49 protein-coding genes, 1 tRNA gene and 1 riboswitch (2 of these 51 cut by a window edge) are annotated in these 57,226 nt (G+C 61.4%); of the genes, 21 read left to right on the top strand and 29 right to left on the bottom strand.

The features are described from left to right. The 3 genes from BLW69_RS16635 to BLW69_RS16645 form a co-directional block, all read right to left on the bottom strand. Window positions 1–1,241, bottom strand: partial view of an ABC transporter substrate-binding protein gene (locus BLW69_RS16635; protein ID WP_175487289.1) — the 5' portion only. The gene continues 289 nt to the left of window position 1, outside the view; 1,241 of the gene's 1,530 nt are visible here — the first part of the coding sequence; it begins with the start codon at window positions 1,239–1,241; the stop codon falls past the left edge of the window. A 62-nt stretch (window positions 1,242–1,303) separates the two neighbouring features. Then, a complete protein-coding gene (locus BLW69_RS16640; protein WP_092663611.1) occupies window positions 1,304–2,785 on the bottom strand; it encodes a M81 family metallopeptidase in 1,482 nt (493 codons plus the stop codon). Between the two features lie 365 nt (window positions 2,786–3,150). Then, window positions 3,151–4,239: a D-TA family PLP-dependent enzyme gene (locus BLW69_RS16645; protein ID WP_092663613.1), complete on the bottom strand. Its 1,089-nt coding sequence runs from the start codon at window positions 4,237–4,239 to the stop codon at window positions 3,151–3,153. Window positions 4,240–4,375: 136 nt separating this feature from the next. On the opposite strand from BLW69_RS16645, the gene BLW69_RS16650 reads away from it, so the two are divergent. Next, window positions 4,376–5,239, top strand: a complete 864-nt coding sequence (locus BLW69_RS16650) for a MurR/RpiR family transcriptional regulator (protein ID WP_062453874.1) — start codon at window positions 4,376–4,378, stop codon at window positions 5,237–5,239. An 18-nt stretch (window positions 5,240–5,257) separates the two neighbouring features. Here the strand turns inward: BLW69_RS16650 and BLW69_RS16655 are convergent, their stop codons facing one another. The 7 genes from BLW69_RS16655 to mscL form a co-directional block, all read right to left on the bottom strand. After that, window positions 5,258–5,653 carry a RidA family protein gene (locus BLW69_RS16655; RefSeq protein ID WP_082476182.1) on the bottom strand — a complete coding sequence of 132 codons (396 nt, stop codon included), beginning with the start codon at window positions 5,651–5,653 and terminating at the stop codon, window positions 5,258–5,260. 117 nt (window positions 5,654–5,770) lie between these two features. Next, the gene (locus BLW69_RS16660) at window positions 5,771–7,531 is read right to left on the bottom strand and encodes a putative bifunctional diguanylate cyclase/phosphodiesterase (protein WP_162237961.1); all 1,761 of its coding nucleotides are present in this window, start codon (window positions 7,529–7,531) and stop codon (window positions 5,771–5,773) included. Window positions 7,532–7,702: 171 nt separating this feature from the next. Next, entirely contained in the window at window positions 7,703–7,906 is a 204-nt protein-coding gene (locus BLW69_RS16665; protein WP_062579001.1) for a KTSC domain-containing protein, read from the bottom strand. 170 nt (window positions 7,907–8,076) lie between these two features. Then, on the bottom strand, window positions 8,077–8,844 hold the full coding sequence (locus BLW69_RS16670; RefSeq protein WP_062579000.1) for a polysaccharide deacetylase family protein: 768 nt from the start codon (window positions 8,842–8,844) through the stop codon (window positions 8,077–8,079). A gap of 120 nt (window positions 8,845–8,964) precedes the next feature. Further along, window positions 8,965–9,999, bottom strand: a complete 1,035-nt coding sequence (galE, locus tag BLW69_RS16675; RefSeq protein WP_092663615.1) for a UDP-glucose 4-epimerase GalE — start codon at window positions 9,997–9,999, stop codon at window positions 8,965–8,967. 165 nt (window positions 10,000–10,164) lie between these two features. Further along, window positions 10,165–11,340 (bottom strand): pyridoxal phosphate-dependent aminotransferase, encoded by a 1,176-nt coding sequence (locus tag BLW69_RS16680; protein WP_092663617.1) that lies wholly within the window; start codon window positions 11,338–11,340, stop codon window positions 10,165–10,167. 124 nt (window positions 11,341–11,464) lie between these two features. Beyond that, entirely contained in the window at window positions 11,465–11,908 is a 444-nt protein-coding gene (gene mscL / locus BLW69_RS16685) for a large conductance mechanosensitive channel protein MscL (RefSeq protein WP_062453880.1), read from the bottom strand. Between the two features lie 187 nt (window positions 11,909–12,095). Here mscL and BLW69_RS16690 point away from each other — a divergent pair, with 187 nt between their 5' ends. Both BLW69_RS16690 and opgC read left to right on the top strand, forming a co-directional pair. Continuing rightward, a complete protein-coding gene (locus BLW69_RS16690) occupies window positions 12,096–15,617 on the top strand; it encodes a PAS domain-containing hybrid sensor histidine kinase/response regulator (RefSeq protein WP_092663619.1) in 3,522 nt (1,173 codons plus the stop codon). Between the two features lie 206 nt (window positions 15,618–15,823). Continuing rightward, window positions 15,824–17,068, top strand: coding sequence for an OpgC family protein (gene opgC, locus BLW69_RS16695; RefSeq protein ID WP_092663621.1), 1,245 nt, complete (start codon window positions 15,824–15,826; stop codon window positions 17,066–17,068). Between the two features lie 72 nt (window positions 17,069–17,140). Here opgC and BLW69_RS16700 read toward each other — a convergent pair whose 3' ends face one another. The 4 genes from BLW69_RS16700 to BLW69_RS16715 form a co-directional block, all read right to left on the bottom strand. After that, window positions 17,141–19,354 carry a 3-hydroxyacyl-CoA dehydrogenase NAD-binding domain-containing protein gene (locus BLW69_RS16700; protein ID WP_092663623.1) on the bottom strand — a complete coding sequence of 738 codons (2,214 nt, stop codon included), beginning with the start codon at window positions 19,352–19,354 and terminating at the stop codon, window positions 17,141–17,143. A 15-nt stretch (window positions 19,355–19,369) separates the two neighbouring features. Beyond that, window positions 19,370–19,753, bottom strand: coding sequence for a cupin domain-containing protein (locus BLW69_RS16705; RefSeq protein WP_092663625.1), 384 nt, complete (start codon window positions 19,751–19,753; stop codon window positions 19,370–19,372). A 2-nt stretch (window positions 19,754–19,755) separates the two neighbouring features. Then, window positions 19,756–20,964, bottom strand: coding sequence for an acetyl-CoA C-acetyltransferase (locus BLW69_RS16710; protein WP_062578989.1), 1,209 nt, complete (start codon window positions 20,962–20,964; stop codon window positions 19,756–19,758). Window positions 20,965–21,161: 197 nt separating this feature from the next. Beyond that, window positions 21,162–22,955, bottom strand: coding sequence for an acyl-CoA dehydrogenase C-terminal domain-containing protein (locus BLW69_RS16715; RefSeq protein WP_092663627.1), 1,794 nt, complete (start codon window positions 22,953–22,955; stop codon window positions 21,162–21,164). Window positions 22,956–23,440: 485 nt separating this feature from the next. Here BLW69_RS16715 and BLW69_RS16720 point away from each other — a divergent pair, with 485 nt between their 5' ends. From BLW69_RS16720 to BLW69_RS16735, 4 genes are all read left to right on the top strand, one after another. Further along, window positions 23,441–27,355: a peptidoglycan-binding protein gene (locus BLW69_RS16720; protein ID WP_092663629.1), complete on the top strand. Its 3,915-nt coding sequence runs from the start codon at window positions 23,441–23,443 to the stop codon at window positions 27,353–27,355. Window positions 27,356–27,606: 251 nt separating this feature from the next. After that, window positions 27,607–28,533: a sulfite exporter TauE/SafE family protein gene (locus BLW69_RS16725; protein WP_062453888.1), complete on the top strand. Its 927-nt coding sequence runs from the start codon at window positions 27,607–27,609 to the stop codon at window positions 28,531–28,533. Further along, window positions 28,533–29,345 carry a TIGR02186 family protein gene (locus tag BLW69_RS16730; RefSeq protein WP_062453889.1) on the top strand — a complete coding sequence of 271 codons (813 nt, stop codon included), beginning with the start codon at window positions 28,533–28,535 and terminating at the stop codon, window positions 29,343–29,345. The genes BLW69_RS16725 and BLW69_RS16730 overlap by 1 nt, the downstream gene beginning before the upstream one ends. Window positions 29,346–29,419: 74 nt before the next feature. After that, on the top strand, window positions 29,420–31,237 hold the full coding sequence (locus BLW69_RS16735) for a chloride channel protein (RefSeq protein ID WP_244476076.1): 1,818 nt from the start codon (window positions 29,420–29,422) through the stop codon (window positions 31,235–31,237). Window positions 31,238–31,297: 60 nt separating this feature from the next. On the opposite strand, the gene BLW69_RS16740 is transcribed toward BLW69_RS16735, so the two are convergent. Beyond that, entirely contained in the window at window positions 31,298–32,098 is an 801-nt protein-coding gene (locus BLW69_RS16740) for a DUF4394 domain-containing protein (RefSeq protein WP_062578984.1), read from the bottom strand. A 311-nt stretch (window positions 32,099–32,409) separates the two neighbouring features. Here BLW69_RS16740 and BLW69_RS16745 point away from each other — a divergent pair, with 311 nt between their 5' ends. The 3 genes from BLW69_RS16745 to BLW69_RS16755 all read left to right on the top strand — a co-directional run bounded on the left by BLW69_RS16745 (window position 32,410) and on the right by BLW69_RS16755 (window position 34,659). Further along, window positions 32,410–32,934, top strand: a complete 525-nt coding sequence (locus BLW69_RS16745) for a sigma-70 family RNA polymerase sigma factor (RefSeq protein ID WP_062454893.1) — start codon at window positions 32,410–32,412, stop codon at window positions 32,932–32,934. Then, window positions 32,931–33,656: an anti-sigma factor gene (locus tag BLW69_RS16750; RefSeq protein WP_092663631.1), complete on the top strand. Its 726-nt coding sequence runs from the start codon at window positions 32,931–32,933 to the stop codon at window positions 33,654–33,656. The genes BLW69_RS16745 and BLW69_RS16750 overlap by 4 nt, the downstream gene beginning before the upstream one ends. Before the next feature lie 82 nt (window positions 33,657–33,738). Next, window positions 33,739–34,659, top strand: a complete 921-nt coding sequence (locus BLW69_RS16755; protein WP_092663633.1) for an alpha/beta hydrolase family protein — start codon at window positions 33,739–33,741, stop codon at window positions 34,657–34,659. Here the strand turns inward: BLW69_RS16755 and pdeM are convergent. The 5 genes from pdeM to BLW69_RS16780 form a co-directional block, all read right to left on the bottom strand. Next, window positions 34,638–35,345 carry a ligase-associated DNA damage response endonuclease PdeM gene (pdeM, locus tag BLW69_RS16760; protein WP_092664094.1) on the bottom strand — a complete coding sequence of 236 codons (708 nt, stop codon included), beginning with the start codon at window positions 35,343–35,345 and terminating at the stop codon, window positions 34,638–34,640. The two genes, BLW69_RS16755 and pdeM, sit on opposite strands and share 22 nt — an antisense overlap. Before the next feature lie 125 nt (window positions 35,346–35,470). After that, window positions 35,471–37,993, bottom strand: a complete 2,523-nt coding sequence (locus BLW69_RS16765) for a ligase-associated DNA damage response DEXH box helicase (RefSeq protein ID WP_092663635.1) — start codon at window positions 37,991–37,993, stop codon at window positions 35,471–35,473. 39 nt (window positions 37,994–38,032) lie between these two features. Continuing rightward, window positions 38,033–38,677: a YitT family protein gene (locus BLW69_RS16770; protein WP_092663636.1), complete on the bottom strand. Its 645-nt coding sequence runs from the start codon at window positions 38,675–38,677 to the stop codon at window positions 38,033–38,035. After that, a complete protein-coding gene (locus BLW69_RS16775) occupies window positions 38,677–39,294 on the bottom strand; it encodes a YitT family protein (RefSeq protein ID WP_062453896.1) in 618 nt (205 codons plus the stop codon). The genes BLW69_RS16770 and BLW69_RS16775 overlap by 1 nt, the downstream gene beginning before the upstream one ends. A gap of 138 nt (window positions 39,295–39,432) precedes the next feature. After that, a complete protein-coding gene (locus BLW69_RS16780) occupies window positions 39,433–40,359 on the bottom strand; it encodes a class I SAM-dependent DNA methyltransferase (RefSeq protein WP_092663638.1) in 927 nt (308 codons plus the stop codon). Window positions 40,360–40,588: 229 nt separating this feature from the next. On the opposite strand from BLW69_RS16780, the gene BLW69_RS16785 reads away from it, so the two are divergent. Both BLW69_RS16785 and BLW69_RS16790 read left to right on the top strand, forming a co-directional pair. After that, window positions 40,589–40,855: a DUF6460 domain-containing protein gene (locus BLW69_RS16785; RefSeq protein ID WP_062453898.1), complete on the top strand. Its 267-nt coding sequence runs from the start codon at window positions 40,589–40,591 to the stop codon at window positions 40,853–40,855. Further along, window positions 40,856–41,341 (top strand): CAP domain-containing protein, encoded by a 486-nt coding sequence (locus BLW69_RS16790; RefSeq protein ID WP_175487290.1) that lies wholly within the window; start codon window positions 40,856–40,858, stop codon window positions 41,339–41,341. 13 nt (window positions 41,342–41,354) lie between these two features. Here BLW69_RS16790 and BLW69_RS16795 read toward each other — a convergent pair whose 3' ends face one another. Further along, entirely contained in the window at window positions 41,355–42,458 is a 1,104-nt protein-coding gene (locus tag BLW69_RS16795) for a quinone-dependent dihydroorotate dehydrogenase (RefSeq protein WP_092663640.1), read from the bottom strand. After that, on the bottom strand, window positions 42,455–42,802 hold the full coding sequence (locus BLW69_RS16800) for a DUF952 domain-containing protein (RefSeq protein ID WP_062453901.1): 348 nt from the start codon (window positions 42,800–42,802) through the stop codon (window positions 42,455–42,457). Before BLW69_RS16800 ends, BLW69_RS16795 begins: the two co-directional genes overlap by 4 nt. A 92-nt stretch (window positions 42,803–42,894) precedes the next feature. Here BLW69_RS16800 and BLW69_RS16805 point away from each other — a divergent pair, with 92 nt between their 5' ends. The 3 genes from BLW69_RS16805 to BLW69_RS16815 all read left to right on the top strand — a co-directional run bounded on the left by BLW69_RS16805 (window position 42,895) and on the right by BLW69_RS16815 (window position 44,922). Beyond that, the gene (locus BLW69_RS16805) at window positions 42,895–43,299 is read left to right on the top strand and encodes a hypothetical protein (protein ID WP_092663642.1); all 405 of its coding nucleotides are present in this window, start codon (window positions 42,895–42,897) and stop codon (window positions 43,297–43,299) included. 98 nt (window positions 43,300–43,397) lie between these two features. Then, window positions 43,398–44,045 (top strand): response regulator, encoded by a 648-nt coding sequence (locus BLW69_RS16810; RefSeq protein ID WP_062453903.1) that lies wholly within the window; start codon window positions 43,398–43,400, stop codon window positions 44,043–44,045. A gap of 211 nt (window positions 44,046–44,256) precedes the next feature. Continuing rightward, window positions 44,257–44,922 (top strand): S24 family peptidase, encoded by a 666-nt coding sequence (locus tag BLW69_RS16815; RefSeq protein ID WP_092663644.1) that lies wholly within the window; start codon window positions 44,257–44,259, stop codon window positions 44,920–44,922. A gap of 43 nt (window positions 44,923–44,965) precedes the next feature. Here the strand turns inward: BLW69_RS16815 and BLW69_RS16820 are convergent, their stop codons facing one another. Beyond that, a complete protein-coding gene (locus tag BLW69_RS16820; RefSeq protein ID WP_244508873.1) occupies window positions 44,966–45,718 on the bottom strand; it encodes a transporter substrate-binding domain-containing protein in 753 nt (250 codons plus the stop codon). A 205-nt stretch (window positions 45,719–45,923) separates the two neighbouring features. Here BLW69_RS16820 and BLW69_RS16825 point away from each other — a divergent pair, with 205 nt between their 5' ends. Then, window positions 45,924–47,846, top strand: coding sequence for a glycosyltransferase family 2 protein (locus BLW69_RS16825; RefSeq protein WP_092663648.1), 1,923 nt, complete (start codon window positions 45,924–45,926; stop codon window positions 47,844–47,846). Between the two features lie 13 nt (window positions 47,847–47,859). Here the strand turns inward: BLW69_RS16825 and BLW69_RS16830 are convergent. Both BLW69_RS16830 and BLW69_RS16835 read right to left on the bottom strand, forming a co-directional pair. Continuing rightward, a tRNA-Gly gene (locus tag BLW69_RS16830) sits at window positions 47,860–47,933 on the bottom strand. A gap of 70 nt (window positions 47,934–48,003) precedes the next feature. Further along, on the bottom strand, window positions 48,004–49,098 hold the full coding sequence (locus tag BLW69_RS16835) for a 2'-deoxycytidine 5'-triphosphate deaminase (RefSeq protein ID WP_162759431.1): 1,095 nt from the start codon (window positions 49,096–49,098) through the stop codon (window positions 48,004–48,006). 73 nt (window positions 49,099–49,171) lie between these two features. Continuing rightward, window positions 49,172–49,250, top strand: a riboswitch (SAM riboswitch). A 46-nt stretch (window positions 49,251–49,296) separates the two neighbouring features. On the opposite strand from BLW69_RS16835, the gene BLW69_RS16840 reads away from it, so the two are divergent. Both BLW69_RS16840 and apaG read left to right on the top strand, forming a co-directional pair. Beyond that, window positions 49,297–50,487 carry an O-succinylhomoserine sulfhydrylase gene (locus BLW69_RS16840; protein ID WP_062578956.1) on the top strand — a complete coding sequence of 397 codons (1,191 nt, stop codon included), beginning with the start codon at window positions 49,297–49,299 and terminating at the stop codon, window positions 50,485–50,487. A gap of 166 nt (window positions 50,488–50,653) precedes the next feature. After that, window positions 50,654–51,046 carry a Co2+/Mg2+ efflux protein ApaG gene (gene apaG, locus BLW69_RS16845; RefSeq protein ID WP_062453923.1) on the top strand — a complete coding sequence of 131 codons (393 nt, stop codon included), beginning with the start codon at window positions 50,654–50,656 and terminating at the stop codon, window positions 51,044–51,046. Between the two features lie 13 nt (window positions 51,047–51,059). Here the strand turns inward: apaG and BLW69_RS16850 are convergent, their stop codons facing one another. From BLW69_RS16850 to BLW69_RS16860, 3 genes are all read right to left on the bottom strand, one after another. Beyond that, window positions 51,060–52,049: an Hsp33 family molecular chaperone gene (locus tag BLW69_RS16850; protein WP_092663650.1), complete on the bottom strand. Its 990-nt coding sequence runs from the start codon at window positions 52,047–52,049 to the stop codon at window positions 51,060–51,062. Window positions 52,050–52,248: 199 nt separating this feature from the next. After that, on the bottom strand, window positions 52,249–53,166 hold the full coding sequence (gene argF, locus BLW69_RS16855; protein ID WP_062453925.1) for an ornithine carbamoyltransferase: 918 nt from the start codon (window positions 53,164–53,166) through the stop codon (window positions 52,249–52,251). A 49-nt stretch (window positions 53,167–53,215) separates the two neighbouring features. Further along, complete coding sequence (locus BLW69_RS16860) at window positions 53,216–54,412, bottom strand: aspartate aminotransferase family protein (RefSeq protein WP_092663652.1); 1,197 nt, start codon at window positions 54,410–54,412, stop codon at window positions 53,216–53,218. A gap of 451 nt (window positions 54,413–54,863) precedes the next feature. Here BLW69_RS16860 and BLW69_RS16865 point away from each other — a divergent pair, with 451 nt between their 5' ends. Further along, window positions 54,864–55,403: a GcrA family cell cycle regulator gene (locus tag BLW69_RS16865; RefSeq protein ID WP_062453927.1), complete on the top strand. Its 540-nt coding sequence runs from the start codon at window positions 54,864–54,866 to the stop codon at window positions 55,401–55,403. Between the two features lie 196 nt (window positions 55,404–55,599). Next, window positions 55,600–56,034 carry a PACE efflux transporter gene (locus tag BLW69_RS16870; RefSeq protein WP_062453928.1) on the top strand — a complete coding sequence of 145 codons (435 nt, stop codon included), beginning with the start codon at window positions 55,600–55,602 and terminating at the stop codon, window positions 56,032–56,034. On the opposite strand, the gene BLW69_RS16875 is transcribed toward BLW69_RS16870, so the two are convergent. Next, complete coding sequence (locus BLW69_RS16875) at window positions 55,973–56,761, bottom strand: ArsR/SmtB family transcription factor (protein WP_092663654.1); 789 nt, start codon at window positions 56,759–56,761, stop codon at window positions 55,973–55,975. The two genes, BLW69_RS16870 and BLW69_RS16875, sit on opposite strands and share 62 nt — an antisense overlap. 124 nt (window positions 56,762–56,885) lie before the next feature. Between BLW69_RS16875 and BLW69_RS16880 the strand changes: the two genes are divergently transcribed. Further along, window positions 56,886–57,226, top strand: the 5' end (the start) of a protein-coding gene (locus BLW69_RS16880) for a DMT family transporter (RefSeq protein ID WP_092664100.1). Its footprint extends 574 nt past the window's final position; only the first 341 of its 915 coding nucleotides appear in the window; the start codon lies at window positions 56,886–56,888; its stop codon lies beyond the right edge, outside the window.

A 57,226-nucleotide genomic window follows, 5' to 3' on the forward strand; every position in this document is an offset into this window, starting at 1 on the left:
ATGAAGATATCCCACTGCTTGGCATCGGCACGACGGGTCGTGAGCGTTGCCCAGTCAACCACCTGCAGATCGACCTTGAAGCCTGCAGCTTCCAGATAGGCCTTGGCGACTTCGCCGATCTTGTAATGGAATTCGTACTGGCGGCTGGTCATCAGGCGCAGCGGCTGGCCATCGTAACCGGCAGCCTTGAGCAGCTTGGCAGCTGCTTCCGGATCGCCTTCGCCATAACGGGCAACGCCCGCTTCGGTGTGCCAGAAGGAGCCTTCCGGAAAGATCGAGGCATCGACGCTGAAGAAGCGGTCGTCGGAGAAAGCGGCGAGCATCATATCCGATGCGTTGAGCGCTGCCTGAACGGCCTGACGGAGTTCCTTCTTAACCAGAAGGCCTTCCTTCATGTTCATGTTCATGGATGCCCAGCCGGCATTCTTGAAGATGACTGGCTTGGCATTGCTGCTCTTTTCGACGCGCTCATAGGCGCTGACCGGCAGCGAGTCGGCGAAATCGAACTGGCCGGAGATGAGGCCTTCGACGCGGGTATTGGCGTCTGGAACCGGCACGAAACGGATTTCCTTGGCGATCGCCTCGCGCTTGCCGGCATAGTTGCTCGGCTCACCCTCAGGCGACTTGTAGCCGTCGAAACGGACGAGCTGGGTGTACTGGTCGGGCTTGCGTTCCTTCAGCGAATAGGGACCCGTGCCGACGAATTCGGTCAGCGTATCGGCGATCTTTTCGGATGGCAGGATGACAGACGCCTGCGACAGGGTTGCGAGCAGCGGCGCATACCGCGACTTCAGCTTGATGACGATGGCATGGTCGCCATCTTCCGCGATGCTTTCGACGACGCCGGCAACCTGCTTGCCCTTGGAATTGATCGTCATCCAGCGCTTCAGCGACGCCGTGACGTCCTTGGAATCGAAGTCGCTGCCGTCGTGGAACTTGACGCCTTCGCGCAGCGGGATCTTGTAGGTGAGGCCATCTTCCGAAAGCGTCGGCATGGCGGCGGCCAGAAGCGGCACGGACTTCCACTCGGCGTCATAGGTGTAGAGCGTTTCAAAAATGTGCTGGTCGATGGTCAGCACGATATCGGTCGGCGTCTGCATCACGTCGAGCGACGGCGGCTCGCCGATCGTCGCAACCGTCAGCACGCCGTCGCCGGCCTGGGCATTCGCCTGTGTCAGCGCCAGGCTGCTGGTGCCGGCCAAAGCCGCCAGCGTCATGAGAACAAGTGCACTCTTTTTCATTATCATCCCCTTGTTGTCTTCAGTGATCAAATCCCGGCCGGCTTTCCTGTCCGGTCGAAAATTCAGGCATCCAGTCCCAGCGGATCGGCGACGCGTGGCCATATTTCGAGGCTCGCTTTGCGATAGGGCGTCGTTGCGGGATTGGTCGGGTAACAGGTCGGCGCGGCGATATAGACGATCTCAGACGAGACCGGCTGGAAGCCCGCGTGAAAATGGTTCGTCGACTTGACGAGCAGATAGGATTTGGCCGCAAAATCGATGCCCTGATTGGCAAAGATATCGGGCTGGTAGGTCTGAGTGCGGCTGGTGATCAGCACGATATCGATATGGCTGCCGACCGGGCGCACGACGGCGGTGCTGCCGAGCGTGACGCGGCTGTTGCGAAAGCTCTGCCAGCCCGCATCGAAGACGCTTTGCACCGTGACGCGCAGATCGAGCGGTTCACCGCCTTCCGGGCCGGATTTTCCACCGATGCGCAGGCTGAGTTCGGCGCCCTCTCCCGCCGCCTGGCAGAAGGTGACGGCAATCGGATCCCAGATGGTCGCAACGGCGAAATCGTCCATGCCGCGCTCCATCATCCGGCGCAGGATGAAGGTTGCGTCGCCGGCCACGCCGCCGCCGGGATTGTCCCAGACATCGGCAATCGTTACCGGCACCCCGGGATGCGAGGAGCGGATCGAGACGGCCTTGTCGAGGCCCGCTTCGGTATCGAGCATGGGCATCGCGGTCTGCCTGCGCAGGCTGTAGAGCTCGCGTCCCAGGGAGGCTGCCAGCGCATCGCCCTTGGCCTTGTCGTTGTCCGTCACGACGACGATGCGGGTGCCCATGTCGGGCAGGTCGCCGGCCATGAAGCCGTGGATGACAGAGGCCGACAGGATGCCGTCCTTGCCTTCCAGCGCCTGCATGCGGTCGACGAAGGAGCGCATCGGCTCGCGGCTGGTCGGGAAAATCGTGATCATCCGGCAGTCGAATGTGGAGATGACCGGCTTGATCTTGCCCTTCAAGGCCTCCAGCGCCAGCTCGACCACGTGTTCGCCGCGCTGTTCGAAATCCGTATGGGGGAATTCGAGGAAGGCGGCCATGATATCGAGATTGGCGACGCGCAGGGGCGTCAGGTGACTATGCGGATCGAATTCGGCAGCAACCAGAACATCCGGCCCGACGATCTGCCGGACACGCTCCAGAAAATCACCTTCGGGATCGTCATAGCCCTGCGCTGCCATTGCACCGTGGAGGCCGAGCACGACGCCATCGACGGGAAGCGCTTCCGTCAGTTCGGAAAGGATCAGGTCGCGCAGCGCCTCATAGGTCTGGCGCTGGATCAGGCCGGCGGGCTCTGCCCAGCAGGACGTGCCCTCGATCACGGTAAAAGCTTCCGCCCGGCCTCGGCGGCGCAGAATTGGCACGACAGACGAGCACAGCGTCGGCGTATCCGGATGCTCGCCCGGCCCGGCGAAGAACGCCGCCTTGAAGGCGTTCATATCCGTCGGGACGGGAGAGAATGTGTTGGTCTCGGTCGCCAGCGAGGCGGTGAAGATGCGCATATGTCTTATCCGGACAGGTCCGACGGCATCAGGCTCCCATCACGGTCACCGAGCGCCAGCACCCCTATTGCTTGAATTTTGTCGATCGCCGGAGCAGGCATGCCATGCTCCGGAAAACCTCAGTCCCGTTTCTCGTTCAGTTCGCCCGCTCACCATTTTGGTGTAATTTATTTTCTTCATAATGCGTCAAAACCGGCTTAAGTCAACGAATTTCCAGAATATGCACCAATTTGTGTAATTTATTTTCTATAAGCCTAAATTCGGGGAAATTTTCACCTTCATGGCATTTCGCGCTGCGAACATGAAAAAGGGCGCCCGAAACAGGCGCCCCATTTTCATTCGGTCCGTAACGATCGATCCGGCGGTTACCAGACGGTGCCGCGCGCATCGACGTTTTCGACCCTCGTCACGATGCCGTTCCGGTGAAACACCATCCGGTCGAACAGGTTGGTGACGACGCAGGTGTGGTTCGGCACGACCTGCACGATCTGGCCGATCTCCGCAAACGGCACTGCACAGCCCGATAGATCGACCACCGCATGTTCTTCCGACAGCGACACGATACGCGCACCCTCGAAGCCGACGAGGGAGCCGTAATCCGAAAAGCCGAGCAGGTCGGAGGTCAGGGCCTTCGAGCCGCAATCGAGCACGGCCCGGTCCGCAGCCGGTTTCGACACGACCGTTGCCAGGATATGCATGGCGAGATCATCGGGCGTGCAGTGACCGGCGCGAACCATGCTGCGGTCGTTATAGACATAGGTGCCGGCACGGTGTTCCGTGGCGGAGGGGACCAGATGCGCCGAAAAGAGATCCGGCGAACCACCGCTGGACCGCACCGGGCATTCGATTCCCTTTCCCGACAGAAGCGACATGGTGGTTGCCATGAACTCCTCGACGGCCTCTGCGCCACCGATGGCCGGGTAGGTCATGATGCCGCCGAAGCGCAGGCCCGGCGCCGCTGCAATCTTTTCGGCGAGAGCCACCGCCTGTTCCGGCGTCTGCACGCCGCAGCGTTTTGCGCCCGTATCGCATTCGATCAGGACCGTCAGCGGGCGATCGGTATCGAACGTGGCTGCCAGGCCCGATACGGTCGCGTCACTATCTGCAACGACCGCAAGCTTTGTCACGCGCGCATTCAGCGCCTTGAGGCGAGCGAGTTTTGCAGCCCCGAGAATGTTGTAGGTGATCAGGATGTCGTCGAAACCGGCATCGGCGAACACTTCGGCTTCGGTGACCTTCTGGCAGTTGAGGCCGACGGCACCGGCTTCGATCTGCTGGCGGGCGACGGCTGCAATCTTGTGGGTCTTGATATGCGGCCGGAACGTCTTGCCCTGCGCATCGCAGTAAGCCTGTACCCGCGCAATATTGGCCGCAAGCCGATCCTCGTCGATCACAGGCATCGGCGTTGCAATCTGATCAAGCGGCGTGCCGGTTTCAGGCCAGGGATAGTTCATGATGTAAACCTCTGTGGGCGTGGCTGGTTTCGTTGATGCTTGCCCGCTTTGTGCTATCAGGGCAAGAACTGGTGAAATTCATTTTCACGATCGTGATGTGCTTCGTGTCTGCGCCAATTTTCGAGGAAAGTACCTGATGGATCTGTTTCACGCGCTTTCCGACGAAGACGGCAGGCTCTCGAGCCTGGAGACCAAACTGGCGCAGTTTGCGCTCGCCAATGTCGATTTCGTGGTCAATTCGTCGATCAGCGATCTGGCCGAGCGCGCCGGGGTCTCGCCGCCGACCGTGACCCGGTTCTGCCGTCGGCTGGGGTGCCAGGGCTATTCCGATTTCAAGGTGCAGCTGGCCAAGATGGCCTATGTGGGCCTGCGCTATCTGAAACCGGAAGCACCGACCGCGACGGTGGAAGAGGTTGCCCAGGACATCATCTCGAAAGCCCAGAACGCGCTTTTCGACCTGCACCGGCAGCTCGATCTCGCCGCGATCGAGAAGGCGGCGCAGATGCTGCGCGGCGCCGACTTCATCCAGGCATTCGGTGCCAGCGGCAATTCCGCGATGGTCGTCAACGAGCTGCACAATCGCCTCTTTCGTCTCGGCTGCCGCATCAATGCATCGAACGACCACAACATGAACCTGATGATCTCGGCGGCGACCCAGCCTGGCACGGTCGTGTTCGGATCGTCCTATACCGGCCGCGACATGGGTCTCGTGCAATGCCTCAAGCTGCTGCGTCAACATGGCATTCCCACCATCGTGATGACGCAGCGGGGCTCGCCTGTCGCCGATGCGGCCGACCTGACGATCGCCATCGACATGCAGGAGGGCAAGAACATCTTCCGCCCCACCTCGACCCGCTTTGCCTATCTCGCTGCGATCGACATCCTCGCCAACATGGTCGCCTATGCCGACCGCAACATTGCGCTCAAGGCGCTGCGCAGCATCAAGGAAGAACTGGTGCGCAACCGCGACGGCGACGACCGCCAGCTTCTCGGCGACTGACGGTCGTCATTGACACAATCAGTCGATCGGCTTGTAGGCGATCACGTCCATCTCGACCTTGGCATCGACCATCAGCGGCGACTGGACCGTCGAGCGTGCCGGCGGATGATCGATGAAGTGCTTCTGGAACACGGCGTTAAAGCTGGAGAAGTCACGGGCATCGTCGAGCCAGACGTTGACCTTCACGACGTCGGCGAGCGTGCAGTCCGCAAGCGCCAGCACGTCTTTGATATTGGCAACGACCTGTTCGGTCTGGGCCACGATGCCACCGGTCACCACTTCGCCATCCACCGTCGGCACCTGTCCGGAGACATAAACGAAATCGCCGGCGCGGACCGCCTTGGCAAATGGACGTCGCTGGCCGCCCGCCTGGGCATCCGCAGCAGCGAGACGTTCGATCTTCTTCTGGCTCACGAGGCTCTCCGTAATTTATTTTCACCGATCACGGGTCTAGCACTGCCGAGATGCTGATTTCCAGCACCTCGGGGGAATACGAGAAAATTATTTACGGTAGTTAAAACTGCTCGGATATCAGCGACGCCTTGCCGAAGACGCGCGCGAACCGGTCGGCGCCGTCGTATGGCGCTTCTCCAAGCGCTTCTCGACGACATGTGCCGGCTCCGGCCGGCCAAAGGCAAAACCTTGCAGCAGGTCAACGCCAAGACTTGCCAGCACGTCCGCATGGCCGAGCGTTTCGACGCCCTCGGCGACGACTTCCATGTCCAGCGTCCGGGCGATATCGACCAGTGCGGCGACCAGGCGCTGCTGGGGCAGGCCATCCAGCATGGGCAGGATGAGCTGCCGATCGATCTTGACGCGGTCCGGGCGAAGCTTGATCAACCCGAGCAGTGAGGCATGGCCCGAACCGAGATCGTCGATCTCGATTTCAATCCCAAGCGACCGGATCGCATCGATATTGGCTCTGATCTCCGGTGTGAGCTCATCGAGGAAGATCGTCTCGACCAGTTCGAAACTCACCTGGCCTGCCGGGATATCGAGACGCTTGAGCTTTTCCTCCAAATCAGGATCGGAGAGGCGGGAGGCCGACATGTTGACGGACACGCGCGGCAGAGCAAATCCCTCGGCTTGCCATCGCCTCAAGTCGGCAAGGACGAGGCGCAGCATGATTTCGTCGATTTCGTCAATCAACCCGTTCGTCACCGCAGTCGGCAAAAATGCGCCGGGTGGTTTCAGCTCTTCTCCATGTTTCCACCGCACCAGCGCTTCGAGGCCCTTGATCGCGCGGGTCCGGGCATCGACCTGTACCTGGTAGAACGGCACGAAATTGCCGTTGGTGATGGCGCTGCGCAGCTCGTAGAGGATGTGTTTTTCGGCGATCGATGCGGCTGCCATGGCGGGCGAGAACCATTCGGCGCGGTTGCGTCCGTTTCTCTTGGCCTCATAGAGCGCGAGATCGGAACAGGCGAGCAGTCCGGTGACATCCGACGCCGAGGTTTGCGCCACGCCCATCGAACAGGTGACAACGACATTCTTGCCGTTGAGAAGAACGGGTGATTGTAGCTCGGCGCGGATTTCGGCGACGATCTTCTCCATCGCGTTGAGGCCGCGGTCCATCGAAACGATGGCGAATTCGTCACCCCCCAGCCGCGCCACGATATCTCCCGGGCGGCTTGCCTGCTTCAGGATCGACGCGACATGGGCGATGACCACATCTCCACAGGCGTGGCCATATCGGTCGTTGATTTCCTTGAAGTTATCGACGTCGAGATGGCACAGCGACACGAAGTCCAGCTCACCGCGTTTTGCAAGGCTGGCACATATCGCGTCGAAGCTGCGGCGGTTGAGAAGTCCGGTCAGGTGGTCGTGGTCAGCAGCATAGCGCGCTTCGGCGCGGCTCTGGTCTGCGGCTTCCCGCTCTTCCGCCAGTTGATGGCTTCGCATCACATCGTCGGTGACATCCCATTCCGCGCCGACGAAGCATGGCTCGCCATTCCCGTCGATGAAGAACTTTGCGCGTGAGCGAAGGTGGCGAATGGAACCATCCTGGCGGATGATCCTGAACTGCGACGCATAGTCTTCGCGGTTTTCGATTGCCTTTTCGAAGTGCGCATTGGCGGCATCTCGGTCGTCTGGGTGGACGCATTCGAGCCACACCACATCCGTCGGACCCTTCGGGACACCGTAGAGTTCCTGTAGCTGCTCATCCCACCGGGTCTGGTTCTTGCGCAGATTGTGCTGCCAGATGCCGATGCCGGAAGCCTCCAAAGCAACATTCAACTGGCGCAGGAGGTCGTCCAGTTCGTTGTTCGTCCAGATGCGTTTGTTTTCCATGGCTTGCTCTGCCGACATCAGTGGCGACGACAATAACAGCCATTACTTAGCGAATACTAAAACAATGTGCACGTGTTATTATGAGGGAGCTCTACCCTTTAAACACCGGCGATCCGCGTCAGCGAGATAGCTCAGGCCGTTCGCGACCGCCGAGCAACGCCGATTCGGCGATCAACCGAACATCGGGAACTTGGAACGTATGTTTTCGATGTAATACTGTCCTGGCGACCGGGACCCTGCCAATTGCTGGAACACCTGCACGGGTACCGTCTCGAATTCGCGAATTTGCCCGTTTTTCATGAACAGCCGGAGACGCTCTGCACCTTCATCATAAGCAGCAGCATCGAAGAGAGATGAGTTTAGCTCTGCTTGCATAATCGCACTCCTTAAACGGAGACAATAATGCAGTGCAGCATAAAAATTGCAAGAAAATTTAAGCTTAATTAAGTAATCGAGATGCTCACGCTCTCTTCGTTGCTTTCACATGAAATTCGGAGGAACGAGCAACTTCCGAGCCCTCCTTTTGAGGCTGATCCCGATCCACCTCAAAATAATCCAGGCAGCTTGGCGGTCGTCTCATGGTCGCCTGAGGCCTCGAAATCAGAGAGGCGAACGAATTCTGCGCCTCTGTTTTTCAGATCAACCAGTGCACGAGCGACCCCCTCGCCGGCGGCATGAGTCGGCTGGTTGATGTGTGAAATCACCACATCGCCATCCTTGGCAGCAGCAATCCGTTTTTCGGCAGCCGCGGCGCCGAGGAGCGAGCCATCATCGCCGTTCAGCGAATAGCCGGCGATCTTGAAACCCATGGCCCGGATCTCCCGGATGGCCGAGAGATCATATTTTGCCGTCGCGCCGCGGAACCAGTGCGGTCTAGGAAGACCGGCTGCAAGCATGGCGTCGGCCCCTCGTCCCACCTCGCGGCCGACAGCTTCAGGCGAGCCTGCGGCCGGTATGCCATAGATCGCGACCGGAATATCGACTGCGGGAATGTGGTTCTCGCCGTGATTTTCCAGCTCGAAGAGATCGCTGTTTTCACGCAGAACAGCGACCGTTTCCGGATTGTGCTTCAGCCACCGTGACGTGACAAAGATCGTTGCGGGAATTCTTTCACGAACCAGCGTGGTCAGAATACGCTCGTCGGCCTTGCCCATGCAGGCATCGAAGGTAAGGGCAACACGGATGTGTTTCGCATTTCCCGCAGGCGCCACCGTCAGACGCGGCTCGACCAGTTTCTGAACCGCCAGAGTGTCTGCTTTCGCCAAAGGCGCAAGACAGCAAAGGAGGATAGCGGCGGTGGACAAGAGGCGCATGGTCAGTTTCCGCAGGATCAGGTTGTTCCAGGATCCCGCTTTTAATCCCCTGCACGCCATTCGACTATGCGCATTCTCACGTATCAGCAATGCGGCCGCATCACTGCATCATGCTTGCGCTCAGAAGCTCGCCGACGCGAGCCGGGTGCGGATCGCACGGATGCTTTCCGGACGGCGATCGCCCAGTTCCCGTTCCCAGCGGATTGCGGTTTCGACGATCAGGTTGAGATCGTCGTGGCGCGGGGTCCATTCAAGAAGGCGCCGGGCGAGCGTCGCATTGGCGACGACGCTTGCTGCATCGCCCGGGCGACGCGGGCCGTAGTTGATGTCAAACCCGCGGGCTCCGGCTTTCTTGACAGCCTCGAGCACTTCCAGCACCGAATAGCCGCGCCCATAACCGCAATTGGCGATCAGCGGTTCGCCGCCACGACGCAGATAGCTCAGTGCCTTCAAGTGCGCTTCGACCAGATCGGTCACATGTATGTAGTCGCGCACACCGGTACCATCGGCTGTCGGATAATCGGTGCCATAGACATCGACGCCGCGGCGCTTGCCGAGAGCCGCCTCGCAGGCGATCTTGATGAGATGCGTCGCACCTTCCGTGGAAAGACCGGTGCGCCCAAGCGGATCAGCACCGGCGACGTTGAAGTAGCGCAGCGCGACGAAGCGGAAATCATGGGCTGCAGCCGCATCGCGCAGCATCAGTTCGGACATCAGCTTGGATTGACCGTAGGGGTTTTTCGGCAGCGTCGGCGCGCTTTCCAGAACTGGCGTGTCATCCTTCTGATCGCCGTAGACGGCGGCGGTGGAAGAGAAGACAAAATGCTTGATGCCCGCTTCGACGGCGGCTGCCGCCAGGAAGCGGGTCTTGCCGGTATTGTTCTCGTAATAATCCAGCGGATGCGCGACCGATTGCGGCACGACGATCGAGCCTGCGAAATGCAGGATAGCGTCGATGTCATTTTCAGCAAAGATCTGCTTTAAGATGATGGAATCGCCGACATCACCCAGATAGAAGCGCGCCTCGTCCGGAACCGCCCAGCGAAAGCCTGTCGACAGCCGGTCGAGCACGACGACATCCTCGCCAGCGTCGAGCAGCGCCCAGACCATGTGACTTCCGATATACCCTGCACCACCCGTGACCAGAACAGCCATTTTCTCGCCCCTGCTTTTTTCTTTCGCAGAGAGAAACACGGCCGTTCTTCAGCAAACCTTACCACCGGGCGGGGCCGCCGGGTTTAACGCGGAACACGGAAAACACGGCGTTCAGGCGATCGATAAAATTTTACAGACCGCCCTCTTTGCGGTGATGGAGCGGGGTTAGAGGCGCTTGATATAGTCCGCCAACCGACCGGCGGCTTCTTCGACATGGGCCGAATTGCGCAGAAAACAGGCCCGCAGAAACAGTTCGCCACCCTCTCCGAAGGCAGAACCGGGCGCCAGCGCCACGCCGATCTTGTCGACGATGTCCAATGCCGTCAGGCGGCTGTCGGTTACGCCATCCACCTTCAGGAAGGCGTAGATCGCGCCATCCGGTTTCAGCGTCTGCACGCGGTTGGTGGCGATCAGCGCATCGCAGAGGATATCGCGGCCGGCGACGGCGCGGGCCACGTTCTCGTTGACGAAGCCATCGCCTTCGTTCAGCGCCACGACCGCGCCGCGCTGCATGAACTGGGCAACGCCCGAATTGGAATACTGGATGAGGTTTTCAATCACTTGCCCCATTTCCGGCGGGGCCACCAGCCAGCCCATGCGCCAGCCGGTCATCGACCAATTCTTGGAGAAGGAGTTTGCGAAGATGATCCGATCGCCCTCTTCCATGATGTCGAGGAAGGACGGAGCCCTTGCCGCACCACCGTAGTAGTAACGTGCATAGATCTCGTCGGCGATGATCCAGATCCCATGTTTGCGGGCGAGCGTCAGAATGTCTCGGAGATCATCAAGCGTTGCCGTCCAGCCGGTCGGGTTGGCGGGCGTATTGATGAAAAGGCCACGTGTCTTTGGTGTGATCGCAGCGTCCAGCGTGTCGAGATCGAGAGACCAGCCGCCGCCGGTAAAGGCAAGCGGCAGGCCGATGGCGGAAGCGCCGGAAAGCTCGATCGCGGAGATGATGTTCGGCCAGGTCGGCGAGAGGTAGATCAGTTCATCGCCCGGCGAGGCGATCGCCTGCACGGCCATCATGATCGCATGCATGCCGGAGCCGGTGACATAGAAATGCTCTGACGACAGCGTCTTTGAAAAATGACGCGTGTAATAGTCTGACAGTGCCTGGCGCAGTTCGGGAATTCCGCGCTGCCAAGTATAGAAGGTCTCACCGCCCAGAAGCGCGCTCGATGCCGCCTGATTGATGAAATCCGGGCTCGGCAGGTCGCCCTCGCCTGCCCATAGCGGGATCAGGTCGCGGCGGCCACCGGCGCGGGCGTGATTGATGATCTCGACAATACCGCTTTCGGGAGTGGAGACGGCGCGCGGGCTGAGACTTGCAATGATCGACATGGTTCCTGAACATTTCCCTATGCTTTAATTCTGTTTAGCGCAGAGAACTCGGAAAATCCCATGACAATCCGTGGATCGGCGATCGTTTTTCTTGATGGATCGCCGATCTGTTGACGCGGTTGGATTACCGGATCGGGTTACCCGTCTTCAGAATATCGCGGATTTCCGACAGCAGCTGGATATCGGCCGGCGGCGGGGCCGGTGTGGCATCCGCAGGCTTCTTTTCTTCCATGGCGCGGAGCTTGTTCACGCCCTTGACCATGAGGAAGATGATGAAGGCGAGGATGAGAAAGTTGATCGCGACCGTGATGAAGCTGCCATAGGCGAAGACGGCGCCCTGCTTGCGGGCTTCTTCCAGCGAGGGCGCTGTGACCGCACTCGACAGCGCCACGAAGTAGTTGGAAAAGTCGAAGCCACCGCCTGTCACGGCACCTACGACCGGCATGACGAGATCGTTGACCAGTGATGTGACGATGCCGGTAAAGGCGCCGCCGATGATGATGCCGACGGCGAGATCGACGACATTGCCCTTGGCGATAAAGGAACGGAATTCGGAAACAACGGACATAGCATTACCCCTGCTGCTCGGGTTGTTGATCCGCCCCAACATAGTGCATCACCACTTGCTGAAAAGGTGAAAAAGACAGAGACTTAAAGATGACCAGGCATTGGACTTTTTGCCAATGCCGCTGCGATTTGCAAACCCTTGCTTTTGACCTAATCTCATCCGCGTCGCGGCATTGCGGGGAGGAGACATGCTTTCGGGCTGGGTGATCATCGTCGCCGCTTTCGCCTATATCCTGCTGCTGTTTGCGGTCGCAAGTTATGGCGACCGGAGAAGTCGCGTCGTGGGCGTGCCGAAGATCGGCCGGCCCGTGGTCTATGCGCTCAGCCTGGCGATCTACTGCACCTCGTGGACCTATTTCGGTGGCGTGGGTCTGGCTTCCCGTCGCGGGATTGAATTCCTCGGCATCTATATCGGCCCGATCCTGATGCTGACATTGGGCATGCCGCTGATCCGACGCATCGTCGAACTCGCGAAAGCCGAGAAACTGACCTCCGTCGCCGACTTCGTCGCTGCCCGCTATGGCAAGAACTCGACCGTGGCGATGATCGTCGCCATCATCGCGCTGGTGGCCTCCGTGCCCTATATCGCGTTGCAACTCAAAGCCGTGTCGAGTTCGGTTGCCGTGATGGTCAATCCCTCCGACTACGGGATTGGCAGCGGCAACCTGCATTTCATCGATCTGGCCCTGATCGTGACACTGCTGATGGCCGGTTTCGCCGTCATGTTCGGCACACGCCATACGGATGCGACGGAGCATCAGGACGGTCTGATCCTGGCAGTGGCGATGGAATCCGTCGTCAAGGTCTTTGCTTTTGCAACCGTTGGGCTGACGGTGCTGTTCGTGCTGTTCGACGGTCCTGCAGACCTGATGGCCAAGGCTGCCGACAACCTTTTGATCACCTCGGCACTGTCCTACGAAACGCCGCTCAGCCGCTGGCTGATTTTGATACTGCTCTCGGCCTTCGCCATCCTGCTTCTGCCTCGGCAGTTCCATGTGACGGTCGTGGAAAACCGCACGGACCGGGAACGCAAGGTCGCTTCGTTTCTGCTGCCGATCTATCTCGTCGCGATCAACCTGTTCGTGCTGCCGGTCGCGATCGCCGGGCTGGTCACGTTCGGCGGCACAGGCAATGCCGATCTCTACATTCTCACGCTTCCGCTGAACGGCAATCTGCCGGTTGTGACGCTGATCACCTTCATCGGCGGCTTTTCCGCCGCAACCGCGATGGTGATCGTCGAATCCGTCGCACTGTCGATCATGGTGTCGAACGACATCATCATTCCTGTCTTCCTGCGCCGCAAGCTGATGGCGGCACGCTCGGCGCATGGGGGTCGTGCCGATTTCACCCGTGCACTTCTCAATATCCGACGGCTCGCGATCTTCGCCGTGCTGCTTCTCGGCTACGGCTATTACCGCATGGCGGACACCCAGTCGGGTCTTGCCTCGATCGGCCTTCTGGCGTTTGCGGCGATCGCGCAGGTGGCACCCGCGCTGTTCGGCGGGCTGATCTGGCGCCGGGCCAATGCCCGAGGCGCAATCCTTGGCATGTGCCTCGGGTTTGCGGCTTGGGCCTATCTGTTGTTCGTGCCGAGCCTCGGCGGACCGGACAATTCCCACATCGCCGCGGCCGTGCTGAATTTCCTGATCCCCGGCACCGGCATATTCTCCGGTCCCGAAACCGATCCGCTCGTCAACGCGACGATCTTCAGTCTGGCGCTCAACATGCTGGCTTTCGTGCTCGGCTCTCTGTCACGCAATCCACGGCCCGTGGAGCGTTTGCAGGCCGGAATTTTCGTCAAACGGCATCTGCGCTCGGAATTCGCGACCCGCGGCTGGAAGACCCGTGTCAGCGTGGGAGACCTCAAGGCGACGATTGCGCGCTATCTCGGCGAGGAGCGCATGCAGCGTTCGTTTTCCCACTATGAGCGCACCGCAGGACGCCGTTTCGAGGACGACCAGCCGGCCGATATGGCGCTGGTGCATTTCTCCGAACAGCTGCTGGGAAGCGCGATCGGTTCTTCCTCGGCACGGCTCGTCTTGTCGCTGATCCTGCAGAAGGCCGAGGATGCCAGTGCCGACACCGCCTTCCTGCTCGATCAGGCGAGCGAGGCGCTGCAGTATAATCAGGACATGCTGCAGACGGCGCTTTCGCAGATGGACCAGGGAATTGCCGTGTTCGACAGTGCCGACCGGCTGACGATCTGGAACCGGCGTTTTCGCCATCTTCTCGACCTTCCCGACCAGGTCGGCCAGGTCGGATTTCCGCTCTCAGATATCGTGGCGATGCTTTCGGACCGGGGTGACATTCCTGCAGACGAACAGGCGGATGTGGTCAACCGGTTCAAGACGCTGGATGCGTCGTTCTCGCTTGTCGTTGCAAGCGGCGAGCGGATCATCGAAGTGCGCACCAACCCGATGCCGGATAGCGGCATCGTTGCAACCTTCACCGATATTTCCGACCGTGTTGCGGCGGCAAAGGCGCTGAAACAGGCGAATGAAACGCTCGAACAGCGGGTGACAGAGCGCACCTCAGAGCTAACCCGCGTCAACCATGCACTGGGCCAGGCGCGTGCCGAGGCCGAGGAAGCCAATATCGGCAAGACACGTTTCTTTGCCGCTGCCGGCCACGATATCCTGCAGCCGCTCAATGCCGCGCGGCTGTACTCATCCGCACTGGTCGAGCGCATGACGCCTGCCGACCGCAACGGTCCGCTGGTGCGCAACATCGATTCCGCGCTCGAATCGGTTGAGGCGATCCTTGGGGCGGTACTGGATATTTCGCGGCTCGACACCGGCGCAATGAAGCCGCAGCTTGAAACCATCGCCCTCGACGACCTGTTGCGCCGAATCGCGACCGACTATGAGCCGATGGCGCGCGAGAAGAACCTGACCTTCGTGGTGATGCCGACCTCACTCAGGGTTCGCTCCGACGCCAATCTCCTGCGCCGGCTGGTGCAGAATCTGGTGTCCAACGCGATCAAATACACAATCAGCGGCAAGGTTCTGGTCGGCGCGCGGCGGCATGGCGGGCGAGTATCGATCGAAGTGCACGACTCCGGCATCGGCATTCCGGCAGCCCAGTTCGAGACCGTGTTCAAGGAATTCGCAAGGCTCGACGAAGGGGCGAAAACCGCAACCGGTCTCGGCCTCGGTCTTTCCATCGTCGACCGTATTTCGCGTGTGCTCGACCACCCCGTGCAGCTTGCATCGAGGCCCGGTCGCGGAACCATCTTCAGGGTGGATCTGCCGCTCGACGCATCGGTCGCGCGACCAGCGAAAGCCTCCGAGCGGCCTGAACGGCGCAAACGCTCGCAGCCGCTGACCGGGCTGAGGGTTCTGTGCATCGACAACGAGCCGAAGATTCTGGAGGGGATGGCGCTGTTGATTACGGGTTGGGGTTGCACGGTCAGGGAAGCGCAGTCCATCACGGCGCTGGACGAAATCACCCGTTCGGGTGAGCCGGCGCCGGATATCATTATCGCCGATTATCATCTCGATGACGGCGACGGGATCGCGGCGATCCAGTCGCTGCGTGCCGCTTACGAGGCCGATGTTCCGGCCCTGCTCATCACCGCCGATCGGTCCGCGGATGTGCGCAACGAGGCTGAGAAACACGGCATTTCACTGCAGCACAAGCCGGTGCGACCGGCGGCGCTGCGCGCTTACCTCACCCAGATCGCCGGTCTGCGGCGTCTCGCGGCGGAATGACGCAAACTGCTTAAAAAGCTGTTCATCGAATAGTCATCACAGACTGTTTACGGTTGAAATGTCTGAACGTCAGATACAAAGCGAGTGTCGCTCGGAACTCTCCGGCGCGTCGCGACGTTTAGGCGCGTGACTTCCCGGCCCGAAGAGGCCTTACGGACCGAAAGGCACGAGGCCATCGGAACCGGTAGAGACGGAGACCGCGACCGATGAAACGATTCGAGATCATTGACGGGATGCGGGGATATTTCCTTGTATTTATGGTTCTCAACCACCTGATATTTGCCGGTGGCTACTTCCTGGTCAAAATCAACCACAACCAGCTTGCTTTTGTCGAGGATGCGCAGGGCTTCGTGTTCCTGTCCGGCCTGATGATCGGCATGGTCTATGCCCGCAAGATGATGAAAGGCGGATATGCCGCCGGTCGCACTGCGATCTACAGCCGTGCCTTCGAGCTCTATCGCTATGCCATGGGCATCGTGATCGCCGTGCTGGTGGCGCAGATGCTGCTGCCGGGGGCCTATTCGGTCTGGTTCAACTGGCTGGGCTATACTAATTTCGACGATCCGCTGCGTCTCGCTGCGATCGCCACCTTCCTCTACCAGCCGACCTTCATGGACATCCTGCCGCAGTATATCGTCTACATGCTGTTTGCACCGATGCTCATCAAGCTGGTGCTTGATGACAAGTGGCACTACGTGGTCGCCGCCTCGATCATGATGTGGATGGCCGGACAGCTGGGTCTGCATCAGATCGCAACGATCCCGATCAATGAGCTGATCATGGGTTCGGACGATCAGGGCATCCGCGTCTCGTTCAACCTGTTTGGCTGGCAGATCGTGTTCTTCTCGGGCCTCGTGCTCGGTGCGCTGACCTCGTCCGGCAAGATCAACTGGGGCAAGATCCTGTCGCCAGACAACACGTTCATCCCCAAGGTGGCGCTGGTGCTGGTGATGTTCTTCCTGCCGCTGCGCCTGATTACCGCCAACGAGCTGATGCCGGCCTACATGATCGGCAAGTTCGCCTCGATGGAAATCCGTGCCGATTTCGGTCCGGTCTATCTCCTGAACTTCGCTGCCATGGGCCTTCTGGTCACCTGGCTGCTGGTTGCCGGTCCGCAGCACAAGGCAAACTGGGTGCGCAACATCGCGTCTGCCGTGACCTGGGTGTTCACCCTGCGGTACCTGCGCCTGCTCGGCCGCCACTCGCTCTATGTCTACGTGTGGCACGTCGCGATCGTCTACTTCGTCTACTACTTCGATGGTCGTACGCCGGAACTCGGCGAGTGGACGAAGACTGCGATTGCACTGACCGCCGTCGGCCTTCTCTCGATCCCTGCCCTATGGCGCGAGCGCGACAAGTTGCTCGGCACGGCGGAGCCGGCACCTGCGAAGACCCTGAAGTCGCCAAAGCCGGCGGCCCAGAGCGTTCCGCAGCAGATGGTCATCCGGTAAAGACGACTATCGTTCGCATACAAAAAAGGGCGGCTCCAAGCCGCCCTTTTTCATGGTCGCTTGACGGCGACTTCAGGCCGCCTGGCCGATTTTCGCATAGGGGTCGAACCGACCGTAGAAGGTCTCTCCGTTCCCCGCCATGTCCTTGAGCAGCTGCGTCGGCTTGAAATGGCTGCCATATTGCCCGGCCAGCTTTTCGGCGAGTTCGACAAAGGTCTTCACACCCATGCCGTCGATGTAAGACAGCGTGCCACCCGTATAGGGGGCAAAGCCGAAGCCGAGGATGGAGCCGACATCGGCTTCGCGCGGATCGGTGACGATGCCTTCCTCGACGGTGCGGGCGGCTTCCAGTGCGATCGTCACGAGGAAGCGCTGCTTCAGCACGCTGACGTCGACGTCTCCAGCTGGCTTCTGTGGATAGAACTCCTTCAGGCCGGGCCAGAGCGACTTCTTTGCCGGCTTGGCCGGGTAATCATAGAAGCCCTTGCCGTTCTTGCGGCCGCGGCGATCGAGCACATCGACCATGTTGTCGATCAGCGCCATGTGTTCCGGCTTGACCGAGTTGGGGCCGAGATCGGCGATCGAGGCCTTCATGATCTTCTGGCTGAGATCGACAGCCACTTCATCGTTGAGAGAGAGCGGCCCAACCGGCATGCCGGCCATCTTGGCGGCATTCTCGATCATGGCTGCCGGCACGCCTTCGGCCAGCATGTCATAGGCTTCGTTGATATAGCGGAAGACGCAGCGGTTGACGAAGAAGCCTCTCGTGTCGTTGACGACGATGGGCGTCTTCTTGATCTTGCCGACGAAATCCAGCGCCACGGCAAGTGCCCTGTCGCCCGTCTTTTCGCCCAGGATGACTTCGGTCAGCATCATCTTTTCGACCGGCGAGAAGAAATGCACGCCGACGAACTGGTCCGGACGCTTGGAGTTTTCCGCGAGGCCCGAGATCGGAAGGGTGGAGGTGTTCGACGCGAAGATCGTGGTTTCCGGAATAACCGCTTCGACCGCCTCGATCACGGCCTTCTTGACCTTGCGGTCTTCGAACACCGCCTCGATGACGAGATCGGCATCTGCAAGTGTCGAATAGTCCGGCGTGGCGGTGACGAGCGAGAGGAGCTTTTCGCCCTCCTCCTTCGTCAGGCGACCCTTGGCGACGCTGTCGGATACCAGCTTTTCGGAGACGGCCTTGCCCTTGTCGGCTGCTTCCTGGCTCTGGTCGATCAGCACGACGGGAATGCCGGCGGCAGCGGTCACATAAGCGATCGAGGCACCCATGAAGCCCGCGCCGACCACGCCGACCTTCTTGAACTCGCTTTTTGGAACGCCTGCCGGACGACGGGCGCCCTTGCCCAGTTCCTGCATCGAGATGAACAGCGAGCGGATCATCGAGAAGGCTTCGGTGGTGCCGAGGATCTGCGTGAAATAGCGCTGCTCGACCTTGAGCGCCGTATCGAAGGGCAGTTGAAGACCCTCATAGACGCATTTGAGGATGGCGAGCGCGCCCGGATAATTGCCTGCCGTCTCACGGCGCAGGATCGCGGGAGCCGCCGGGAAGAGCTGGGCAGCCTGTGGCGTCCAGACACCGCCACCGGGTGCCTTGAAGCCCTTTTCGTCCCAGGGAGCGACGGGCTTCAAGCCATCCTTGATCATCTGCTTTGCAGCGGTCACGAGCTGATCGGGTTCGACGATCTGATGCACGAGACCCATCGCCTTGGCGCGTTGCGGCGTCAGCGTCTGACCGGTCGTCATCATCTGCAGGGCGGACTGGGCATCTGTGAGGCGCGAGACGCGCTGCGTTCCCCCGGCGCCCGGAAAGATGCCGACCTTGACTTCAGGCAGCGCAAGCTTGACCGACTTGGAATTGGCGACGACGCGACCGTGGCAGGCCAGCGACAGCTCGAGAGCGCCGCCCATGCAGGTGCCGTTGATGGCCGATACCCAGGGCTTGCCATTGGTTTCGATGGCGCGGAACAGCCAGGTCATTTGCCCTGCAACCTCGAACAGCTTCTGCTTGGCGGTAACCGGGTCCTGTGCGGTCGCTTCCTGCAGCATGGAGAACATGCCGCGGATCATGGTGAGGTCGGCACCGCCGGAAAACGAGGATTTGCCGCTGGTAAAGACAACGCCCTTGATGGCGGCATCCGCGATGGTTGCCTTCAGGATCGCGTCGAGTTCTTCCAACACCTCGGCGGTAAAGACGTTCATCGACTTGCCCGGCATGTCCCAGGTGACGACAGCAATGCCGTCCGCGTCGGTTTCGATGGTGAAGTTGGTGTAGGTCATTGGGTTCCTCCCCTATCAGGCCGACAAATGGCTGCGCTGGGTTTCCAACGTCCTGGTCTTTTCGACCACGACATCGCCGGTATGCTTCGTCTCGGACGGTTCGAACAAGAGTATCCAGCACTCATCGGCCGCGACCGGATTGTGCTCGACGCCCTTCGGAACGACATGGAAGTCGCCAGCGTTCATGTGGACATGCGGCCGGTCCCGATATTCGATCGTGAGTTCGCCCTTCCAGATGAGGAACAGTTCGTCCTCGTCCCGATGCGAATGCCAGGTCAGATGATCCTTGACCTTGGCGACCTTCACGCTCTGTCCGTTGAGATCGGCAATGACGCGTGGAGACCAGTGGTCGTCAACATGCGCAAACTCATCTTCGATTGTACCCGTATTGAAGCTCACGATCAGACCCTCTCGATGACGGTCGCGGTGCCCATGCCGGCGCCGATGCAGAGCGTGACCAATGCGGTGTTGAGATCGCGGCGTTCCAGTTCGTCGAGGACGGTGCCGAGGATCATCGCGCCTGTGGCACCGAGCGGGTGACCCATGGCAATCGCGCCGCCATTGACGTTGATGATGTCGTGGGAAATGTCGAACGCCTGCATGTAGCGCAGCACGACGGCGGCAAAGGCCTCGTTGAGTTCGAACAGGTCGATATCGGCAATCGTCATGCCGGTGCGGGCCAGCAGCTTTTCGGTGACGTCGACTGGGCCGGTCAGCATCAGCGCCGGGTCGGAGCCGATGTTTGCGAACGCGCGGATACGGGCGCGCGGCTTGATGCCCATGCTTTCGCCGCCGGCCTTCGAGCCGATCAGGACGGCGGCGGCGCCATCGACGATGCCAGACGAATTGCCGGCGTGGTGGACGTAATTGATCTTTTCGATTTCCGGATGCGCCTGAATGCCGACAGCTTCGAAACCGCCCATTTCGCCGGGCATCTGGAACGAGGCATTGAGCGAGGCCAGCGCCTGCATGTCGGTGGTGGGCCGCATATGCTCGTCGCGGTCGAGAATGGTGAGGCCGTTCTGATCCTTGACCGGGATCACCGAGTTCTTGAAATAGCCCGCATCCCAGGCTTTTCCGGCGCGCTTCTGGCTTTCGACGGCATAGGCATCGACGTCATCGCGGGAGAACCCGTATTTCGTCGCGATCAGATCGGCCGAGACACCCTGCGGCATGAAGTAGGACGGGAAGTTGACCGAGGGGTCCATGTACCAGGCGCCGCCGGACATGCCCATGCCGACACGCGACATCGATTCGACGCCGCCGGCAATGACGATGTCGTCGGACCCGGCCGCGATCTTGCCGGCGCCGAAATTGACGGCATCAAGGCCCGATGCGCAGAAACGGGAGATCTGCATGCCGGGTGCCCGGGTCGAATATCCCGCTTCGAAGGCCGCAGCCTTAGGGATGACGGCGCCGCTGTCCATGACAGGATCGACGCAGCCCATGATGATGTCGTCGACGGTTCCCGTATCGAGCCCGTTGCGATCACGGATGGCTTCGAGGGTCTTTGCCGCGAGACGGACGGCCGGCACTTCGTGCAGCGAGCCGTCCTTCTTGCCGCGACCGCGCGGCGTGCGCACGTGATCGTAAATGAAGACTTCGGTCATGGTGTCATCTCCCTTGGTGGCAAATTACATTGCCTTTGTTTCACTGCGGGAGAGAAGACCCCTCCCAAACCCTCCCCGCAAGAGGGAGGGTTTATCCCGCCGCGCCGCCGATGTTCAATCGGGACGAGCAGTCGCCACACATTTTCTCCCCCCTTCTAGGGGGAGATGGCCGGCAGGCCAGAGGGGGTAGCCAACGCTTAGAACGCCTCGGCGGCCAGTTGCATCATGGTGTCGGAGCCGGCCTCGATGCGCACCTTGCGCAGCGCGGTTTCCGGCATGATACGCTCCATATAGAACTTCGCCGTGACGAGCTTTGCTTTCAGGTACTCTTCGCGCGGGTCCCCGGCGGCCAATGCGGTTTGAGCTGCCTTTGCCATCTTCGCCCACATGTAACCGAGCGTGACGAGGCCGAACAGGTGCATGTAGTCGGTCGAGCCGGCACCGGCATTGTCGGGCTTGGCCATGGCGTTCTGCATGAACCACATGGTCGAGGCCTGCAGGTCGTTCAGACCCTTCTTGAGGCCCTTGGTGTAGAGAACCATCGCCTCGTCGCCGCGGTTTTCCTCGCAGAAATCACCGATCTCCTTGAACATGGCCATGACCGCGCGGCCGCCATTGAGGGCCAGCTTGCGACCGACCAGATCGAGCGCCTGGATACCGTTGGCACCTTCGTAGATCATCGCGATGCGGGCATCGCGGACATACTGGCTCATGCCCCATTCTTCGATATAGCCGTGGCCCCCGAAGACCTGCTGGGCCATCACCGCGTGATCAAAGCCCTTGTCGGTCAGCACGCCCTTGAGGATCGGCGTGGCAAGCCCGAGGAGATCGTCCGCGTTCTGGCGTTCCGCTTCGTCCTGCGAGCGATGGGCGATATCGGATTTCAGCGCCGTCCACAAAACGAAGGCGCGGCCTGCCTCGTTGAAGGCCTTGATGGTCATCAGCGAGCGGCGGATATCCGGGTGGACGATGATCGGGTCCGCCTTCCTGTCCGGCGCTTTCGCGCCCGAGAGGGAACGGCCCTGGATGCGCTCATTGGCATAGGCTACGGCATTCTGATAGGCGGTCTCGGCGATCGACAGACCCTGCAGGCCGACACCGAGGCGGGCCTCATTCATCATCACGAACATGGCCGAGAGACCCTTGTTCTCGGCGCCGATCAGATAGCCCGTGGCATCGTCGTAGTTCATCACGCAGGTCGAATTGCCGTGGATGCCCATCTTTTCTTCGAGCGCACCACAGGAGACGCCGTTGCGGGCGCCGAGCGAACCGTCTTCGCCCACCATGAACTTCGGCACGATAAACAGCGAGATGCCCTTGGTACCCTCCGGCGCGCCTTCGATACGGGCGAGAACCAGATGCACGATGTTGTCGGTCATCGAATGTTCGCCGGCGGAGATAAAGATCTTCTGGCCGGAGAGTTTGTAGGAGCCGTCGGCCTGCGGCACCGCCTTGGTGCGCAGCAGACCGAGATCCGTGCCGCAATGGGGCTCGGTGAGGTTCATGGTGCCAGACCAGCTGCCGCCGACCATGTTGGGCAGATAGGTGGCCTTCTGCTCGTCCGTGCCGTGGACGAGGATGGCGGCGATCGCCCCTTGCGTCAGGCCGGGATACATCATCAGCGACATGTTGGCCGACGACATGTATTCGCCGACGGCGGCATGCAGTGTGTAGGGCAGGCCCTGGCCGCCGAACTCTTCCGGTACGGCCAGGCCGATCCAGCCGCCCTGGACATACTGGTCATAGGCCTGCTTGAAGCCGTTGGGCACCAAAACAGTGCCGTCGTCGTTGCGGGTGCAGCCTTCCCGGTCGCCGGAAAGGTTGATCGGGAACAGGGCCTCTTCGGCTACTTTCGCCGCCTCGCCGATGATCGCCTCGATCATGTCGGGCGTCGCATCGGCAAAACCCTGCAGGTTGCCGTAACGCTCCAAGCCGAGCACATCATTCAGAACGAAAAGTGTATCGTTTACCGGTGCCTTATAGACGGGCATCGTTATCCATCCTCCAGATTAGCCTGACGCTTCCTCCCGGGCATCGCAGCCCGTCGTCTCCTGCACTTACTTAATTGACGTTCGCGTAAACGTCAAACAGTTGGAGTCTCATATCGCGAGCCGATTTTGACCCGGCGTTAGCATCACCTAATAGGTGCTTTCGCCTGCACTGCCGAGGAAGTCGCGCCCGCCGCGCTGCATCACAGTGATAGCATCGTCGAAACCCGTGTCATCCGGGCAAACATGCGGAATCATGGCAAAAAGGTTAAGATCTTAACGAACATTAACGATTTATTTACTACGTTTCTGGAAATAGTGGGGACTACGGGAGGTCAGTCAAATCCATCCAACGAATGAGTCGTTCTTTCATAAGGCAAGCCTTGCGTAAGAAATGTCTAATATGGATGTGATTCACCGGTGCCAATAGGCGGCGGATGAGGCTGAAACCGAGCGTCGGCAGGTAAAACGCGGAAGCGAGCGAGCACATGAACGGATCACGATCGAATCCTAACCGCCCGGGCGAACGCTCCTCTCTTGACGCCCTGAACCGTACGATCGAGGGCCTGGAGGCCCGAATCGAGGATCTGATGTCGGGCGCCGGGCGCGAACGCCGCCAGCCCGCTTCCGACCCGCGCCTCGAAAAACCGGCGTCCGTGCAGCCCCCGCAGATGCAGAGGCCAGCGGCGCCTCGCTTTGCCGACCCGCTGGCGGAAATCCGCGAGCGCCAGCGCATGCTGGGATCGGCCCGCGAGCGCATGGCAAGCGCACAGCAGTCGCATGCGGCCGAACCGGTCCGCCAACCCGTCCAATCACCACTCCGCGATAAGATCACGCCGCCGGAAGCCTATCGTCCCAGCCAGGAGCGCCGTCCGGCTGCACCGGTTGCGGCAACTGCCACCGAAGTTTCTGCGAGCCGCTTCGAGCGGGCCGTCGCCAGCCGCGATATGCAAATGCGGGAAACCCGCCAGCAGGCGACCGATGGCGCCTCCATGCGCGAAATCGCCGAAGCGCTGGTCGGCTTGCGTCATGAACTGAAGCAGGACATCGCCGAAGGCGTCGCCCGCGAGATGGGCGCACTGCAAACCGAAATCCGCTCGATCCGCTCGATTGCCGAAGATCATCGCGGCACCGAAGACCTGCGCGGCGATTTCTCCCGTCTTGCCGACAGCATTAGTCAGCTGGGCTACAGCAATTCTCCCGATGCGGAGGCCCTGCGCGCCGAGTTCGAGGAACTGCGTAGTGTCATGGCCCAAGTCATGGATGGCGTGGCACGCGAAGATTCCGTGCAGCGCATGGAAAGCCGCTGGCAGGGGCTGGAAGAGCGTATCCACGGGCTTGAGCCAGAGCTTCTGCGCGACGAGGTTTCGCAGCTCGCCTACCGGATCGACGACATCAAGACCCAGCTTGGCGGCATGAACGACAGCCCCGCGCTGCGCGCGCTGGAGCAGAAGCTGATTGCGATCGCTACCGCGATGGAGCAACTCGGCAGCCGCATGCAGCCATCCGACGAACTGCTTGCCGAGCAGTTCACCGTTCTCGACGAGCGTCTCGACGAAATCACTCGCGCCGTTGCCGCCGGCAGCCGTGCTTCGGCCGCAGCCACGCTCGACCAGGCTTTCATGCAGAAGCTCGACGGCCGGATCGTCGCTATCGCAGAGCAGGTCGATCAGATCAGCCAGGCTGCTGCCGATCCGAGCGAGATGCTGTCCGGACGGATCGAAGCGCTGACCGCGCGGATCGAGGAACTCTCCGACGAACAGGCCGCCATGCGGCTGGAAGAGCGGCTCGACCAGCTTTCGGTCATGCTGACGCAGGCGCAGAAGCCCGCGTATCAGACCGAGCTTTCCGACCACCTCGCCGATATCTCGCGCAAGATCGATGGTCTTGATCACAACTCGATCAACGACATGCTGGGCGAGCGGCTGGATGATCTCGCCCGTCGTATCGACGAGATCGAATATCGCCCGGCGCCTGCCACCGACGAGCGGGCCTTCGACCGGTTGGAAACCCGGCTGACCGACATCGCCATGCGACTGGACGAAGCAGCCAGCGCACCGCGCGGCGACGAAAACGCCCTGCGTAGCCTGGAAGACCAGATCGCGCATCTTTCGAGCCTGATCAGCGAGCCGCAGACATCTTCGGCCACTGCGCTACCTGATGGTTTCGAGCATCGGTTCTCGGCAATCGAAAGCTACATGTCGACCAACGACGAGTACATTCTGGAAGCCGCACGGCAGGCCGCAGAAGCCGTCGTCGAAGCCTATTCGCGCAATACCGGGGCCGGCGGCATGCCCGTCGCGTCCGGCGACATGGCAGCCCTTTCAGCCCTCGCCGACGATCTTCGCCACCTTGAAGAGCTGACCCGCGGCACGGAAACGCGCAGCCATCAGACGTTCGAAGCCTTGCACGGAACGCTGGTGCAGATCGCCAATCGTCTGGACACGCTGGAAGACAGCATTTCCACGGCCCGTTTCGAGCCCGCCTATCGCGATGCGCCGGCCAATCGCGAAGCCCAGACCGACCAGCCGCTTCGCCATCCCAAGATGCCGGCCACAGCGCAACTGTCCGTTCCAGCGATGGAATTTGCCGGCGCCGAGGACCGCAATGTTGCTTTGGCAGATGCGCCCGTCGAAACCGACGAGGTCGTCGTGCCCCCTGCAGCCGCGCGGGAAGAGCCGGCCAAGCCCGGTCTGCTGGCCGGCCTCTCGAAGCGTTTCAAGTCGGGCACCCGCGATGCAGGGGAAAAGCCGGCCCGCACCGTCATAGAGCCAACGCCTTCGATCGATCCAGCCGACATTCTCCCAGCCGGCCGTGAAAACGACCTGCTGGAGCCGGGCTCGGGCGCTCCCGACGTCAAAAAGATCCTCGAGCGCGTGCGTGCCAGCCAGGCCGCCGGCGATTTCAGTGGCGAGAAACCCGGAACGGCCGACAAATCGGACCGCGCTGACTATATCGCCGCTGCCCGTCGTGCAGCCAAGGCCGCAGCACAGGAGACGGATCCTTCACAGGTCAACGCGGTCAAGAGCGTTCGCTCCGCCACCAAGTCGCAGACCACGTCGGTTGCCGGCACGCCGTCCGAAAAGACCGGCATGTTTGCCAAGTTTTCGCAGCATCGCCGCCCCATCCTGATGGCCGTCGGCGCCGTGCTGCTGGTGATGATGTCGATGCAGGTGGTCAAGAACGTGACCGGAAGCAGCGACAGCGCGCCCGAACAGGCTGCCCTCGAAGCCCCGGCTCCGGTCTCCGTGCCGGAAGAGACTGCGCAGGCTCCGAGCGCACCAGTCGAAGCTCCCGCTCCTGTCGACACCGCTCAGGCCCCGGCCGAAAGCCCTGCAGCCAGCGATGGTGACGGACAGGATGTGGCAGCGACGCCGCCTCCGGTCGCGCCCGACGCCGCGACAAACCACCTGATCGATCCGGTTCCCGCAGCCGGAGACCTCGCTTCAATGCGTCCGGCCGCCGAAGCTGCTCCGGCACCTTCAGAAGACGCCGGCTTCACGGCACAAGCGCCGGCTGCCGCCGAAATCGAGGCACCGGCTCCGATCGTCGTGCCTGTCGGCCTGGAGCCGAAATCGCTTGCCGACGCCGCATCGTCGGGCGATGCCAACGCGCTGTTCGAGATTGCCACCCGCTTTACCGAGGGACGTGGCGTCAAGACCGATCTCGCAGAGGCGGCAACCTGGTACAAGCTTGCCGCCGACCGTGGTCTTGCGCCTGCCCAGTACCGCATGGCGAACATGTTCGAAAAGGGAACGGGCGTCGAGCGCAACCTCGGTGAAGCCGTTCGCTACTATCAGCTGGCCGCCGAAGCCGGCAATGCCAGCGCCATGCACAACCTCGCCGTTCTCTACGCGTCCGGTGCCACGGGCCAGCCTGACTACACCCAGGCCGTCAAGTGGTTCACCCAGGCCGCCGACCACGGTGTCGCGGACAGCCAGTTCAACCTTGCCATCCTGTTTGCCCGCGGCAACGGCGTGAAGCAGGATCTGGAAGAGAGCTACAAGTGGTTTGCCGTTGCGGCAAAGGCAGGCGACAACGACGCCGCCCAGAAGCGCGACGAAGTGGCCAATGCCATGCGCAAGGAACAGCTGGAAAGCGCCCGCGCCAAGGTCGACCTCTGGAAGGTGATGACACCCGAGCCGCGGGCAAATGCCGTTGTTGTTCCGGATGAATGGGCTGCCGGCAAGCGTCTTACCACCGCATCTGTTGACATGGAAAAGGCCGTCCGCAACATCCAGGCGATCCTCAACAAGAACGGCTTTGAAGCCGGACGGCCGGACGGCAAGCTTGGTGCCAAGACGGTAAGCGCAATCAAGTCGTTCCAGTCCTCGATCGGCCAGGAGCCTTCCGGCCGCATCAACGACGCACTGGTTCGAGAATTGCTGGCACGCAACAAGTAGCCAGCAACCCGTAAGACGACCAATTCGGTCGGGCTGGGGACTATCGGCCACGCCCATTGGAAAACGCTGAAGCTGCTGTTTTCCCCACGGATTCACGAATTGACACCCCGGCAGGCCAAGCGCATGACGGGGTGTCCTTCATGCGCGGTTCATCGCGTCTGTGAAAGGGTTCCCCAAAGCCAAAGCGACGGCCCACTTGAATGCGTGCCGCCTGCAACGGCGTTGTCTTTTCGACGTGTCGAGGTTCAGCCGTGACTGTCTACCTGCCGATTGCAGAGCTTTCGGTGAACATCTTCATCATCCTTGGCATGGGTGCAGCTGTCGGGTTTCTGTCCGGCATGTTCGGCGTCGGCGGTGGCTTCCTGATCACGCCGCTTCTGATTTTCTACAACATTCCACCCGTCGTTGCCGTCGCAACCGGCGCCAACCAGGTCGTTGCCTCCTCGATCTCGGGCGCGATCACCCATTTCCGGCGCGGGTCGCTGGATATGAAACTGGGCACGGTGCTGCTTGCCGGGGGCCTTGTCGGCGCGACGGTCGGTGTGTGGATCTTTTCCTGGCTACGGCGCATCGGCCAGCTCGACCTGTTCATCTCGCTTCTCTATGTCGTGCTTTTGTCGACGATCGGCGCGCTGATGCTGCAGGAGAGCCTCAGAGCCATGCGGCGGGCAAAGAACAACCAGCAGCTTCCGCTGAAACGCCCGGGCCAGCACAACTGGGTGCACCGCCTGCCCTTCAAGATGCGTTTCAAGAAGTCGAAAATCTATCTCTCGGCCATTCCGATCCTGGTGCTCGGTTTCGTGATCGGCGTCCTCACCTCCATCATGGGTGTCGGCGGCGGCTTCATCATGGTGCCGGCGATGATCTATCTCCTGCGCATTCCAACCAATGTCGTGGTCGGCACCTCTCTGTTCCAGATCATCTTCACCACCGCCTATACGACGATGGTGCAGGCGGCGACGAACTACTCCGTCGATATCGTGCTTGCGACGATCCTGATGATTGCCGGCGTGATCGGCGCCCAGTACGGCGTGCGCGTCGGCCAGAAGCTGCGCGGCGAACAGCTGCGCGCGCTTTTGGCGCTGCTGGTTCTGGCCGTCGGCATCCGTCTTGCGATCGGCCTGATCGCAACGCCGAGCGACGTCTATTCGGTGGCCGTCGGAGGACTGTCCTACTGATGCGCAGGCTGATCCTCTCCCTCCTTCTTCTTCTCTCATTCGGATTGTCGCTGGCAACGCAGGTCGCGGCCCAGACGCCGTTCGACACGGCCTCGCCGATCAAGGAAGGGCTGGAGATCGGAGCATCGTCGAGCGAGATTGCCATCACCTCGGATTTCCGCGGCGCCGACCTCACCATCTTCGGGGCCATTACCAATCCGGACGAGCTGCTGCTCGCAATCGGTCAGTACGATATCGTCGTGACGCTTGAAGGTCCGCGCGACTATGCCACCGTGCGGCGCAAGGAACGCGTGCTCGGGATCTGGATGAACACCCAGGCGATGACGTTCGAACAGGTGCCGGAGAGCTATTCGATCGCCAGCACACGCCAGCTGAACGACCTCGATCACCAGGCGCCGTCCTTCAACAATATCGGGGTCGGCATCGAACATCTGCCTCTCAACCCCACCGGCTACATTCCGAATTCCGGTCTGATCAGCGATTTCCGCGAGGCCTATCGCCGGCAGAAGCTCAACAGCGGGCTTTACCAGCGCGACACGAGCGGCGTGCGCTTCGTCTCGTCCAGCCTGTTCCGAGCCTCGTTGCGGCTTCCAGCCAACGTGCCCGATGGCGTGCACATGGTCCACGCCTATCTGTTCAAGAGCGGCGACCTGATCTTTCAGCGGGAAATGCCGTTGCGTGTGGTCAAGACCGGCCTGGAGCAGGCGATCACCGATGCAGCCCACGAGCGTCCGATCGCCTACGGTCTGTTCTGCGTGCTGATCGCTGTCGTAACCGGATGGGGCGCCAGCATCATCTTCCGCAAGGACTGATCGTCTAACAAATTCGCCGGAACGGTTTCCAATCCTCTCCTCACGCCCTAGTTAGGGCGCAACATACAGTTCCAATGCAAAGCGTCAGCATGTTCCGCCGGATCGCCGCACGCCTTTTGGCTTCCCTGTCCCTCCTCCGTCCGCTGCTTCGGCCATCCGAACTGCGCGCAGTCATCAGGCGCAGCGAATTCGGCCTGATCCTGATCGCAGGCGTTGTCGGGGTTCTCGCCGGCCTCGCGGTCGCCGCGATGAGTTTTATCTCGCACGCGCTGCATGTCCTGATCTTCAAGATCGGCAGCACCGAGCGCTTAAGCTCGGCAGCGTTTCTCGAGCCGACGACGGTGCTTTTGGCGCCGGTTGCCGGCGGTGTCGTGATGGGCCTGCTGTACCTGATCCTGCGCAAGTGGCGTAAAAAGCCGATGGTCGACCCGATTGAGGCCAATGCGCTGCATGGCGGTCGCCTGTCACTGACCGACAGCATCATCGTCGCGGTGCAGAACCTGATCTCCAACGGCTTCGGCACCTCGATCGGGCTTGAGGCCGGCTATACGCAGCTGTCCTCCGGCATTGCGTCGAAGATCGGCTCATTGGTACAGCTGCGCCGAACGGATCTGCGCGTGCTGGTCGGCTGTGGTGCTGCCGGTGCCATCGCATCCGCCTTCAACGCGCCGCTGACCGGCGCCTTCTACGCGTTCGAGCTGATCATCGGCACCTACACGATCGTCAGTCTCGCACCGGTCGTCGTTGCGGCGCTTGCGGCAACCTTCGTCACCCGGCTTTTCGTCGGCGACGCGTTCATGATCGATATCGGCAAGATCGGCACCGTCGTGCCCGCCGATTACCTGCCGGCGGTGGTGCTGGGCATCGTCTGTGCGGGCGGCGGCATCCTGCTCATGCAGGGTGTGACCAAGGTCGAGGAACTGGCGCGCGCCAGTTCCATCTCGTCCGCCTTCCGGCCGGCGATCGGAGGACTTGCGGTGGGCCTGCTGGCGCTGATCGATACGCAGGTGCTTTCGGCCGGTCACGGCGCGCTGCATGCCAGCCTCAACCAGAATATGGCGATTGGCGCGGTGCTGGGGCTGCTGCTGCTCAAATCGGTCGCTTCAGCCATCACCATCGGCGCCGGTTTCCGTGGCGGCTTGTTCTTTGCCTCACTGTTTCTCGGTGCGCTGATCGGCAAGCTGTTTGCCTATTCGACACCCTACATATTCGCCAATGCGACGCTGACGCCAGTCATCTATGCCGTGGTCGGAATGAGCGCGATGGCCGTTGCCGTGATCGGCGGACCGCTGACCATGACCTTCCTGGCGCTCGAAGTGACCGGTGACTTTCCGATCACGGCGCTGGCGCTTGCCGCGGTCATCACCTCTTCCGTCGTGGTGCGCACCACATTCGGCTACTCGTTTGCGACATGGCGTTTTCACCTGCGTGGTGAAAGCATCCGCAGCGCCCATGACGTCGGGTGGATCCGCAACCTTACCGTCGACAAGCTGATGCGCGCCGACGTGAAGACGGCACCGGCATCCATGACACTCGAGGACTTTCGCAAGGAGTTTCCGCTCGGATCAACCCAGCGCGTGATCATGGTCGGTGAGGACGAAAAATATATTGGCATGGTGCTGACGCCGGAAATCTATTCGGCGGCGACCGAAGGCGGCGAGGAAAAGCCGCAGCTAGCCGATTTCATCCGCTTCAAGAACGACGTTCTCCTGCGCAGCATGAATGCCAAGCAGGCAGCGGCGATGTTCGACAAGACGGAGACGGAAGCGCTGGCCGTGGTCAACAACCAGATCGAGCGCAAGGTGATCGGCCAGCTTTCGGAAAGTCATACGCTACGGCGCTACACGGAAGAGCTGGACCGCAGGCGCCGGGAGATCTCGGGCGAGATCTAGGCGGCACGCATCGTTTGAGTCGGCGGGGCGGAACCGCTGTGGTCCGCCCCGCCGGTGGCATTACATAGCAGGCAGAACCGCGATGTCACGTACATCAGTCTCGACGCCGGAGATTGTACCGACTTCGGTCGCAGCGCCCGTTTCCAGGTTGACCGTGTAGAGCATCTTTCCGGCTGCGAGATAGGCGGTGTTCTTGCCGCCGTCTTCACCCTGAATATCGAAGGCGTAGGTCGCAGGCTTGTCCTTGAGACCGAGCTTGCCGATTGCCTTCAGGGTACCGTCGTTCGGCTTGGTCTGCTGGATCAGCGCGCCGATCGTGGCATCGATGTTGTACATCGCGGTCTTCTCGGGCTTGCCGATCGAATTGGTATAGGCCGCGGCGACGATGTTCGGGGCCTCGCCCTTGTGCATGTCGCCCTCTTCGAAGGCGAGCGTACCATCGACCGTGACAGCGCCCGTATCCGGATGGACGCGGTGGTTGGTGGTGCCGGTCATGAAGCGAAGGCGGTCAGCCATCGGGTTGAAATCGACCACGACCGGAGCGTCCGACATGGTCAGCATCTTGTCCATCTTGGCGACTTCGGTGGCGGCACCGGTTTCGAGATTGATCGAGACGATCGCGTGTTCCGGCGTGACGCCGATCACGGTCTTGTTGCCCGGGCGGAAATCAATGCCAACCAGCTTGGTGACGCCGGTGACTTCCATCGTCTTGGTGACTTCAGGCTTTGCCGTGTCGAACATTACCAGCGTCTTGTCGCCGGTGAGACCGAGGACCGGGGCGGCGGAGGCGGCAACTGCGCCCGTGACGGCTGAAGCTGCGAGGATCGAGGATGCGATCAGAGCGTGGCGAAGGGTCTTCATGGTGTCTGTTCTCCCGTTGAAACCTTTGACGAGAGCATGTCGGCGCATGGCCTTTCCGATGCTCTCAGAAGGGAGACACACGGGAGGATACGTTTGGATGCAGCAGACGAAAATATTTTTTCGCTGCATCCATTTTCCGGTTTGGCGTGTCCTTAAGTTCGAAGGCGACTTTGCAGCCGGTAAACCTTTCGAGACTGGACGAGCCCATGCCCGCCGTGGCAACAGCACAGAGACAATATTCGCGTTCCTGCGAACGCGCATGGGGAGAGAGCGGCTTGGCCCTGGTGACCGACCAAACACACGATCTCGAGATGGCGCTTGCCGCCTGCGCTGCGGGCGACCGTCAGGGCTTGCGCCGCATCTTCGACGACGAGGCCGGCCGGCTGGTGGCTGTTGCGCAGCGGATCGTGCGGCGGCGGGAACTGGCGGAAGAAGTGGTGCAGGAAGCCTTCATCCGCATCTGGACCCATGCGCATCAATATTCCCCCGACCGCGGATCGGCGCGCGGCTGGATCTACGCGATCGTGCGCAACCGCGCACTCAATCTGTTGCGCGACGGCAAGCGTGAGGATCTGGTCGGCGAAGATAGGCTCGAGACGCTGCAGGACGGCGAGCAACTGGACCAGATCATGGCCTCCTTCCACAGGCTCGACCGCAACAGCCGCCTGCACGAGTGCCTCGGTTCCCTCGACGAGATCAAGCGACGCGGCATCCTGATGGCCTATGTCGGCGGATACACGCATGGCGAAATCGCCGGACGTCTCAAGCTTCCGCTTGGAACGGCAAAATCGTGGATCCGGCGCGGACTTTCCTCGCTGCGGGAGTGCATGGCATGAGGATCGAGGAACGAGACTTTCCGGCCATCGCCGACGACTATGTTCTGGGTCTTCTCGATGCGGCCGAGGCTGCCGAGGTCGAAGCCGCCATCGAGCGCGACGGCGGCCTTGCCGAAGCAGTCGCCAGGGCACGCGAGCGGTTCCTGCCGCTCGACACCAGCGTCGAGCCGGCTCCCGTATCATCCGCGCTCTGGGACGCGATCTCTTCCCGTCTGCCGGAGCAACCGGGCGCCGCTGCCCCGTCTCTCGCGTCGGTTTCGCCGAGACTGCCTCTCGCCGGCAACGACAACAGCCGCTCCGGCTGGCGGGCAACCGCGATCTCCGCGATCGCGGCTTCGCTGATCCTTGCCGGTGGTCTGGTCTGGAGCGTCACCCGGGTGAACGAGCCGCTGGTGGTGGCCGTGCTCCTCAACGAGGCCGGCGAAATCCAGGCCGTGGTCGAGGACTTTGGGAACGACACGGCAAGTGTCAGACTGCTCAGCGACTTTACGGTGCCGCAAGACAAGACGATGCAGGTCTGGACGCTGCCGTCCCGCGAGATGGGCCCGATGTCGCTGGGTCTTCTGGAGCAGTCGCACTCGGCTAAGCTCAGCGGCTCAACTCTGCCGCGACCACAGGAAACGCAGCTCTACGAGATCACCCTCGAACAAGCCGGCGGTTCGCCAACCGGCCGCCCGACCGGACCGATCCTCGCCAAGGGGTTCGCCAAGCTGGCGCGGTAGAGGCGCGCAACCGCCTTCGCCTTTCGGCCAATTGCGCACCAAAGACCGGGATGTATTGTCCCTTCGCCGAAGGGAGAACGGGATGACGCTGACGCAGGACACACCACGTCCGACAGGTGAACCGGTGACGATCACCTGCCAGGACGGGGTGGTGCTCGGCGGTCACATCTGGTCGGCATCGGGGCCGCCGCTTGCCAGCGTCATCATCAACCCGGCAACCGGCGTCCTTGCCCGCTACTATCACTATTATGCAGAGTTTCTAACGAGGCACGGCTTCTATGTGCTGACCTACGATTATCGCGGCATCGGACTGTCGCGACCGGCGAGCCTTAAGGGCTGCGGCTATCGCTGGCGGGACTGGGGCGAGCAGGATTTCGACGCAGCGCTTCGGTTCATGCACCACAGGCGGCCGGATCAACCGCTGCAGGTGGTTGGCCACAGTATCGGCGGCTATCTACCCGGCCTATCTCCGAACGGGGCACGGATCGACCGGATGCTGACGGTGGGCGCGCAATACGCCTACTGGCGCGATTATGCGCCGGGGCACCGCGCCCGGCTGTTTTTCAAGTGGCATTTAGTGATGCCGGTGCTCACCGCCGCATTCGGCTATTTCCCGGGCAAGCGGCTCGGTTGGCTCGAAGACCTGCCGGCGGGCGTTGCCAACGAGTGGAGCTTTCGCGGCGCCCGGATGGAGATGACCCATCCGGTCGGCGAGCGCGACGGGGTTCTGCGCCGGTTTGCGGCCGTCACGGCACCCATCCTGGCCATTGCCGTTGCGGACGACGACATCGGCAGCGTGGCAGCTATTCGCCGCAGCCTTGTTTATTATACCGGCGCCGAACGGACGGAGGTTCTGCTGGAGCCCGCGGTCTACGGGCACTCACGGATCGGGCATTTCGGCCTGTTCCACGCGCGCCACAGGGAGGAGTTCTGGACCGACACACTGCGTTGGCTGAAGGAGGGGATTGATCCCTGGAGCGATCAGCCCAGCAAATTGCCGTAGCGGACGGAATAGATGCGGTCGCGGCCGAGGAGGTGGGCGACCAGGGTTTCGCGGTCGAATATGCCGTGCATCGCCTTGTGATTGAGGTCGAGGCCGCCGGCGAGAACGCCGAAGGCGGGCATCAGGAGGCGGTGGCCGTCGCTGGCAAAGCACGGACGGCGGACGGACTTTTCGCGGCGGCGGACCGTGGCGGATGGGTGAAGGTGGCCTGCGACCTCACCCTTGACGCCGTTCGGGCCTGTGGCCAAGCTCGGTTCATGGCGGAAGACAAGGTCGCCATAGACGAGTTCGTCGGTGCACGTACCGGGCAGATCGGTCGTCCCGTCCGGATCGTGATTTCCGTTGATCCAGATCCAGTCGCGACCGCGCGCCATGTCTGCGATCATCGTGCGCAGGTTTGCCGGCAGGTATTCCGAGCCGCGGCGATCATGGAAATTGTCGCCGAGCGAGACCACCACTTTCGGATCGTAGCGGGCAATCACGGCGGCGAGGATGTTGAGGGTGGCGATCGTATCGTAGGGCGGCAGCATCATGCCGCGACGCGCGAAGGCGGCGCCTTTCTCCAGATGCAGGTCGGACACGACGAGCATGCCGGTTGCCGGCAGATAGAGGCCGCCGAGCGGATCGCAGACAGCCGCGACGCCATGGACAACGATCTCTTCCGCGCCGGTAGCGGCCGGGGTCATCGTGCTGGATTGAGCGGCGAGGCGCAGGCGGTGCAGCAATGTCTTTCGGTCTTTCCTGTCTTGCGGTGCAAAGCCTTTTATCCCCGCGCCGGGCCTTTGTCCGGGCTAGCGTCGCGAATAAAGCCTTACCCCATCGCCTCGGCGATCAATTCGTCTGCGGCCTCGGCCAACACCACGTCCTGCGCTTCGCCCGGCACCGTTTCACGGCCGATTTCCAGCATGATCGGCACCGCCAGCGGCGAAACGCGATCCAGCGCACGGTGGGTGATATGCCCTTTGATTCGTGCCAGCATATCTCCTAGCCGGCCAATATCCAAAAGCCCCGTTGCCGCATCGCGGCGTGTCGCCTCCAAAAGAACGTGATCGGGCTCGTGGCTGCGCAGCACGTCGTAGATCAGATCGGTCGAGACCGTGACCTGCCGGCCGGTCTTTTCCTTGCCCGGATGACGCCGCTCGATCAACCCGGAAATCACGGCGCAATTGCGGAAAGTCCGCTTCAGCAGATAGCTTTCGGCAAGCCATGTCTCGAGATCGTCGCCCAGCATGTCCTCGTCGAACAGATCAGAAAGGCTGAGGCTGCCGTCCGCTATCATGCCCCCCATGTCGTTGAGGCCGTAGACGGCGAGCGAATAATCCGTGGCGACAAAGCCGAGCGGCCGGCCGCCTGCGCGCTCCAGCCGGCGGGTGAGAAGCATCCCGAGCGTCTGGTGGGCGAGCCGCCCTTCGAAGCAGTAGGCGATCATGAAGAAGCGTTTGCCGCGCGGAAACGTCTCGATCAGCAACTCGTCGCGGCGTGGCAGGATGGAGCGTTCCTTCTGGATCGCCAGCCAGTCGCGCACCTGATCCGGCAAAACCTTCCAGCGCTCCGGATCGGCCAGCATGGCGCGCACCTGATCGGCGAGATAGGTGGTGAGCGGAAACTTTGCGCCGGCATAGGTCGGGATCATCGGATCGGTGGAATAGGTGTTCGACACCAGACATTCGTTTTCGCGGATGGTTTCGAACCGCAGCACCTTGCCGGCAAACAGAAACGTATCACCGGGCACAAGCTGTTCCAGGAACTGCTCCTCCACCTTGCCGAGCGTCATGCCGCCGCGGCCGACGGCACCCTTGGCGTTGCGCTTGACGAGGCGGACACTGAGCTCGGTCGCCTCGACGATGGTGCCGAGGTTGAGGCGGTATTGCTGCGCCACCTGCGCATTCGACACCCGCCAGAGGCCCTCCTCCGTCTTGCGGATCTTGGCGTAACGCTCGTAGGCGCGCAGGGCATAGCCGCCGGTCGCGACGAAATCGACGATCCGTTCGAACATTTCCCACGAAAGGCCGGCATAGGGCGAGGCCGAGATGATCTCGTCATAGAGCTCGAGCGGATCGAACGGCTCGGCGCAGGCCATGCCGAGGACGTGCTGGGCGAGAACATCAAGCGCACCTTCGCCGACCGGCGGCGTATCCTGCGCGCCCAGGTAGTTGGCATCGAGCGCCGCCTGGCATTCCATCACCTCGAACCGGTTGCCGGGTACGAGGATCGCCTTCGACGGTTCGTCCATGCGGTGATTGGCGCGGCCGATACGCTGGGCAAGACGCGAGGCGCCCTTGGGAGCGCCGATATGGAGGACGAGATCGATATCGCCCCAGTCGATCCCCATGTCGAGCGTCGAGGTGGCGACGACGGCGCGCAGCTTGTTTTCGGACATCGCCGCTTCCACCTTGCGGCGCTGGCCGGCATCGAGCGAGCCGTGGTGAAGGGCGATCGGAAGATTGTCGTCGTTGATGGTCCACAGCGCCTGGAACAGGAATTCCGCCTGGAAGCGGGTGTTGACGAAGATCAGCGTCGTCGCATGGCGCTTGATCTCACGGTAGACGTCCGGAATGGCATAGGCCGAGACATGGCCGCCCCAGGGAATGCGGTTTTCCGTGTCGAGAATGGTGATATCGGGGGCAGCGCCGCCCGTCACATGGACGAGGCCGGCGGGTGGGGCAGGATGTTCGCCCTGCGGCACCAGCCAGCGCTGGAGATCCATCGGGTCGGCCACGGTGGCAGACAGCCCGATCGTCTGCATGCCGGGAGCAAGGCGGCGCAGGCGCCCGAGGGCGAGCGACAGGAGGTGGCCGCGCTTGGAGGTGACCAGAGAATGCAGCTCATCAAGGACGACGTATTTCAGGTCCTTGAAGAAACGCTCCGCTTCCTTGTTGGCGAGCAGCAGTGACACCTGTTCGGGGGTGGTCAGCAGAATATCGGGCGGATTGAGCTTCTGGCGCTGTCGCTTCGACTGCGGCGTGTCGCCGGTGCGGTTCTCGACGGTGACGGCAAGCCCCATCTCGGTGACCGGCTTCATCAGGTTTCGTTCGATATCGACCGTCAACGCCTTCAGCGGCGAGATGTAGAGCGTGTGGATACCGGTAAACGCCGAGCCCGGCGGGATCTTGCCACGCATGACCAGATCGGTCAGCGACGGCATGAAGCCCGCAAGCGTCTTGCCGGCACCGGTGGGCGCGATCAGCAGCATGTTTTCGCCGGCCTGCGCGCGGGCGAGAAGCTCCAGCTGGTGGGCGCGCGGAGACCAGCCCTTTTCCGCGAACCATTTGAGGAACGGGCGGGGCAGAGCGACAGCATCAGAGCCGGGCGTTGGGTTTTCGACGAGATCCACGTCGTTAAGGTAAGACGAACCTGGCGAAAATGAAGAGCATTACCGAACGATATATCTATCGGTGCGGTGGTTGATCGCAAGCGTCAGGTTCAGCGTCACCGCGGCGATGACCGAGCAGAGGATGACGAAGGGGCTGGCAACAAGGAAGGACAGGGCCAGCACGACGCAATCAAGCCCGAGCTGCACGAAGCCGGCGCGCCAGCCGAGACGGTCCTGCAGGTAGAGGGCGAGGATGCCGAAACCGCCGAGCGAGGCGCGATGGCGAAACAGGATCAGCATGCCGCATCCGATGAGGAGACCGCCGAACAGGGCGGCGATGACAGGATCGATGGAGCTGATGGTGATCACCTTCGGCAGGACGCCCGTGAGCACCGACGTGACCGCGACGGCGGAGAAGGTCTTGACCGTGAAGACGGGACCGAGACGCTTATAGGCAAGCCAGTAGAACGGCAGGTTGAGCAGGAAGAATGCGGCGCCGAAACTGATATCGACCGAATAGCGCAGCAGGAAGCCGATACCTGCCGTGCCGCCGATCAGAAGATTTGCGGCCTGCAGCAGCACGACGCCCAGCGCTGCCAGCATGGAACCGGCAAGGATCGCCTGCACATCTTCAATGAGCGAGTGTTTTTCCGAGCTTGAAGCCCAAAGGCCGACGGGGCTCTTTTTGTCGGTCACGTTTGCCATCAGCGCACCGCGATGTAGCGGTCGGAGCGATGGTTGACGGTCAGGAGAAGGTTGAGCACGACGGCGCTCAGGAGCGACCAGACCACGGTCATCGGGCTGACGACGAAGAAGGCGGCGGCCATGACGCAGAGATCGAAACCCAGCTGGACGAGCCCTGCCGGGATCTTGAACCGGTCCTGGATGTAGATCGCGAGAATGCCGATGCCGCCAAGCGAGGCGCGGTGCCGGTAAAGGCCCAGAAGGCCGAAGCCGATCAGGATGCCGCCGAGCAGCGCTGCCCAGAACGGATCGAGATACTGGATCACCAAAAAGCGTTTCTCCAGCTCGGCAATGACGGAAACGCCGGCAATGGCGATAAAGGTCTTGACCGAAAAGCCGAGGCCGAGGCGCTTGAAGGACAGGTAGTAGAACGGCAGATTGACGACGAAGAACAGGACGCCGAAGGGAATGTCGAACGCGTAATGCAGCAGGAAGGCGACGCCGGCCGTGCCGCTGGTGAGGAGCCCGACCTGGTTCAGCAGATAAAGCCCGAGGGCGGCGACCATGGCGCTGATGAACAGACCCTGCGCATCTTCCAGCATCGTATGGCGTGCCGGATCAAGGCTGTAGAAACCCATACGGCGCCTTGCTGCAACCTGTCCGTCGGCCACGCTATTCCCCTTGATTTTCGGCGATTGTGCACCGCGATAGCAGCTTCATCAAGCGCCATCGATGCTCCCGCCGACGGCCTTTCGAAATAACAACAAAGTGAAGGCTTACCCGGTCTTTCGCGACAGAAACAGTATGCCGTGGATGGGTTTGCCGGCATCCATGCGAATGGTCGTCCGCTCGACGGCGATCAGATCAAAGCCGTAATGCGCGAGCAGGCCGCCGATATAGACTTCCGAATGGGCATAGCGAAGCGAATCCTTAAGCACAAACGTCTCATCCTCGCCCGCATCTTCCACCGAGAAGGCGAACAGGCCGGCTGGTGCCAGGAGTTCGGTCACGAGCGGAAAGACCGTTTCGAGCGAGCCGAGATACATCAGCACATCGGCTGCCGAAACGAGGTCGGCGCGATGGGGTAAAAGCGTGTCGAACAGGCCGGACTGTGCTGCCTCAAGGCTGAGGTCCGATTGGCTCAAGTGATCGTACAGGTGTTTGTCCGCAGCCTTGGCCAGCATGTTGGCCGACAGGTCGAACCCTTCCAGGCGCCCTGCCCTTTCGCGGATCTCGGCGCCGAACAAGCCGGTGCCGCAGCCGAGATCGACCACGGTCGCAAACGGCCCATGGGGCGCAACCAGCGTGCCTAACTTTTGCGGGACCGAGTAGTTGAGCTTTTTCACCAGTGACGTATCGAACCTGTCGGCATAATCGTCGAACAGGCCTTCGACATAGCGGCTCGGCGGCTGGTCCGGGACATCACCGGCGCCGATCAGCGCGAGCCGCAAGCTGGCACCGAAAATATCGTCGGGCTGCAGTTCGAGCGCACGGCGATAGGCGTCGGCTGCATTCGCAAGCGCTGCCTTTTCGCGGTATTCGCCGAGCCTGAACCATCCGGCTGCCCATGTGGGCACGAGCTCCAGGGCCTGCTCCATCAGTTCCGCGGCGGCCGCAAAATTCTGTCCCTCGGCCAGCATGCGAGCATAATCCGCACGGCGGTCGGCGATGACGTCACCGGAAGAGAACTGGATCGCGCTCATGGCGTGACGGCTTTCACTGGAGTTAAACGGGAATTTCGGCGGCAATTACGGCGACGGCGGAGTTGCGTCATCTCGCCATTCCCCTCGCCCCTCCTGTCACCCGGGCCACAAAAAAACTCAAGTTGTATTTGAGAGGCTAGTGAAGAGTGCCTATGTGACTGGTTGCGGGACTGATCCTGCAGGGCTATGGCAATCCCAAACCAATTTTCAACGGTGGAGACGATCGACGATGGCGGATGGCGTGAACAGGTTCCTCGGCGATTCGATCGGCCGCACGATCATCAAGCTGATCGTCGTCTGCCTGATCGTCGGCTTCGTGCTGGCGTTCTTCGGCTTCACGCCGGACAATATCGTCGACACCATCCGCTATTATTTCCTCGACCTCTGGTACAACGGCTTCCAGGCACTGGGACGCGTCGGCGACTATCTTCTGCTCGGCGCGATCATCGTCGTGCCCGTTTTCATCGTGCTGCGCCTTCTGAGCATTCGCCGCTGAATGTCGATGGTGTCTCTCCCCTCCCGCCGCACGTTTCTGGTGCTCGCCGGCACCGGCCTTCTGCTTGCCGGCTGCTCCACCACATCTGTCATGACGCCGACGCCTGGTTCTGTCGACGAGACGGAAGCAGCGCTTCCGCTCGTCAACAAGCTGCGCCAGGCCCAGGGCCTTTCGCCGCTTGGCCTCGACAGGCCGGCCCAGCAAGCAGCCGGACGGCAGGCCGTCAGAATGGCGAAGGCGAAAGAGATGAAGCACCTGATCGGCTTCGGCGACGATTTCGGCGACCGGATGCGAAAGAGCGAGGTGGCGCTGCCAGCCGCCGAAAACATCGCGACCGGACAGCACACTGTCGGCGAAGCTGTTCAGGCCTGGATCGATTCGCCGAAACACCTGCGCAACATGCTGGGCAGCTACAAGAGCCTCGGCGTTGCCGCCGCCCGCGCAAGCGACGGACGGCTGTACTGGGCGATGGTGCTTTCCAACTGATCGAAGCCGACGGCTAGAGGCTTTTGGCCGCCCATTGGTCGAGATGCGTGTCGCGGAGATCGCGGATCGATGTGGCCTTTTCCTGGTCAAGCAGAGACGACATGCCGCGAACGATTGCGGATGGCAGGCCCGGCCCTTCATAGACCATGCAGGAATAAACCTGAACGAGATCGGCTCCGGCGCGGATCTTTTCGAGCGCTTGCGCCGCATTTCCCACACCGCCGACGCCGATGATCGGCAGGTCCTTGCCCACCCGCTGGCGCATCTTGGCAAGCACGGTCGTCGAGCGTGAAAACAGCGGTGCGCCGGAAAGGCCGCCCGCTTCTTTCGCCTGGGTCCGGTTGCGCAGACCGTCGCGCGCCAGTGTCGTGTTGGAAACGATCAGACCATCCAGCGCATGGGACGTCGCTTCAGCTGCGACATCGTCCATGCCTTCTTCGGTCAAATCCGGCGCGATCTTCAGGAAGATCGGCACGGAACGGCCATGGCGGGTCGCCTCTTCGTCACGCACGGACAGGATTGCCTCAAGCAGCGCCTTCAGACTGTCGCGTGCCTGCAGGTCGCGCAGGCCGGGCGTGTTGGGAGACGAGATATTGGCGGTGAAATAGGTGGCAAGGCCGTAGAATTTGCGGATACCAGCGACGTAATCGGCGATACGGTCCTGTGCGTCCTTGTTGGCGCCGATATTGACACCGACGATGCCGCTTGCGCCTCTACGGGCCGACAGGCGCTGGAAAGCCGCCTCGTGGCCCTCGTTGTTGAAGCCGAGCCGGTTGATGATGCCGCGGTCTTCCACCAGCCGGAAGATGCGCGGCTTGTCGTTGCCAGCCTGCGGCTTCGGCGTCACGGTACCGACCTCGGTAAATCCGAAGCCGAGCTTCAGGACCGCATCCGGCACTTCGGCATTCTTGTCATAGCCGGCGGCAAGCCCGATCGGGTTTTCAAAGCGGATGCCGGCGATCGTCTGGGCGAGCCGCGGATCGGCCTTGAGGCTGCAGGCCGGCACGACACCGCTTTTCAGCGCCGCGACCGACAGGCCGTGAGCTTTTTCCGGATCGAAGACGAACAGACTGCGCGACGCCAGCGCCGAAAACGGCCGCATCACTGTTCCGATCATGGCATTTTCTCCGGAAAGGCATGCTGGCCGTCAACGCCGATCAAAAGCGGCATTTCCCAGAGCACGGCTGAAAACGGCAGGAAGCCATATAGGTGGGGGAAAAGATCGCCGCCGCGCGAGGGTTCGAATTTCAGGGCATCGCCCAGAACCAGCGTGTTGACGGCGACCAGCATCAGGCCCGTCAGGCCGGCGAAATGCCGCTTGGCCGTTTCGCGCGCCTGGGACCCGGTGGAGAAATGGATGTAGCCGTCGCGCAGGTCGATTTCCGCACCTTCGAAGCGACCAGTCTCCTTGGCCTTGCGCCAAAGTGAATCGGGTACGATCTTGTAGACGATATCGGGCATCACGAACTCCCATAGTCCGGCTCTGATCTATGATCGGCACCGTTTGCCGCAAAGGGCGTTGATTGTCCATGGTGCAATGAGGAGGAAGGATCATGAAAAGGATCACTGCGACACGAGTCTTTGTAACCGTTGCGCTCTCGACGCAGGTGCTTTCGCTGCCGGCTCAAGCGCAAGACGACCGGCGGTTCCAGCTGGAGCGGACCGAACAGGGGATCGTTCGGCTGGATACGCAAACCGGCGCGATGTCGCTGTGCAACGACACCGACGGAGAACTGGTCTGCCGCATGGCACCGGACGAGCGGGCCGCCTATGAAAAGGAACTGGATCTGCTCGAAAAACGCGTAACCGCGCTGGAACAGCGTCTTGCCGATCGCCCCAAGACCTTTCCTGATGACGATGCTGTCGACCGGTCGCTCTCGATCATCGAGCGGTTCATGCGCGGCGTCATGTCGATGGTACGGGAATTTGGCGGCGAGCCGCAACCGGACAGGACCTGAGTCATGCTATTTTGCAGACTTGTGTCGCGCCACACTCGGCGCTACACATTAGGTATTACAGGGAAAGCACGACTATGCCTTTGGGAGGGGGCGTGGACATGCAGACACTCAACATCATCATCGCCGACGACCATCCGCTTTTCCGCGGTGCGCTGAAACAGGCGATTCAAGGCGTTGCCGACGAAATTGTCATCATCGAAGCGGGCGACTTCGATGCGGCGAGAACAGCGGCCCAAGACAATCCCGAAACCGATCTCATGCTGCTCGACCTTGCCATGCCGGGCGTGAGCGGATTTGCGGGCCTGACGTCGCTCAGGTCGGCCTTTCCGGCGCTACCGGTGATCATCGTTTCAGCCACGGACGATCGCAGCACGATCAGGCGGGCGCTCGATCTGGGCGCTTCCGGCTTCATTTCCAAATCCTGCGGGCTTGACGATATCAGGGCCGGAATACAGGCCGTGCTGGAAGGCGATATCTGGGTGCCGAAAGGCGAGACATCGCAGAGCGAGGAAGACGCCGCAAGATCAGACATTCTCGACCGTCTGCGGACGCTGACGCCCCAGCAGCACCGGGTTCTGTCGATGCTTGGCGAAGGCCTGCTCAACAAGCAGATCGCCTACGAGCTGGGCGTCTCTGAGGCGACCATCAAGGCGCATGTCTCGGCTATTCTTTTGAAGCTGAACGTCGATAGTCGCACCCAGGCCGTCATCAAGCTCGGCCGGCTCAACATGGCCATGGTGGCGTAGGATAGCAGCAAAGGATTTTATTCCTTTTCTGCTTTACGAAATCCCCCTGCTGGGCTAAATTCTGCGACGAGCAAGCGGAGATCGCCCATCTCCGGGCGGCGGCGCCTTGAGGGCCGGTATCCTTGACGCTTGCATCCAACGGGACTGATCGGCAATGGCAGGCGGAAGGCGGCAACGGCTGTTTCCTCTTGCGCCGGGGGCAGGGACGACGATGCTGTCACATGAGACGATATGGATCGCGATCGACACGCTGGCTGAGCGTCATCAGCTGTCGCCGTCTGGGCTTGCCCGACGCGCAGGACTGGATCCGACCTCGTTCAACAAGTCGAAACGGCTTGGCCCCGACGGACGACTGCGATGGCCCTCGACGGAATCGATTGCCAAAGTTCTGGAAGCGACCGGCGCAACGGTCGATCAGTTCATGAGCTATCTGCCGCATGCGATGGGCAGGTCGCAACTTCCCGACGGCAATTTTCCCTCCCAGAACGGCACGATCCCGCTGCTCGGCTTTGCCCAGGCCGGCTCCGGCGGCTTTTTCGACGATGGCGGTTTTCCTGCCGGACAGGGCTGGGATGTGGTGGAATTTCCCGTTGATCCTGCTCGAAAAGCCGGTGTCTACGCGCTCGAGGTCCAGGGCGATTCCATGATGCCGCTCTATCGGGACGGCGACGTGCTGATCGTCGAGCCCGGCGCACAGGTTCGGCGTGGCGACCGCGTGGTGTTGAAAACCCGCGAGGGCGAGGTGATGGCGAAAGTTCTGGCGCGCCAGAGCGCGCGCCTGATCGAGCTTCTGTCGCTCAACCCCGAACACGCGAACCGTTCCTTCGAAACGGCCGATGTGGAATGGATGGCGCGGATCATCTGGGCGAGCCAGTAAGCCGCGTTGCATTCAGCGTCTCTTGAGAAAAAATTCCTCTGTCTCAATAGAGGCCGTTCGGGAAATAGCGCAGGTAGAGTTCCTGCAGGCGGCCGTTGCGCGACAATTCGGCCAGCGCCTGATCAAAGGCGGCGGCAAGGGTCGGATCGTTTCTGCGGACCATGATGGTCAGGCCCTCGCCTAGAAATTTCTGCGACAGGTAGGGGCCGTCGAACAGGCTGCAGCAGGTCTCCGATGCCTCGCTTGCGACCCAGAAAGGCAGGCGAAGGCCATCAGCAAAGACGGCATCCACTTGTCTCTCCTTCAGCGCTGCCAGCATGTCCTCGTAACTGTCGAACGGCTTTTGCGTGAGCTTCGGGAAGAACGCTCTTAGCATCGCCTCATGCGCCGTTCCCTTGACGACACCGACCGGACGATCGCTGAGGTCCGATACCGTGGTCGCAGCCAGTGTCGCCGCGTTGTTGCGGGCAAACCTTGCCGGGATACCGAGATAGGGCCTGGAAAACAGAAAGCGCTGCCGCAGCGACGGAGTTGCGGCGACCGCTGCCATCACGGCCTCCCCGCCCCCGTCTTCCAGGGTCTTTTCGAGATCCGCGAAGGGCATGGCCTGAATCTGGCACTTTGCCTCGATCTTCAGGACCGTGCAAATCTCGCGGGCGAGATCGATGTTGAAGCCTGACAGCCGGCCAGATTGATCTGCGAAATTGAAAGGGGGGAAATCGACAGTCGTCAGGATGCGCACGCGCAGGATTGTCGACAGATCCTGGCGCTCCACGCGTTCTCGTGCGTCAAACATCAGCGGAAGCTGGGTCGCCGGGGTAGAAGGCGGAGCGGTGGAGGCCGCAAGTGCCTGCGATGCGGACAGAAGTCCGTGTATCACCACCACCAAAAGCTGCATAAACTTGAAAACACCACTGCTTTTTAGGGATGTAATCAGGTATCGCATCTTTATGATCCGTGTGGGGCGATAGGGGTTCGTCTGCGGACGGTGTAGCAGCAACATGCGCTCAGAGGAACATGCTTCGCAGCCGACCTATCACGACGAAACGGGGGCGCCGCCGACCGACGAGACCGAGTCCGGGCAATTGCTCGACTTTCGTCCCGGCATCCAGGTCGAGCTGACAGCGCTTGCGGCCCTCGGTTTCTCGAAACCGTTGATCGCCAAGCTGGCTGGCCTCTCCAGGCAAAACGGGACGACGGTCGAGGCCGAGCTTCTGGCAAGCGGCGACGTGAGGGAAGACGCCTATTACGGTGCCATCGCCCGTCTGCTGCGACTTCCCTTCGTCTCGTCGCTCGATCCCGCGCTTGTCGTTATCCTGCCCTCGACCGACGCCCAGCTGACACGCCCGACCATGGTGAGGATCGCCCATCGCAACAAGGCGCAGGAAATCGCCATCGTGCCGGAGGCGGCGCGACTTTCGCAGATTGCGGCAACGCTTGCGACCCTGCCGCTTGTGGGCCGCGATCTCGTCATCACCACGCCGAGCGCCATTCGCGAATCCGTCTGGAAAGCCGATGCAGCGCGCCGCATCCGCGAGACCACGAATACCCTGTTCGAGCAGAGACCCCTGCTGTCGGCCCGCGTTGTGCTCGCAGGCCACCAGGGCTTTTACGGTGGGTCGTTTCTGACGACCCTTGCCTGTCTCCTGCTGATTGCACCGATCGATACGCTGCTTGCGCTGCATATCGTCCTGTCGCTCACCTATTTCTCGACGCTCTGTCTTCGGCTTTCGGCGATGATCCGGCAAACGTTGGTGGCGCCTGAACGCGTGCCAGTCGCTCCACCGTTCGGGCTGCTGCCGCGTTACACTATTCTGGTCGCACTCTACCGCGAAGAGGACATGGCCGAGCAGTTGGTCGCAAGCCTCAAGCGGCTGGACTGGCCCGCATCTCTGCTCGACATCAAGTTCGTATGCGAAATCGACGACCGGCAGACGATCGAAGCCTTGAAGGCGCTTGAGCCTGGCCCCCAGTTCGAGATCGTCGAAGTGCCGGCCTATGGTCCGCGGACGAAGCCAAAGGCTCTCACCTATGCGCTGAAAGGTGCGCGCGGCGAATTCACGGCAATCTACGACGCCGAGGACAGGCCGCACCCGCTACAACTCCGCGAGGCGTACCGGCGGTTTCGCGCGGCACCATCCGAACTTGCCTGCCTGCAGGCACCACTGATCATCACCAACGCCCGGGAAAGCTGGTTGAGCGCGTTGTTTTCGCTCGAATATGCAGCGCTGTTTCGCGGCCTTTTGCCGATGCTCGGGAGAATGAACATGCCGCTTCCACTCGGCGGCACGTCCAACCATTTCCGCACCAGCGCGCTGATCGCAGCCGGCGGATGGGATCCGTACAACGTGACGGAAGACGCCGATCTTGGCATGCGGCTCTACCGGCTTGGCTTTACCGCCGACGTGATGCGGCACCAGACGCTGGAGGACGCGCCTTTATCGATCAAGGTCTGGACGTCGCAGAGAAGCCGCTGGTTCAAGGGCTGGCTGCAAACCTGGCTGGTGCTGATGCGCGACCCAGCGCGGCTGATCGGCGAAATCGGCATCAAGCCTTTCTGCGTGATCCAATTGCTGGTGGGCGGCATGCTTTTGTCATCGCTGCTGCATCCGCTTATCCTCGTCTTTCTCGGCGTCGGCTTCTCGGCAATGCTGCGGGCGCCGATCGACACGCTGCCGCTGGAGGTCGTCGGCCTGTTCGCGATCGACTTCACCAATATCCTCGGCAGCTATCTCATCTTCCTCGGCCTCGGCATCGGATCGATGACCGACCACGAGAAGCGCCTCGTCGGACGCCGCTGGGTTGCCGTGCCGCTCTACTGGATGATGACATCCTTCGCCGCCTGGAAGGCGCTACGGGAACTCAGGACAAAGCCCTTCCACTGGAGCAAGACACCCCACATGCCGCGCCGGAAGGAGAGCTGATCGGGATGGGGATTGGAGCGGGTGAAGGGAATCGAACCCTCGTATTCAGCTTGGGAAGCTGCTGCTCTACCATTGAGCTACACCCGCGTCGGGGGAAGGTTTCCAACAATGGGCCTTGTCTGTCAAGGTCGCCGGGGTGGAAGCGTCCGGGGATGTCCTAGCTGCGGAAATGCTTGGAGAGTTTGAGGCCCTGCGCCTGATAGTTCGAGCCGAGGCCGGAGCCGTAGAGGCCCTGGGGTTCTTCCAGCATGTGTTCGTAGACGAGGCGGCCGACGATCTGGCCGTCTTCGAGGATGAACGGGACCTCGTGGCTGCGCACCTCTAGGACTGCGCGGCTGCCGCGGCCGCCGGCGGCCTCGTGGCCGAAGCCGGGGTCGAAGAAGCCGGCGTAATGGACGCGGAATTCGCCGACCAGCGGGTCGAACGGTGTCATTTCGGCCGCGTAGAGCGGTGGCACATGGACGGCCTCGCGCGAGACGAGGATGTAGAATTCATCCGGATCCAGAATCAGTTCGTTGCGGCCGCGGCTGTGGATCGGCTCCCAGAAATCGAACAGATCATGCTGGGCCTTCTTGTCGACATCGACGACGGCCGTGTGGTGCTTGCCGCGGTAGCCGATCAGGCCATCGTTGTCGCCGGCAAGGTCGATCGATAGCGCTATGCCGCCGCCGGAAATGTTCGGCTGCGCGGCGGCGACCAGCGTTTCGGCTCCATGCAGCGCCAACAGCTCCGGCTCCTGCAGAAGGGCGTTGCCGACGCGGAAGCGGATCTGCGACAGGCGCGAGCCCTGGCGCACGACGATCGGAAATGTGCGCGGGGAAATTTCGAGATAGAGCGGACCGCGATAGCCTGTAGGGATCTTGTCGAACTCCTGGGCGCGATCGGTGATGACGCGGGTAAAGATATCGAGGCGGCCGGTGGAGCTTTTCGGATTGGCCGAAGCCGACATCTCGGCCGGCAGATCGAGGCTTTCCATCAGCGGCACGATATAGACGCAGCCCGTTTCGAGGACGGCGCTTTCGGAGAGATCGATGACGTGCAGGCTGAGGCGCTCGAGCTTGTCGGACACGAGGCTCATCGGCCCCGGCATGAACGAGGCGCGCACGCGAAACGCCTTCTGCCCCAAGCGCAGATCAAGGCTCGCCGGCTGGATCTGGTCCTGATCAGGCGCCCTCTCGGACTTCAGCCGTCCTTGTTCGAAGAGCGCCGCAATTGCGCGGTCCGCCAGAATTCCCGTTTCGCGAGCCATCATGTCTCTTTCAGATTTTGGGGGCGACAAAACCAAATGCGGACCATTGACGCAAGCGGAAGCGAGGCGTAAGGCAGCTTTATCCCGTGGTGATTTGGCCGGTCGGCTTGCAGCCACGTTAAACAAGTGGCTAAAAAGACCGGGTTGAAAACCGGTCTGCGATTGCGGCCGGTTTTTTTGTATCACGAAGGTGATGAACACATGAGCAAATCCCCGAACAAGAACTGGCGCCCGGCCACCACGCTCGTCCATGGCGGCACGCTGCGCTCGCAATACGGCGAGATGTCTGAAGCCATCTACCTGACGCAGGGCTTCGCCTACGACAGTTCAGAAGCCGCCGAGGCCCGTTTCAAGGGCGAGGCCGACGGCTATATCTATGCCCGCTACGGCAGTCCCACCAACGACATGTTCGAAAAGCGCATGTGTGCGCTGGAAGGTGCAGAAGAAGCCCGTGCCACCGCCTCCGGCATGGCCGCCATCACGGCAGCGCTCATGTGCCAGCTTCGCGCCGGCGACCATATCGTTGCCGCGCGGGCCCTTTTCGGTTCCTGCCGCTGGGTTGTCGAAACGCTCGCCCCGCGCTACGGCATCGAATGCACGCTGGTCGACGGTCGCGACCTTGCCAACTGGGAAGCGGCGATCAAGCCCAACACCAAGGTGTTTTTCCTGGAAAGCCCGACAAACCCGACGCTGGAAGTGATTGACATTGCCGGCGTTGCCAAGCTTGCCAATCAGGTCGGCGCCCGTCTGGTGGTCGACAACGTGTTCGCAACGCCGCTCTTCCAGCGGCCGCTGGAACTCGGCGCCCATGTGGTCGTCTATTCCGCCACCAAGCATATCGACGGCCAGGGCCGCAGCCTTGCCGGCGTCATCCTTTCGGACCGCGAATGGGTTCTGGAGCACCTGCAGGACTATTATCGCCATACCGGTCCGGCGATGTCACCGTTTACCGCATGGACACTGATCAAGGGCCTGGAAACGCTGCCGATCCGTGTTGCCCAGCAGACGTCGAATGCGGCAAAGATCGCCGATTTCCTGGCCGAGCAGTCCAAGGTCGCGAAAGTGATCTATCCCGGTCGCAAGGATCATCCGCAGGCCGATATCATCGCCAAGCAGATGACGGGCGGATCGACGCTGGTCTGTTTCGAGCTGAAGGGCGGCAAGGAAGCGGCCTTCAAGCTGCAGAATGCCATGGAGGTGGTCACCATCTCCAACAATCTCGGCGATACCCGCTCGATCATCACGCATCCGGCGACGACGACGCACAAGAACCTCAGCGACGAGGCTCGTACGGAACTGGGAATTTCTCCCGGCACCGTGCGCTTTTCGGCCGGCATCGAGGATGCGGACGACCTGCTGGAAGATTTCGCGCAGGCGCTGAAGCAGATCTGATCGGCTTTACGCCGAACGATGGGTAGACCCGGAACGCTCCGGGTTTACCATATCAGTTATCCCTATCATCAAGAACGCGACATTGCCTCAGATGCAAGCCGCGAGAATTCTTGACCTTTCTCCCCCACTGTACGATATCGGCACGATGAGCAATCTTGAGGTGCCAATGTACCGCGCCCGCACCAGAGACATAGACGTCGCCGTCGAGCCCTATTATCTCGAGGAGCAGTCGAGCCCCGAGGACAGTCGTTATGTCTGGGGATACCGGATCGTGATCGAGAACAAGTCCTCGATCAGCGTCACGCTCGTGCATCGCTACTGGAACATCACGGACGAAAACGGGATCGTCGACGAGGTCGACGGACCAGGCGTCGTTGGCGACCAGCCGCGACTGGAGCCCGGCGACAGCTACGAATATTCGTCCGGGTGCCCGCTCGACACGCCATCCGGCGTCATGTTCGGCACCTACGATATGAAGACGGACGAAGGCGAGACTTTCAAAGTCGACATTCCCGCCTTCTCGCTGGATTCACCAGGCGTCGTGCGCGTTCTGAACTGACCCGCAAGGCGGATCAGGCGCTTTCGAATTCTTCCGTCACGAACTTGTAGGTGGTCGAGCAGAACTCGCAGGTTACCGCGATTTCTCCATCTTCCACACTCGCGTGGATTTCTTCCGCAGAGAACCCGTCCAGAACGCCCTTGATCTTGTCGCGCGAGCAGCTGCAGCGGTCGAACACCGTCTGCGGATCATAGACCCGCACGCCGCGCTCGTGGAACAGCCGGAACAGCAGCCGTTCGATCGCCACCTGCGGATCGGTCAGCTCGTCCGTATCGATGGTGCCGACCAGCGTGCTCGCCTCTAACCAGGCATCGTCCTCGACTTCGACGGCATCGCGTTCGTCACCATCGCCGCCGTGCAGGTCGGGCTGGCGCATGCGCTCAGGCGCCTGCGGAAGGAACTGGGCGACAAGTCCGCCGGCGCGCCAGTTGTGGCGCGGGTTGCCGTCCTCGTCGCGGTCGATGAGTTCGGCGACGGCGAGGCGAACCCTGGTCGGGATCTGTTCGGACTGGCGGAAGTAGACGCCGGCCATTTCTTCAAGCGACGAGCCGTCCATCGGCACGATGCCCTGATAGGGCTGCATGCCGCGGCCCTGATCGATCGTCAGCGCAAGAAAGCCATGGCCGAGCAGTTCGGCAGGCGAGATCTTGCCGTTCTCGACGGCCTCGGCCAGCGCATCCTCGTCATAGCGGGCATAGGCGCGCAGTGCGTCCGGCGTGGAGAAATCGGCAACAAGCAGGTCGACCGGGCCGTCGCCCTTGGTCTGCATGGTGAACTTGCCTTCGAATTTCAGCGAAGTGCCCAGCAGTGCAGTGAGCACGACGGCTTCCGCCAGCAGCCGTGCGACAGGTGCCGGATAATCGTGCCGTCCGAGGATCGCGTTGAGGAGTGGCCCGAGCTGGACCGCACGGCCGCGCACATCGAGGCCATCCACCTGGAAGGGCACGACGCGGTCGTCGCCGGCAAAATCGAGTTCGTTCAGTTCAACAGTCGCTTCCGCCATGAGTTAACTCCTTCGCGCCGGCGCTCTCAGTTCCTCGAACGCTTTTACACAAGCGCCAGCCGCAGCGGAACCGCCGGCCGGGGATTTGAGAACGTTGACGATATCGTGTTGAAGCGCCGCACTCGTTCGGCGGCGCGCTTTGAAAGCCGTCAGATGGTGGCGGCTCTCATCGAATTCAAGTCGGAAGCGCTTTCGATCCTCAGACGATGCCGAAGCACCAGGCAAGGATCGACTTCTGCGCGTGAAGACGGTTTTCCGCCTCGTCGAACACCACCGACTGTGGTCCGTCGATGACCTCGTCGGTGACTTCCTCGCCGCGATGCGCCGGCAGGCAGTGCATGAAGAGCGCGTCCTTGTTTGCCTGATCCATCAGCGCCTTGTTGACCTGATAGGGCTGGAAGATGTTGTGGCCACGCGCCTTGTGCTCCTGGTTCATCGACACCCACGTATCGGTGACGACGACATCAGCGCCGGTGACCGCCCGTTCGGCGTCGTGGCAGAGCATGATCTCGCCGCCATTGTTGCGCGCCCAGTTCAGGAACTTGTCATGCGGCTCGGAGCCCATTGGCACGGCCATGTTCATTTTGTAGCCGAACCGCGCCGAGCCTTCGACGAGCGAGTGCAGCACGTTGTTGCCGTCACCCGTCCAGGCGATGGTCTTGCCTTTGACAGGACCGCGATGCTCCTCGAAGGTCATCAGGTCGGCCATGATCTGGCAGGGATGGGTATCGTCGGTCAGCGCGTTGATAACAGGCACGGTGGCGTGCTCGGCCATTTCCCGCATGCGGTTGTGATCGGTGGTGCGGATCATGATCGCATCGACATAGCGCGACAGGACACGTGCCGTATCGCCGATCGTCTCGGCGCGGCCGAGCTGCATTTCCGTGCCGGACAGGAAGAGCGTCTCGCCGCCGAGCTGGCGCATGCCGACATCGAAGGAGACGCGGGTGCGGGTGGACGGCTTTTCGAAAATCATCGCCAACATCTTGCCGGCGAGCGGCTGGTCGCCCTTGCCGGCCTTGAAGGCCTGCTTGCGGCTTTTCGCGTCGTCGAGAATGGTGCGAAGATCCTCCGGCGAAACCGCCGAAAGATCCAGGAAATGCTTTGGTGATGCCATGCTATCGTCCCCTATCGAGGGGAACCGTCACCGGCACCCCTCATCGCGCTCAGGCTGTTTTCTTGAGTTCTGCCTCGGTCAGCTTTTCCGCTGCCCGTTCGATCCGTGCGAGCCCCTCGCGGGCTTCCTCCGCCGTGATCGTCAACGGCGGCAGAAGGCGCACGACGTTATCGCCAGCAGGTACTGACAGCATTTTCTCATCGCGCATTGCAACGACCAGATCGCCAGCTGGCACCCTTGCCTTGATGCCGAGCATCAGGCCTTCGCCTCTGATATCTTCGATCACATCCGGGAAGCGATCCTTCAGGCTTGCCAGTCCCTGGCGGAACACGAGCGCGACATCGCGGACGTTTTCAAGGAAGCCATCGGCGAGCACGACGTCGAGCACTGCGTTGCCGCAGGCCATGCCAAGCGGATTGCCGCCATAGGTCGTGCCGTGGATGCCGGGCTTCATGCCGGAAGCAGCCTCTGCGGTCGCAAGGCAGGCGCCGAACGGGAAGCCGCCGCCGATGCCCTTGGCAACAGCCATGATATCAGGCGTGATGCCTGTCAGTTCGTGGGCGAAGAACCGGCCGGTGCGGCCAACCCCGCTCTGCACTTCGTCGAGGATCAGCAGCAGACCCCGGTCATCGCAGATGCGACGCAGCTCGCGCAGGAATTCCTTGTCCACGACGCGCACGCCGCCCTCGCCCTGGATCGGCTCGATCAGCAGCGCGCCGGTGTTTTCGTTGATCGCAGCGTTGAGGGCATCGAGATCCCCGAACGGCACCTGATCGAACCCTGGCGCCTTCGGGCCGAAGCCTTCCATGTATTTTTCCTGACCACCGGCGGCGATCGTCGCGATGGTCCGGCCGTGGAAGGCACCTTCGAAGGTGATGATGTGGAATTTCTCCGGATGGCCCTTGGAGAAATGGTAGCGACGCGCCGTCTTGATGGCGGTCTCAAGCGCTTCGGCGCCGGAATTGGTAAAGAACACCTTGTCGGCGAACGTGGCATCCACCAGACGGCGGGCCAGACGCTCCTGCTCCGGGATCTCGTAGAGGTTGGAAAGGTGCCAGACCTTCTCGGCCTGCGACTTCAGCGCGTTTACCAGATGCGGATTGGAATGACCGCAGGAGGTGACGGCAACGCCTGCCCCGAAATCCAGATATCGCTCGCCACCTTCCGTCACAAGCCATACGCCCTCGCCTCGATCAAAGCGCAAAGGTGCCCGGGCAAACGTGTCGTAAAGTGCGGCTTCAGCCATGGCGACATCACTCCTCTGGGTAGGTTCCGAACCCCCTCTCCAGACCTCTCCGGAGACCGGGAATGCGGCCTGAAAAATCAAAAATGCCGCCCACCGGGCGGCGCGGGCACTATCATGGCTAAGTGCCTCCATGTCAACAAAACTTGGTGTTTTATAGGGCTTTCGGGGCATATGCCGCGATGCAACCTGATGCTGTATTGCGGCATTTCGGTCTGTGACAAAAATGACTCTTGAGGGCAGCAAGTTGGGGAAAACCGCGAAATCGATTCGCGGCGATTCGAGCGACTCTTGCCACGGAGTCAGCCACACACTAGGTTAATCCTCAATTACTAGAACGCATGCGGCGGAACTAGTCACCTCGAAGCATAGATTGCGTGGGTGCGGCGGATTTATTTCGCCGCAGAGGTGAACGGATTCTGTCTGCCAGCAACGTTCAAAGGCGGAGAACGGCATGAACTGGACTGATGAGCGCGTCGAGCGACTTAAAAAACTATGGTCGGAAGGTCTCAGCGCCAGCCAGATTGCAGCCCAACTTGGAGGCGTAAGCCGCAATGCCGTGATCGGCAAAGTGCACCGTCTCAACCTTCCGGGTCGCGCCAAAGCAGGCGGTTCGGCGTCGGCCAATCGCCCGGCATCTAAGCGCCCAGCGCCCGCAGCTCCGCGCGCGCCGAGCTTTGCCGGACGCGACACAGCCCGTCCCGCAGCACGGACGGTGGGTGCAAACGCACTCAAGGAAGATCAGGACGTCAACGTCGCCGAACCGGTGAAATACACCGCTTCCGGCAGCGTCGTTGTGCCGATCTCGCGCCGTCTGTCGCTGACGGATCTCACCGAGCGCACATGCAAGTGGCCGGTTGGCGATCCGCTGACGGACGACTTTCATTTCTGCGGTTGCGATGCGCAGGATGCGTCGCCCTATTGCAAATATCACGCGAAGCTTGCCTACCAGCCGGTGCACGAGCGCCGTCGTCCGGCTGCTCGCGCGTCCTAAGTCAGGCGGCTGCGGAAACAAGATCGAAGGCGGGCTCTGGCCCGCCTTTTGCGTTTTCGGCATGGCTGACTTGCGCTGAAAAAACTTGCCTCGCACTCCCTGGGCTCCTATTTCGGCCTCGAGAGAGGACGACCTCCCCCTGAATGGGCATAACGCCGGGACGACCCGGCATGAACCTCACCTAAAGGGGAAGATCATGCGCTCGATAAGAGACCGTATTCGCCACGCCATCAGCTTTGAAATCATCGGGCTTCTGATGATGGTGCCGCTCGGCGCTTTCGTCTTCGACATGCCGGCCGAACATATGGGCATTGTCGGCGTCGTGTCTGCGACGGTCGCGACCGGCTGGAACTACCTCTACAATCTGGGTTTCGACCGCTTTCTGCAGGCGCGACGGGGTACGACGCTGAAGACGCCTGCCTTGCGCATTGCTCATGCGGTGCTGTTCGAAATCGGTCTGCTGGTCGTGCTGATGCCGTTTATCGCGTGGTATCTGCAGATTACCCTTCTCCATGCGCTGACAATGGATATCGCGATCGCGCTGTTCTACGTGGTCTATGCCTATCTCTTCAATCTTGGCTACGACAAGCTGTTCCCGCTGCCGGAATGGAAGACCCAGGAAGCCGCCTGACCATCAGAGTTCCGGACGGTGCAATACGCCAGTCCGATGGAAGCCTGAATGTCTCGGCAAACCCGATCTCTCCGGCGCGCGTGATCCGCAGAGCCCGGGTTTCCTCCCGGCGGCTGATCCAGCCGACGCCAAGAGCGCGGTCCAGCAGTGCTGCACCCATTTGTCCCGCCAGATGCGGCCGTCGCTCGCTCCAATCCAGGCATGTCCGGCAGAGCGGGCGTTTCGAACGGGTCAGCTGTTCGAGATCGATCCCGAAATCACAAAAGAACCGTCTGCCCTCGTCGGTGATCAGGCCGGCTCCATCGCCGAGCAGCATGTAGCCGCTTCCTGTTAGGGCATCGGCGAGCGCGATGGCGAGACGGCCGGCCATGTGATCGTAACAGGTGCGGGCAAGCCGTAACGCTTCGTCTTTCGGGCCGACAGGATGATGGCGCTTCGGCCCATCCGCGGCGACTGCCATCAACGCGTGGATCGCGTGCGCGACTTCCGGAGAGGCAAGTCGGTAATAGCGGTGCCTGCCCTGCTTCTCGACCTCGATCAGGCGAGCCTGCGCCAGTTTGCCGAGATGGCCGCTGGTGGTCTGCGCGGTGACGCCGGCGTGGCGTGCCAGTTCGCCCGCCGTCAGCGCCTGTCCGCCCATCAGCGCGGACAGCATGTTGGCGCGTGCAGCATCGCCGATCAGGCTTGCAACTTCCGCAATCGTATTTCCTGAAACCATATTGGGCATGATCCAGTTCTAGCACCGGAAAACTTTGCCGTCAGCGGTCAACGGTTCGGCCGTCGTCGAAGCATTTCTTTTCCTGGTTCCGCTAAGAGGGGCGGAGATTGCATTCATGGGGACAGGAACTGGAATGGCGGACACCAAAACAAGCATGGCAACGGATCTGTTGCTGCTCCTCACGCTCGCGACGCTTTGGGGCGCGTCCTACACGCTGATCAAAGTCGGTGTGGAGACGATTTCGCCTGTCACCTTTATTGCCGTCAGAACACTGGTCGCTGGGCTCATTCTCGTTGTGGCACTTCGGCTGCGCGGATTAAAGCTGCCGACCGACCGGCAGACGTGGAAGCTTTTCACGGTTCAGGCATGCCTCAACAGCGCGGTCCCCTTCACCCTCATCGCTTGGGCCGAACAGACGACCGATGCGGGCCTTGCCACCATTTTGAGTTCAACGACGCCGATCTTCGCCTTTCT

It is taken from the genome of Rhizobium sp. NFR12, from assembly GCF_900108545.1.
In the GTDB taxonomy this organism is placed as follows: Bacteria; Pseudomonadota; Alphaproteobacteria; order Rhizobiales; family Rhizobiaceae; genus Neorhizobium; species Neorhizobium soli.

What these genes read in the sequence shown, in the direction of transcription:
- opgC (WP_092663621.1), top strand. Translation starts at nt 15,824, where the DNA reads ATGAAACGATTCGAGATCATTGACGGGATGCGGGGATATTTCCTTGTA.
- BLW69_RS16710 (WP_062578989.1), bottom strand. Translation starts at nt 20,964, where the DNA reads ATGACCGAAGTCTTCATTTACGATCACGTGCGCACGCCGCGCGGTCGC.
- BLW69_RS16840 (WP_062578956.1), top strand. Translation starts at nt 49,297, where the DNA reads ATGAGCAAATCCCCGAACAAGAACTGGCGCCCGGCCACCACGCTCGTC.
- BLW69_RS16825 (WP_092663648.1), top strand. Translation starts at nt 45,924, where the DNA reads ATGCGCTCAGAGGAACATGCTTCGCAGCCGACCTATCACGACGAAACG.
- BLW69_RS16790 (WP_175487290.1), top strand. Translation starts at nt 40,856, where the DNA reads ATGTCGATGGTGTCTCTCCCCTCCCGCCGCACGTTTCTGGTGCTCGCC.
- BLW69_RS16690 (WP_092663619.1), top strand. Translation starts at nt 12,096, where the DNA reads ATGCTTTCGGGCTGGGTGATCATCGTCGCCGCTTTCGCCTATATCCTG.
- BLW69_RS16815 (WP_092663644.1), top strand. Translation starts at nt 44,257, where the DNA reads ATGCTGTCACATGAGACGATATGGATCGCGATCGACACGCTGGCTGAG.
- galE (WP_092663615.1), bottom strand. Translation starts at nt 9,999, where the DNA reads ATGGCTGTTCTGGTCACGGGTGGTGCAGGGTATATCGGAAGTCACATG.
- BLW69_RS16735 (WP_244476076.1), top strand. Translation starts at nt 29,420, where the DNA reads ATGCAAAGCGTCAGCATGTTCCGCCGGATCGCCGCACGCCTTTTGGCT.
- BLW69_RS16750 (WP_092663631.1), top strand. Translation starts at nt 32,931, where the DNA reads ATGAGGATCGAGGAACGAGACTTTCCGGCCATCGCCGACGACTATGTT.
- argF (WP_062453925.1), bottom strand. Translation starts at nt 53,166, where the DNA reads ATGGCATCACCAAAGCATTTCCTGGATCTTTCGGCGGTTTCGCCGGAG.
- BLW69_RS16745 (WP_062454893.1), top strand. Translation starts at nt 32,410, where the DNA reads ATGGCGCTTGCCGCCTGCGCTGCGGGCGACCGTCAGGGCTTGCGCCGC.
- BLW69_RS16650 (WP_062453874.1), top strand. Translation starts at nt 4,376, where the DNA reads ATGGATCTGTTTCACGCGCTTTCCGACGAAGACGGCAGGCTCTCGAGC.
- BLW69_RS16780 (WP_092663638.1), bottom strand. Translation starts at nt 40,359, where the DNA reads ATGAGCGCGATCCAGTTCTCTTCCGGTGACGTCATCGCCGACCGCCGT.
- BLW69_RS16835 (WP_162759431.1), bottom strand. Translation starts at nt 49,098, where the DNA reads ATGATGGCTCGCGAAACGGGAATTCTGGCGGACCGCGCAATTGCGGCG.
- BLW69_RS16865 (WP_062453927.1), top strand. Translation starts at nt 54,864, where the DNA reads ATGAACTGGACTGATGAGCGCGTCGAGCGACTTAAAAAACTATGGTCG.
- BLW69_RS16740 (WP_062578984.1), bottom strand. Translation starts at nt 32,098, where the DNA reads ATGAAGACCCTTCGCCACGCTCTGATCGCATCCTCGATCCTCGCAGCT.
- BLW69_RS16680 (WP_092663617.1), bottom strand. Translation starts at nt 11,340, where the DNA reads ATGTCGATCATTGCAAGTCTCAGCCCGCGCGCCGTCTCCACTCCCGAA.
- BLW69_RS16800 (WP_062453901.1), bottom strand. Translation starts at nt 42,802, where the DNA reads ATGCCCGATATCGTCTACAAGATCGTACCCGATTCACTTTGGCGCAAG.
- BLW69_RS16770 (WP_092663636.1), bottom strand. Translation starts at nt 38,677, where the DNA reads ATGGCAAACGTGACCGACAAAAAGAGCCCCGTCGGCCTTTGGGCTTCA.
- BLW69_RS16640 (WP_092663611.1), bottom strand. Translation starts at nt 2,785, where the DNA reads ATGCGCATCTTCACCGCCTCGCTGGCGACCGAGACCAACACATTCTCT.
- BLW69_RS16755 (WP_092663633.1), top strand. Translation starts at nt 33,739, where the DNA reads ATGACGCTGACGCAGGACACACCACGTCCGACAGGTGAACCGGTGACG.
- BLW69_RS16665 (WP_062579001.1), bottom strand. Translation starts at nt 7,906, where the DNA reads ATGCAAGCAGAGCTAAACTCATCTCTCTTCGATGCTGCTGCTTATGAT.
- BLW69_RS16715 (WP_092663627.1), bottom strand. Translation starts at nt 22,955, where the DNA reads ATGCCCGTCTATAAGGCACCGGTAAACGATACACTTTTCGTTCTGAAT.
- BLW69_RS16875 (WP_092663654.1), bottom strand. Translation starts at nt 56,761, where the DNA reads ATGCCCAATATGGTTTCAGGAAATACGATTGCGGAAGTTGCAAGCCTG.
- pdeM (WP_092664094.1), bottom strand. Translation starts at nt 35,345, where the DNA reads ATGACCCCGGCCGCTACCGGCGCGGAAGAGATCGTTGTCCATGGCGTC.
- BLW69_RS16645 (WP_092663613.1), bottom strand. Translation starts at nt 4,239, where the DNA reads ATGAACTATCCCTGGCCTGAAACCGGCACGCCGCTTGATCAGATTGCA.
- BLW69_RS16850 (WP_092663650.1), bottom strand. Translation starts at nt 52,049, where the DNA reads ATGGCGGAAGCGACTGTTGAACTGAACGAACTCGATTTTGCCGGCGAC.
- BLW69_RS16805 (WP_092663642.1), top strand. Translation starts at nt 42,895, where the DNA reads ATGAAAAGGATCACTGCGACACGAGTCTTTGTAACCGTTGCGCTCTCG.
- BLW69_RS16795 (WP_092663640.1), bottom strand. Translation starts at nt 42,458, where the DNA reads ATGATCGGAACAGTGATGCGGCCGTTTTCGGCGCTGGCGTCGCGCAGT.
- BLW69_RS16820 (WP_244508873.1), bottom strand. Translation starts at nt 45,718, where the DNA reads ATGTTTGACGCACGAGAACGCGTGGAGCGCCAGGATCTGTCGACAATC.
- apaG (WP_062453923.1), top strand. Translation starts at nt 50,654, where the DNA reads ATGTACCGCGCCCGCACCAGAGACATAGACGTCGCCGTCGAGCCCTAT.
- BLW69_RS16775 (WP_062453896.1), bottom strand. Translation starts at nt 39,294, where the DNA reads ATGGGTTTCTACAGCCTTGATCCGGCACGCCATACGATGCTGGAAGAT.
- BLW69_RS16660 (WP_162237961.1), bottom strand. Translation starts at nt 7,531, where the DNA reads ATGGAAAACAAACGCATCTGGACGAACAACGAACTGGACGACCTCCTG.
- BLW69_RS16785 (WP_062453898.1), top strand. Translation starts at nt 40,589, where the DNA reads ATGGCGGATGGCGTGAACAGGTTCCTCGGCGATTCGATCGGCCGCACG.
- BLW69_RS16720 (WP_092663629.1), top strand. Translation starts at nt 23,441, where the DNA reads ATGAACGGATCACGATCGAATCCTAACCGCCCGGGCGAACGCTCCTCT.
- BLW69_RS16870 (WP_062453928.1), top strand. Translation starts at nt 55,600, where the DNA reads ATGCGCTCGATAAGAGACCGTATTCGCCACGCCATCAGCTTTGAAATC.
- BLW69_RS16810 (WP_062453903.1), top strand. Translation starts at nt 43,398, where the DNA reads ATGCAGACACTCAACATCATCATCGCCGACGACCATCCGCTTTTCCGC.
- BLW69_RS16860 (WP_092663652.1), bottom strand. Translation starts at nt 54,412, where the DNA reads ATGGCTGAAGCCGCACTTTACGACACGTTTGCCCGGGCACCTTTGCGC.
- BLW69_RS16670 (WP_062579000.1), bottom strand. Translation starts at nt 8,844, where the DNA reads ATGCGCCTCTTGTCCACCGCCGCTATCCTCCTTTGCTGTCTTGCGCCT.
- mscL (WP_062453880.1), bottom strand. Translation starts at nt 11,908, where the DNA reads ATGTCCGTTGTTTCCGAATTCCGTTCCTTTATCGCCAAGGGCAATGTC.
- BLW69_RS16700 (WP_092663623.1), bottom strand. Translation starts at nt 19,354, where the DNA reads ATGACCTACACCAACTTCACCATCGAAACCGACGCGGACGGCATTGCT.
- BLW69_RS16730 (WP_062453889.1), top strand. Translation starts at nt 28,533, where the DNA reads ATGCGCAGGCTGATCCTCTCCCTCCTTCTTCTTCTCTCATTCGGATTG.